The sequence below is a fragment of the Mycolicibacterium llatzerense genome (assembly GCF_025331195.1).
Lineage (GTDB): Bacteria > Actinomycetota > Actinomycetes > Mycobacteriales > Mycobacteriaceae > Mycobacterium > Mycobacterium llatzerense.
On the sequence record NZ_LXOV01000001.1, the window covers coordinates 875,369 to 933,039 of the forward strand.

Genomic DNA, 57,671 nt, shown 5'->3' on the forward strand with positions numbered 1-57,671 from the left:
CCCCGCGGGCCATCGTGTCCCTGCGCAAGGGCGCCAACGCACAGCGGCAGATCACCGAAGCGCTGGCCACCACGTATATCACCGGACACCGGCCTGATTTCGCGGCCAAGAACCGCGGTCAGCGGGTCGAACTGCCGACCTACCCGTTCCAGCGCCGCCGCTTCTGGCCCAAGACCGCCAATGTCGTGGGCATGAGCTCTGGCGGCTCCGCGGCCACGTCCGGAATCCTGGGCAGCGCAAAGGATCTGGCCACCGGTGACACGATCTATAGCAACGTGCTGTCGGTCAAGACGCAGCCCTGGCTGTCGCACCACGTCATCTACGGCACCGTCGTGGTGCCGGGCGCGACGTATGCGGCGATGGCCCTGGCCTCGGTCGGTGCGCCGGCGCGGGTGAAGGAAGTCTTCTTCTACGAGCCGATCATCCTGCCGGACAAGGCGGCTCGCGAGACGCAGCTGACCATCCGCTCCCTGGATGGCGGCGAAGGCTGGAAGTTCCAGGTGCACAGCCGGCCGAACGGGGTTCGCGAAGCCGAGTGGTCGTTGAACGCCGACGGCACCCTGCTGGCCGGTGCCAGTGAAGCGGACGCCTCGGACGATGTCGCCGGTTCGATGGAGGATGTCGTCGAGCGCATGGAGCGGCTGCGTCCGCAGCAGCTGTTCGAGACGTTCAACGACATGGAATTGGCCTGGGGCCCAACGTGGTCCACGTCGCTCAAGTCGTTGTGGGTGCGCGACGGCATGGCCATCGGAGACGTGTCGGTCGGCGACGAACTCGCCGAGCACCTCAGCACCGAGCCCATCCATCCCGTGCTGCTCGACTTGTGCACCGGTGTGGCCTTCCCGGCCTTCCCGGCGCTGCTGGCCGCCGAACACGGCATGCACGACCTGTTCCTGCCGCTGCGGTACGGCCAGGTCGAGCTGCGCGACAAGATGCCCCGGCGGTTCTATGCGCGGGCGCGCTGGCACACCAGCGAGCTGACCAACGAGACGCAGGTCTTCGACATCGACTTCCTCGATCGCGACGGCAAGCGGCTCGGCGGCATCACCGAGTTCACCGTGAAGCGGGCGCCGCGTGAGGCACTGCTGCGCGGGCTCGGTGGTGACACCACCCGCCTGCTGTACACGCTGGGCTGGCAGGAGGGCGCCGCACCGGGCGCTGCGGACGAGGCAGAGAGCAAGACCACCGGCACCTGGCTGGTCGCCGGCTTCGACGAGTTGGCTGCCGGGCTGCCCGGTGCGGTCACGCTCGATCAGACGGTGGACGCCGCCGCCTGGCAGCAGGCGATCGCAGCAGCCGCCGAAAGCGGCTCCCCGGTCACCGGAATCGTCTGGCGCGCTTCGGGACAACAGGACGCCGACATCGCGGCGCGGCTGGAGTCCGAGGTCGGCACCGTCCTCGCGGCCATGCAGACCGCCCTCGCCGAGGAAAAGTTGAACCTCACCGGCGGACTCTGGATCGTCACCGAACGCGCCGTGGCGACCGAGCCCGGCGAGCCCGTCGACCCGGTGCAGGCCGCGCTGTGGGGCCTGGGCCGCACCGTCATCAACGAGCAGCCGACCCTGCGCCTGCGGCTCGTCGACCTCGACGATGCCGACGACAACGCCACCAACTGGCTGACCGGCATCCTGGGCACTCCGGTGACGGAGTCGGAATTCGCACTGCGGCAAGGCAAGTTCCTCGTGCCGCGGCTGATGCACTGGGCGCGCAGCGGCCACCTGCCGATGCCGCGGTCCGACGACTACGTGCTGGCTCCCACCGAGCGTGGTGCGATCGACAACCTGCGGCTGACCGAGAAGGACGTGACGCCGCCCGCGCCGCACGAGGTGCAGGTCCGGATCGAGGCAGCCGGCCTCAACTTCCGTGACGTGCTCAACGTGCTGGGCCTCTACCCCGGCGATCCCGGGCCCATCGGCGGTGACCTGTGCGGTGTCATCACCGAATTGGGTTCGGAGGTGACGAGATTCGAGGTCGGCCAGCGCGTCTTCGGTTCCATGCAGGGCGCCTTCTCGAGCCGCCTGAACGTGCCGGAGCAGTTGCTCGCGGTGGTGCCGGAGGGCATCACCCCGGTCGATGCGGCGACGCTGCCCGCGGCCGCGCTGACGGTCCGGCTCGCGTTCGACTGGGCGCAACTCAAGCCGGGCGACCGCGTGCTGATCCACGCCGCCAGTGGTGGTGTCGGGTTGGCGGCGGTGCAGATGGCGCGCCAGAAGGGCGCGATCGTCTTCGCCACCGCCAGCACCTACAAGCGCGCGACGCTGCGCAAGATGGGTGTCGAGTACGTCTACGACTCGCGCACAACCGATTTCGCGGACCAGATTCTCGCCGACACCGACGGCGAGGGCGTGGACGTGGTGCTCAACAGCCTGACCAACGAGGGCTTCGTCGAGGCCACAGTGCGGGCGACCGCCCAGGGTGGCCGGTTCGCCGAGATCGCCAAGCGCGACATCTGGACCCCCGAGCGCATGGCGGAGGTTCGCCCGGACATCAACTACGAGATCGTCGCGCTCGACGTCACGATGATGACCGACCCCGCACACATCCAGCGCCTCATGGAAGAGGTGTCGGATGGCTTGACCAAGGGCGAATGGACGCCGGTGCAGGCCGAGGTCTACCCGCTGACGGAGGCCAAGACCGCGTTCCGCCGGATGCAACAGGCCCGGCACATCGGCAAGATCGTGGTGCAGATGCCGAAACCGCTGCAGCCGCACGGTGATCGGACCTACCTGGTGACCGGTGGTCTCGGCGCACTCGGTCTGCACACCGCCGCCTACCTGGCCCAGTTGGGTGCCGGCGACATCGTGCTGACCAGCCGACGGGAGCCGGACGCCGACGCGCAGCGCGCCATCGACGCGATGATGGAGCGCTTCCACTGCCGGGTGCACGTCTTCTCCGGTGACGTCGGTGACGAGTCCTCGGTTACGGCGTTGCTCGACCGGATCCGCACGGAATTGCCGCCGCTGGCCGGTGTGGCCCATCTGGCGGGTGTGCTCGACGATGCGCTGCTCCCCCAGCAGGATCTGGAGCGCTTCCGGAAGACCCTGGGCCCCAAGGCCTTCGGCGCCTTGCACCTGCACAAGTTGACGCAGGACGATGATCTGGACTTCTTCATCGTCTACTCGTCGGCGTCAGCGGTGCTGGGTTCACCGGCGCAGGCCAACTACGCCACCGCCAACGCGCTGCTCGACGGACTCGTCGCGCACCGCAGGGCGCTGGGTCTGCCGGCGACGGCCGTCAACTTCGGCCCGTGGGGCCGCGGCGGCATGGCCAGCTCGCAGGCAGCCACCGCCAACCTGAGTGCGCAGGGCATGATGCCGCTCGAGCCCTCGGCGGCCCTGGCGGCGCTCGGCGAAGTCATCCGGCATGGCGCCGCACAGGCGACGGTCCTCAAGGCCAACTGGCAGCGGGCCGCGAAGATGCTCGGCGGCATCCGTCCGCCGCTGCTCGATCAGGTGTTGCCGACCAGCGACGCGGCAGCCACCGGCGACAGCGAGCTGCTCCGTCAGCTGCAGGAGATTCCCGACGCCCAGCGCGCCGGGTTCATCACCGAGTTCCTGCAGAAGGAGGTGCAGGGCTTCCTGCGCCTGGCGCAGCCGCCCGCCGCGACGAGCCGGTTCCTGGATCTGGGCACCGACTCGCTGATGGCGGTCGAGCTCCGCAACCGGTTGTTCGGGCAGTTCGGCGGCAAGTTCGACATCAGCCCGACGGCGATCTTCGACTACCCGACCCTCGGCGAACTCGCCGGGCACCTGGCGTCGCAGCTGCCGCCGTCGGATGTACCGGAGGCGCCGGCTGAGGCTCCTGCCGCGGAGGCGGCTGCGGAGGCTGCCGGCGAGGCTGAACCCGAGGCGCCTGCCGCACAGGAGTGACGACTGTGACGGGTGTGCACGCTGTCTAACCCGACCGCGTGCACACCCGGACTTTCCGGCCCGCCAGCTGCTACACCAGCCCAGAAATAGCCCACATGCACGTCAATTAGTTATTGACGTGCACCGGTAATTCTGTCAGGCTCCTATGAGGATCGATCTCATCGGCGGAAGGCTCGGACTATGTCTGTTCTCGCGATGCATGTTTCGAACACCAAAGCCAAGCTGCAGGCCGGCGCCGCCGCCTGCGCGGTCGCCGGAGCGGCGATTCTGACTCCGGTGGCGGCCCAGGCCGATATCGCCGCGCCGGCTCCGCTCGCGCCGATCACGCACGTCCTCGACAACGTCGCGCAATCACCACTCGTTTTCGCACCCCTCACCACGTGGTGGGAGAACGATCCCTGGTGGTGGTTCGGGGGCGGGTCGAACCCCTCCAACCCCGCACCAATCCTGGTCGGGACATTCACGCCATTGTCGATCATCCCCGGCTTCCTCCAGGAGCCATGGAAGCGTCTGACGCAGAACATTAATTTCTCCGCCTGCTTCCTCGGCGCAGGCATAAAGGTCGGGCCGTACGGCACCGTCACCGTTTCACTGACTCGGGGCTGCTAGGCCGCGCGCCAAAATCGTTGGGCGGGAAGCTCACTGCGAGGGAAGTCGCAGGAGCTGTAATTCAAGATGGGCTCAGACATCTGGCCCAGTATGGCTGGTTGATGCCGAGACTGATGTTGCTTCTCGCGCTGCGGTTAGGCATTGCGGTCGGGGATGATTGCGGCCCCGCTCATTGCGTTCGACTTACACCGCAGTGGCGCCAGAGGTCACGTACGCCTTCCACGCGCACATCAACCGGCCGACCAGAGAATTCCTGCGACCGCGCCCAACACCAGGCGTGAGCTCCGATGAGGCAGGCGACTTACCGCAACCTGCAAATTTTCACTTATTGACAGGCTCGTCAGTGCTATCTTATTTTCGCGCGCGTAAGCCGCGTTAGATCGGGAGGTGCGCTTGCGCTGGATGGTGGCGGACTGCGCTGTCCGCCACCATCCGCTAAGGCGGAGTGTCACACGACGAGATGCGTTGCGTGCGAAAGTTTTTGCCGCGACTGCTGCCCCTACGGACAGCCACCGGCACCCCTAGCGGGAACCTGGAGGTATGGCACGATGGCAAGTCGTCTCGAATGCTTCAAGGCAGCGCTCGGAGGGTTGACGATAGCGTGCACCGGCACCTTCTTCAGTGGAGGAGTCGCATCGGCTCAAGACCTACTAGTCGGCAAAACGTATGGAGAAGCCGCACAAGCTATCCAATCGTGGGGCGGCAAGGTGATTCTCTCCACTGTCGTCGGAGATCAAGTGGACATGAAGAAGTGCTTGGTCAGCGCATGGCGGAAAGATAAGAAGACGGGGAAGTTCTACTTGTCGCTGTACTGCGATGAGAAGGTCGCCACAGCCAAGGACGCCGGCGCCTCTGCCGCAAGTCCATCCGGCCGCGAGGAGAAAGCCCACGATGAAAAGGTGGCCTGGCTTCACGAGAACCAGGACATGTGCGTGAAGATGAAAGATCAGCACCCAGAATGGTTCACGATCCACATGGAGGGATGCGAGGCATTCAGCCCACCCGCCAAATAGTGCGGGCAATCGACTTAGCTGGCCTTACCTCGCCATCGAATATCCACAGCTATCGCGCAGTTGGCGAAACGTACGAAGACCTGCACCTACTCGACAGCTGAGACGTACTATCGACTTCGGAACTTATTTGCACGCGCGTAAACGAAATCTGAGTCAATGACCGATGCAGTATCTCCCTACCCAGGAAAGTGCCGCTGAGTGGACGACGCCGACGACCCGGTAGAAGACACCGAGGACAGCCCTGCTGCTGGCCGCCGCGCATGGCGACGCCGTGTGCCAAAAATACTGGGCGGCCTACTGATTGGCCTCCTAGGCCTCGTCGGGTGGCTGGCAGTCGAAGCCCACACGGCAAAGGGACACCTGGAGGAAGCGCGTTCACAGGCGGTGCAGACAAAAGACTCACTCTCCAAGGGACACGTCGAAGAGGCCGCAAAGCGCGCCGACGCGACGCTCGTGGCCGCACAGAAAGCTGATGACGCGACGCATTCCATCCCCTGGGCGATAGCGGCTAAATTGCCGTGGTTGGGCAGCCCATTCGAGGCTGGCCAACAGATTTCAACCGTCGTCCTCGGATTCGCGAAGGACGTGCTGCAGCCGTCGACACGTGTCGGGCTGACACTGTCGCCGGACCACCTGTTCACCGGCAGTCGATTGGACGTACATCTTCTGCGCGCCGAGGAGCCCGCACTCAGCAGGCTTTCAGCCGACGCCAAACGCTTGGACACCGCGGCCGGTGCCATCATCGAGCCCACATATCTCAAGCAGATCGCCGACGCGAGGTCAAAGCTGCAAGCTCAAATCACCAGCATTTCAAAGGTTCTCGACACAACCGCGCTCGCCGCACGTTTGGCGCCAGTCATGATGGGCGCCGACGGCCCGACGAATTACTTCATGGGATTTCAAACCAATGCCGAAGCTCGCGGCACGGGTGGCATCATCGGCGGTTTCGGTATCTTGCATTTCGTCGACGGCACGCCGAGTGTCGAAACCCTGGCTTCGAACAACGCGCTCGAGGGCCCGTTTCGCCCATTTGATCTCGGACCAGAATTCGCTGCTCAATATGGATATACAAACCCCACGACTGACATTCGTAATAGCAACCTGAGTTCGAACTTTCCCTATGCTGCTCAAATTTGGAAATCGATGTGGGCGCAAGAGTCCGGCGCCAATGTTGACGGCGTGATCGCCCTCGACCCCATCGCGCTAAGCTACATCTTGGCCGCCATCGGACCGGTGCGGATTCCCGATGGCGAGGAAGTCACCACGGACAACGTCGTCGTGCTAACGGAGTCGACGGCATACAACCGATTTCCTACAGATCAGGCGGCGCGCAAGCTGTTCCTTCAGAACATTGCCGCAGAAGTCGTGAAGAAGATGACGCGTTCAGTGCAATCGCCGCGCGAGCTGTTGGCGGCTCTCGGGAAAGCGATCGGCGAGCGACGAATCGCACTGTGGAGTGCGTCAGAAGACAATCAGAAGGTCTTGGCACAGACACCACTCGCACATGAGATACCTGATGATGCGGCACCGTATGCCGAGATCGTCGTCAACAACCTCGCAGGCAACAAAATGGACTACTACCTGAAAAGAGAGATCACCTACACCGCAGACCGGTGCACGGAGGCCACGCGAAACTCCACGGTGACGATAAAGCTGACAAGCGTTGCACCGGATGCTCCACTACCGGAATATGTTGCCGGCGCATTGGGACTCAGCCGCAACGTACCAATCACAATGCCCAGCGGTTCGATGCTGACATCGGTCCGGCTGGTGGCGACAAAAGGCGCAAAATTGGTCAGCGCGTTCTCCAACGATCAACTGATACCGGTGTTCACAGGTACTGAACGCGGGCATCCAACATTCGAAATTCAGGTGGCGATACCGCCAAGACAATCAGGAACGCTGACTTTCCATCTCTCCGAACCGACGACGCCAGGCGCTGCGCGTGTTCCGGTGCAGCCACTGGCAGACCATGTCAGCCCTGACGTCCGTGTGCCGGAATGCCCCTAGCCGGTACCTGCTATGAAAATCCTTCTCGTGACGCCATATTCGCCGCTCGCGCGTCACGACCATGCCGCAAACGACCTGGCAATGCCGCTCGTCGAGGCCCTCGCACCGCACATCGACCTGCACGTTTACGCGCCCGGGCAACGAAATGGCCACCTGCGCGACTGGCAGATCGACGGCGTCACCTTCCACGCCGGATCACCGGTCCGGCTATCCCGGCGTAACCGGCTCGGTGTGTACCCATACGGGGCGCGAGCGTCCTGGTCAGCCCAATCGACGAAGGAAACGGTTGCGCTGGCCCGCAGGCTGCGTCCCGACATAGTCCACGCCGAGTACTGGGCAGCGGTTGAGCCACTGTTCAAACTGCACCGTGAGATGCCGACAAGCCTTGCACCGCACGACGTTCCCGATGATGGAATGACGATTCCTCCGGCGGGTCAGTCTCTCTACCAACGCTGTCTTGACCGCCACGAGCTCGCCAAGAGACGCCGGGTGGCGAGGGCGCTGACCACCAAGATCGACTCGCTGTTGCTCTTTTCCGAAGGCGACAGGAACAAGCTCGAAGGCTCTCAGTGCCTCATCAATGTCGCACCCCCCGGTCTCACTCCGCCGACTACGTCGTGGTCAGGAGGCGAAGCACATGTCGCAGCGTTCGGCGGAGCGATGTGGCGGCTCGAAAACGAATCCACCGCAATCCATCTGGCGCGTGACATCATGCCCCTGGTCCGTGATTCCGTTCCCGATGCGCAGCTACGGATCTTCGGTGCCCGTCCGACCAAAACAGTTCGCGCGCTGGGTAACCAGCCCGGGATCACCGTCTTGGGCGAGGTAACTGACTACGACGGCCAATTTTGCGACGCGCAAGTAGCGCTGGCACCATCGATGACCGAAGCCGGCATTCTCATAAAGTCGATGCGCGCGATGGCCATGGGCTGCCCCGTGGTGCTGAACGGAGCCAGCGCGCGCCCGATCGTCGGCCTGGAACCCGGAGTCCACGCTCTTGTCGGCCATACCCCGCGCGAATTCGCCGATCACGTGATCACGTTGATGTCGGACGCCTCTCGAGCGGCCAGAATCGGCCAATCTGCAAGGAGTTTCGTGTTGGAGAACTACGGTTGGGATCGCAGTGTGGCGGCATACCTCGCAGCCTTTCACCAGCTGGTGCGAGCGGCTCCGTCGAGTGGGTTCACTCGACCAGTGTCCGAGGCGCGGCACCCTGCCCCGAGTTAGTACTGAACACCTGTGCAGGGTGCCGGCGGTAAACCTAATGAAGCTGTTGTGGCGGTGTTGAATATCGGCGCGGAACGCCGCTACCGTTGAGTCTGCGGCTCCAAGTATGTAGATATTGCCGCACAACAGCATTAGATTTCAGCGCCCGGCGCAGGTCGCGTGGCCTACGCTGTACGTGGATCATTCACTTCGCGGAGCTAGGTCTGGCGTGTGACAACAACCAAGCTGCTATGTATTGCTGTGGTAATCGCGTTCGTGCTTGTCGCGGCACGATTTGCCGGTTGGGCAACAGCATTCGTCAGCGCCTACGTTCTCACGCTCAGCGGAATCACCACCGCGTTGTACATCGGCCCCACCACATCCGTGCATTACGGCATCGCATCCGGCGCACCTGGTATTTCTCTCGCCGACGTCGTCTTGATCGGCGCCCTCATATCAATATGGGCCAACAGCGGGCGTCTCCAAATAAGTTGGCTACTTCTGATATTCGGACTGCCGGCGCTGACCCTTCTGCTCACGTCATGGGGTAACACGAACGAACAGTGGTCTGGACTTCAGCTCTACCTGACCGCCCTCATCTCGTTCGGTGTCGGACGCTGGATCAGCGAGAACCTCGATGACAATGCGGGCGTCTTCCTGGCCGGCGCAAGTCTGGCAGCCGGCGCACTGCAACTCGTGGTGACGGTCGCGCAGTCACGCGGGACCATGTTGCTGGCTGCGCAAGGTCCAGACGTCAAGCAGTGGATACATTCCGAACGCATGGTCGGGCTGTATGCACACCCCTCCGTACTCGGCAAGACAGTATTTCTGCTGTTGTGCATACTCCTCCCCTTGACGGCCAGCCATGTGGCAGCAACCCGTCGAATGGCCTACCTGGCGATTGCCTTCGGATCGGTTGCCACGCTTCTGACTCTGTCCCGAGCGAACACTGTCGCGATAGTTCTCGCAATCGTCATATGGGCCTTCATCGGCGGTCGAGCCACATCGATCGCACAACGGCTGACGGTTGTCGCTGCCGCCGGCGTCGCGGTGGTCCTGACTACCCATTCGTTCTCCCGGTTGGAACTGCGGCAGCTTCAGGACCCCGAGGGCGGCGCTCGGAAATATCTTCTGTCCAACGGGCTCGAACAGATCACCCGCGAACCTTTTATCGGAACCGGTCCGAACTACTACAGCGAGTACGCGGGCCGTTACGATCACCTCGTTGCATCTGGCTTCCCGCTGCACAACTCGTTCCTGTTCCCAGCCGCTGAGTTGGGTATTCCGCTGGCAATTGTGCTGTTCCTGCCGATGATCATGGCATTGACAGAGTCCATCAAGCGTTTCTCCGCAGCCAAAGGCTTCGATGCGCGCAGCGCAGCATTCTGGGCAGTCCTTCCCGGCCTGTTCATCATCGCCTGGACAGGCTGGGGCATGGCGGCAAAAGAGACAATGCCGCTGTGGTTCTTCGCCTTTGGCTTTCTCGCGGCGCGCAGCGCCACAAATAGTGAGTCGCCCAGAGAAGGCCGCCGCACGACGGCGGCCAAGACTCCGCCGGTCCGCTTGGGCCTGAGCTAGCAGTCGACGTCGCGAGCGCCAGGAGACGGAAAATGGTGTCGGCACGACGCGCAGGCGCTGTCACGATTGCCGGTCAGCTTGCCAAGACTGTTCTGCAGTTCGCAGGGCTACTGATCTTCTCGAGGATCCTCAGCCCTCGCGATATCGGCCTGGTGGCGATGCTGGCGGTGTTCGTGATGCTCGGCGAACTGATTCGAGATTTCGGCATCTCGCAGGCGGCAATACAGGCGTCGAATCTCACCCATCGCCAGGCGAGCAACCTGTTTTGGACCAACGCAGCGATCGGCGCGCTGATGACCACGGCCCTCAGTCTCGCGGCGCCAATGGTCGCCGACATGTATCACGAACCCGCCTTGACTGCGATCACGCCGTGGTCAGCCCTGTTGTTCATAATCAGCGCCCTCCAGATGCAGTTTCAAGTTCACCTGGCGCGGGGACACCGCTTCACCGCACTGACCGTCACAGATGTGCTCTCGCAACTGCTTGGCCTCGTGATTGGATTGATCGCCGCACTATCCGGTGCTGGGTATTGGTCGCTGGTCATTCAGATGCTCAGCGCGGCCGTATCGCTTCTCGTCGTCCGGTGCATCATCGCAGGATGGTGGCCGACGCTACCGAATCGCGATCCAGGAATGGCCACCCTGTACAAGTTCGGTGCGCACCTGGGATGTGCGCAACTACTGAACTATGGCGCGTTGAACACTGATTCTTACGTCATTGGAATCCGATGGGGTGCCGCCCCACTCGGCGTTTACAACCGGGCATTTCAAGTACTCACCGTGCCCACGAATCAATTGCTGGCTCCACTGACCAACGTCGTACTGCCGATTCTCTCCAAGAAGCGTCATGAGGGAATTGATTTCTATCAGACGCTGTGGAAGGCACAGGTCGTCCTCTCATCGGCCCTGACACTCGCATTCGCCCTCGCCGGCTCTCTTGCCGAACCTCTGGTCAGAGTGATGTTTGGGCCAGCATGGCTCGGTTCAGCGCCACTCCTGACCATTCTTTCTGTCGGCGGCGCGTTTCAGATTTTCACGTTCGTTGCCTATTGGGCATTTCTCGCGTCAGGCAACGCGAAGTCGCTCTTCCATCAGAGCCTGCTGATCAAGCCTTCTCAGGTCGTGTGCGTCGTCCTGGGATCGCTTGGCGGGCTCAAAGGCGTTGCATGGGGATTCTCGATTGGCATCATCCTGTCATGGTTCATTTCTCTGAAATGGCTACGCACATGCGATGACATGCCGAGCCATGAGTTCTTGCGTTCTGGCTTGCACGTCCTGTTCTGCGGCGCGGTTACTGGTGGACTAGTCTTGAAAATGGTTGAGACACTGAGGAATTATTCGGACGTGATCGTCATCGCTGCCGGCGGCGGGCTTGCCCTGTTGGTGTACCTGCCATTATTGATCTCGAGTTCTCCGATCAGAGACGTTCTGGTCGAGGTGGTCAGGCCGCCGGTCGCGCACTTCGCAGGCATGGTCAAGAACCGAGTTGACCACTAGCGCCGCGCGTTACTCACTCAGGTGCGGGACTGGCCCACAGCGACTCGCCACAGGTCGGCCGGAAAGGCCTCCAGGAGTGGCTCCGGCGCCCAGTGACTGATCGGCTCACAGGCCGGCGTGTCGGCGGCTGACTGCCAATCCGGTGCGATGGGCGGGAGCGTTCGGCCCGTACCCCCGTAGTAGTCCTCGTACTTGAACAACTTTTCACTGCTGGACGCCACAAGCGTCGCGGGCACGCCATAGGCCTCTGCTACGACGATCCCGTGCAGAGAACTTGCGATGACCCGTTCGGCCGAAGCAATGGCGCGAACCCGCGTCAGCATGTCCCCTCGCGGGTTCAAAGAATTCTGCGGCGCATTCGCAAAATCGTAGTAATTCGGCACGATTACGGTGCCTCCCGTGCGCCTGCGTATTCCTAATTCAGCGTCTGCCCACAGGTGAGGTATGAGAAGCGCCGGATCGCCAAACACCGCCGGCACATTGATGCCGCATCCGCGCAGCACCGCCGCTGTCGACGGACCGCGCACCGCCCGGACGTCTAGCGGCGGTATCGGATCCGCCAGCGGTAGATGATTTCCATGGATTCCCGCCCCCCACACGACATCTCCCTCGCGAGCCACGAGGTTGATGATCGACCCGACGGCCAGCAGTCGGTCCCGCGAAGAGACCGCTCTTCCGAGTCTGAGCGTGCTGACTACGCGGGCAACGATCCACGGCCCGAGCAAGTCGCCGAAATTGTTCTCCCGATCGAAACGCCGTACCCGCCATAGCACTCCGCTGGGCCGCAAGCGCAGGTGCGGATTCCAGTGGACGATTTGCGGCACATGACCCCTTCGGCACGCGTGGTTTCACCTCGAAAATCGCGCTTCAGTCAATTTATCGCATGGCGAAGTCCACGGCAGCTAAACTGCGGATGCCCGCGGTGCCACGCGCAGAACGCAAGCGAGTTCAGTTGTCCACGTGCTAGTGGTTCGGCAGCCAGTGGTCAGACTCCGTGTAAACCGGCGTCGCGCGTGATGACGAGGAAGTCCTATGAGCCCTCCGACCGGCCATCGATCACCATCGGCGGACGTCGTCGCCCTCGATGTCTCGTTCCGGCGGCTCGACGGCGGCGGCAAGCGCGTTCAGGCCTTCCTTGCCGCACTCGACGCGCTCGGCCTGGAGCCCGAGCCAATTGGCGTGGGCCCCAGCGGAATAGCAGGTACGGAACAGGTGGTGACATCACGTCTGCACCGGATCAAACGTCACCTGTTGCCCGTCCAACTGCGACGACCGGTCGAGGCCCAACTGGGCAGGTTCGGCCACTCAAGACCAGTGGTCAGCCTCACCCCTGGCGCGAACCGCTGGGCGCTGAAAGCGCCGGCGGCCTGGCTCGATTTTCCCGATCTCTGGAGCAACTTCGCACGCAATCACGCGCAGGTGGTTGGAGCGGTCGCGGGAGCCTCCAGCGTGGCGCAGGCCCAATTATGGTCCCGGCGTGAAGCATACGAATACGCGCATGCCGATGTCGTGACCACCGCATCAGTGGCAGACAAACATCAACTGGGCCCGCGCGCCGTATGGCTACCGACGCCGGTTACGGAATCCGACGCCATTCTGAAACAGCGCCGGGCTGCCAATCAAAAGTCCACTCTGGTCTACGGGATGCTGGCGAATTTCGACTATCCGCCGAACCGCGACGCGTATGACCGCCTAATCCGGCATTGGTTGCCGACGCTACGACCAAGCGCAGATCGCATCGTAGTAGCGGGATTTGGCTCAGAAAAGCTTCCGAACGCCGACGGCGCCGCCGTCATCGGAGCGCTCGCCGACGTCGCGGAGTTCTACGAGCAGGTCGACGTTGTCCTGGCACCCATCTACCTCGGCGGCGGGATGAAAGTCAAAGTGGTCGAAGCAATGATGTACGGCAGACCCGTCATAGCGTCCGAGCACGCCCGCAGCGGCCTGCCGGAGGCTGTCGCCGGTGCGTGTGTGAAATGGGAGCAGATACAAGGAGGTTCGGTCCGCGAGTACCTCGACCCGCGCAGCGATTCCCGGGTAGCGGATGATCTGTCACGGTTTACGCTCGACAGCTTCACCTCGATTTTCAGCAGCCTATGGCGCGAACGGATGGTAGGCCGGTGACCGAGTCTGGAACACCTCGCACGGATGCAGCGGGCCCGAGCGCCTCGATAGTCGTCGTGATGTTCAACTCTGTTGCGACGCTGGCTGAATGCCTGGCATCGATCCCCGCAGACTGCGAGGTGATTCTTGTCGATCAGGAGTCGTCGGACTCTTCGGTGCCGACTGCGCTCGAGCTTCGACCCGACGCAAAGCTGATACGCGCCGGCGCGAACCGCGGCTTCGGCGCAGGATGCAACTTGGGCGCGGCGAACGCGACGTCGGAGGTCTTGATCTTCCTGAATCCGGACGCTGCGTTCCAGTCACCCCAAGCGGTACAACTGATGTCCGAGTGCGTCATTGCCAACGACGCCATGGTTGGACCCCGCATCCTCGATTCCCTCGGCAATGACCAGACCCGCGCACGGCAGTGGTCGCGGCCGTTAACCGATGTAGCAGAAGTGTTCTTCCCGACCGCCCTTACCGTCGGGCCGCTTCGGCGCGATGTGCCACAGACCGATGCGGTGTATGTGGACGGCGGTGAGGTCGCGTATGTCCAGGGGTCGTGCATGGCGCTGAGCGCCAAGAGCTTTCACCGTGTAGGTGGGTTCGATGAGCGCTTCTACCTCTACCAGGAGGAGGAAGTCCTCGCTCGCAAGCTGCGGGCAATCGGGGTGAGAGTGCTGCTCGAGCCGCGCGCAGCGATCACCCACGTCGGCGGCTGGTCGACCGCACAGTTTCCAGATTTCTCAGCCGGTCAGTATTACCGGTCTGTGGCACTGTCCTATGTCTTGTTCCGCAGGAAACTGGTTTCGGTACCAACGATCTCGGCGCTGTGGATAGTGCTGCAGCTGATGGCGCTGTTGACGCCGCTGCGCAAAGCCATCGGCTTACGGGCGGAGAAAGACCGCACGTGGTACCGCGCCGCGGCCGCCGGTTTGGTCAATGGAATGCTCCGGCGAATGGCGATGCCGCCGGCACGTGACCAGCCAGGGCCACCTCCCCCGGACCTCAGCATCCTGGCTGAATGATCGTTCGCAAGTAGCCCGCCGTTTGGTAGAAGTACTCGTATACCCAACGTGCGCGGGAGATTTCGGTGGGATTCGGCTCCATCAAGATCTCACCGTCGAAGCACTTGCTCACGATGTAGCGCGCCCGCGATATATGCGATCGCGCCGTTACCACAATGATCTTGTGCCAGCGGCGCTCCTGGGCAAGCCGGCGGACTTCCCGCGCTTCACCCAGCGTCGTCAGCGGATCAGCCGTGAAGCACACTATGGAGATGGACTTGTCGAGACGGCCGTCGCAAACATCAGTTATCGATGGGTCGTTGTCCGGGTTATAGACCGATAGCACCGCCACCGGAGCCCAGCCACGTTCGGCCAAGGTGATGCCGTAATCGAATCGGTCTGCACCGTAGCCTCCGAGCACGACTACAGCATCTGCCCGCTCCAACTGGTCTGTCCTCGGGTACACATACACAGGCAACCCGCCGATCACCACCATGATCATCAGAAGTCCGATTGCAGCGGTGTACCGACGCGTCAGCCGCCATCTCGGTCGCCGAACCAACCCTCGCCGTCGTCCGCGCATCGCCCTGCCACGCAGGCTAACGAGCGACGTACTTCCGAACTTTCGCACCCAACACTGCAAACTCACCATGAGCGAGATGGCGAAAACCACGACGGAGCCGACGCGTATTCTGCGGCAACCAGGACTTTGCGCGCACGTACGGTTGCATGGTCCACTCCCGCAACTCTGCCGGCGCAGTCAGCTCGAATATCGCTGTGCGGTCATCGAGGGTCTCCCGGTATCGCCAACCCGGTTCCGCTTTCAGGAAGTCCACCAGATTCGCACCGGTCCACAAATCGATGTCGTCGATGAGTAGAAGACCGCCGACGCGCAGCCGCGGTGCCGTGTAGGCCCAGTCGATTTCAGGAATGGGGAACCCATGACCGCCGTCGATGAGGATCAAATCCAGCGGACCGTCCAAGCTCGGCAGGACGTCCTGGCTGAATCCGATGTGAAACCGCAGCCCGGAGGTATCTATATCGCGCTCGGCGGCTTCTTCCAGAATCGCATCCCGCTCACTCTCACTCGGCGTGACTACTTCATGTGCCGCACCGCGCTCGGCGAAGATCAGTGTGGACAGGCCAGCACCGGTTTCCAGCGTTTGAAAACCTGGGTAAACGTTCGATCGCAGGAACTCGGCCACTGCAGGGAGAACATGCGCTGCATGGCCGCCGTGCAAGACAACCGGCTGCTCACCCGGTAGGCGCGGCTTGCTCATTCCCTTGAGAATGTCCATAGCGTCAATTTAGCTGAACACCGACCGCTGCGGGCTGGTCCGAAGGAACTTCAGGTCCTCATTTCGGTCGATCTTTTACCCGCCGGGCCGGCGAACCGGCCACTATCGCGAACGGGCCAACGGAACTGGTGACGACAGACCCCGCGGCAACGATCGCACCTTCACCAATCTCCACACCGGCAAGAATTGTCGATCCGGCGCCGATCCAAGCTCCGTCCCCGACCCGGACCCGGTCTGGTATCTCGCCCTGATCGATGATCGGGGCATCCCGACGCGCGAAATTGTGGTTCTCAGAAAAGATTCTGACTCCGGGGCCGAGTAGGACGTCCGCGCCTATCTCTACGCCGCCACCACCGTGGATGAAGTTGTCGGCGCCGATTGCCGCGCGCGCCCCGACGCTCACGCCTCGTCCCAATCGCCGGATGGTGCCCGAGCCGCGAATAACAGCATTCACATCGATAGTCACGGCATCGTGCAGAGTGACGCCCTCCTCGGCCATGGCGTCGATGAGTACGCCGCGGCCAATCGAAACTCCGCGTCCCACCGTCAGCCCCGAACGGTTGAGTATGACGACATTGCGATCGACGAAGGCGTGTGGGAAGCCACGGGCCACACCACGCATACGCGCTGTCAACTTCCTTGCGAAGAAGCGCATTACATCCCTGTCGCTGACGCGATCGTCGATGCCCGAGGCCAATCCGCGACTGCGGGTATATCGCGCATTGATACTGCGTCGAAGGCTGGTGAGCAACCACCTAGTCACCTCAGCGGGCTCCCTTCTCGATGGCGTCGCGGATGTTCTGCACCACTTCGTCCCACGTCAATCGGCTGGCGCTCGGCGTTGCTGCGCTACCGAGCCCGCCGCGGATCGCGGCGGCCATCTCGTCGACCGACATGGGATCGAAGTAGGCGGTGGCGATAGCCAGCTCCCTGAATACTGGGATGTCACTGGCGATTACCTGAGCGCCGAACATGTTTGCCTCGATCAGCGGTAGGCCATAGCCTTCGCCCAGCGAAGGGGAAACGAACAGGCCACAATTTTCGTAGAGCCAGCGGAGCTCGTCGTCAGTCACGTGTCCCAGGAAATGTATACGCGCCTGCATTTCATCTGGAACCTCAGCTGGCGCATAGACCCCGTCTTTCCGGCCGACGATGACCAGATGGCGTTCAGGGTCATCGTGGGCGATGCTGATGAAGGCCTCGATCAGGCGCGCCAGGTTCTTTCGCACATTGAGCCGTCCGACGGCAAGGACGAATCGCTGGGCGTCGGGCAAGCCTGCCGGGCGTTGCGGCTGCGCTTCGACCAAGTCGTCAGGAACACTCAAGCCCACCGTCGCGAGTCGACTCCTGAGTTCAGGCCACATCGCGCCAATACGCACCGTCTCTGCATCGGATGTCGTCAGTACGGTGGTAGCCCTTCGAAGCGAGGGACGAATCGCACCGAGATACAACAACTCTGGTCGGGTGAACCACTCCGGATTTGAAACGAAGAGAGCATCGTGCAGCAGGGTGACACGGGCCGTCGTTGAGAGCGGCGGACAGAAGTTCTGAGTGAGCACGGCGTCGTATCGATTGGAGCGAGCCATGATCGTGGCCACAGCGGCAGCGTGGTACTTGGCGCAAGCCGGGTAGGAATCGAGGTCGATATCGAGGTGCGTGCGCCGCAAATCGTCCGCGACGTCCGAGACCTGGCACTTCGGAACGCGCAATGTGAGGGCATCGCCAGGGAAGGCACGCGACCAGCCGGCGACCAACGCCCGCAGTACGTTGCGGCCTGATGGCGGGCCGTCCACCCACCAGTAGCCGTCGAACAGAATCCTCACGATCGGCTTGTTCGACGGAAGACGGTGCGACGCAGCGAGACACGGCGACAACGGCTCTGATGCTTGCTCAGAGCACGAGGACTCGATATCCGATCTCGTTGGGCCGCCCGGTGCGATAGCAGCTGGCCCTCCCGGCTCACAGTCTCCGCCACGCATCACCCCTAACCGCGATCTTCGCGTCCGGAAGACGAGCAAGTGATTCTCGAATGTTCCTGTCCCGCAGTAGTTGCTAGGGACTGCCCAGGATCTCCGCACCGGGTTCACGGCACTTTCCTGGTGCAGACTAGCGCAGCACGTCGCCGGACCGTCGCGAATGACCGGAACCGCTGGGCCGGACTCGAAGACCACACTTCAAATCCGTTGGCATTGGAGCAAAATTCGCGGAATCAGGTGACACCTTCGCTACGATGGCGACGTCGCTCCGCAGACCGTCAATATCGCGAACTGAGGAGCTCTTGCTTCGAATCGCGTACGAATGACGCCAGTAAGGTGACCCATCGATGAGCCCAGAAGTATCTCGCAGGTCGGCGATACAGGCCGGCATGGCAGCTGCAGGTTTTGGAGCGGGTATGGCACTGGCAGGCTGTTCGACGGACGATCAGGGCAGCGGGGCGAGCGAAGACGGGGCCACCAACGTGGCGCGCGCTCCTCAGCGGAATCCGCTGAAAGGCACGGTTCTCTTTCACGATACGTTCGACACCGGATTCAACGGGTGGCGCGACCACTACGACAGCTACTCGCCATGCACTGCACTTTCACTGACGTCGTATCCGGTGTTCTCCGGCAGCCACGCACTGATGATCGGGTGCTCAGCGCCACCTGACGCCGAGTACACCAACGGCTGGTCGGGCTCCAACAATCCTGCCGCGATCAAGAACCTCAGTCGCTACTACGATGGCAATCTGGTCACTTTCTCTTGCTATGTGGCGCACGGGACGGACGCCTCGACGGCTTCACTCGGCGGCTACATGCTGATGATCGACACGCAGTCCTGGGACGACAAGAAGCGTTCAATGTTCCAGCTCACCGTGCAGCGCAACTCCAGTTCCGGAAACCGGGCATTGTTCATCGCCGACGAGCACGGAAAGCCGGCGCAGATACCCGGTTCGGGCGCCGCGAATTTCGCCGGCGACAATCAGAACAAGTTCAACTTTGATTGGATGAGCCTCACCATCGACCTTGGCGCAAACGACGGTTCCGGTGGCTACCATTCCTGCCAAATCAACAACAAGGTGTTCGATCTGACCAAGTTGCATGGCGGAACAGCCTCGTTCGCCCCGCAGGCGGGGTCCCCAATGGAATCCTTCGCCGGCGGTCTGAATTTTTGTGTGGTTCTCTGGCCCGGCCCACCCGGCTCTGGAGAATCGTTCCTGGTGATCGACCAGGCCGTCGCCACCGTCAACGAGGTTCTTTCCTGATGCTGCGCTACTCGAAGACTCAGATTCTCGTCTCGTCTTCACCCGTCGACGGCGAACACAACAAGGGGCTTGGCCCACTTCGTGCCGCATCGGCGAAGGGACCGATCAGCCTCGCGCAGCCGGCGTATCCGATGGACTTCGGATGGGCAGAAACTGTCACGTGGGTCCTTGGGGTGGAGTCAGTGACCGGAGCGCCCGCCGAGTGGTCGCTGGGCGTCAAATTCCAATACTGCCTGGACAATATGGACGGCTACCAATACACGAAAAACCGGTGGTACGACGTTGCCGACGAGAACATCCCGGCCGATATCGCCGAGGGAGTCGGGTGGCACGGCCCGAATCTGCCGCCACCGACCGTTGCGAACAACACGTCCGTTCTGCCGGTCACGGTAAAGCGCACCATTCGTAACCATCCACGACGAGTGCGGGTGCTGTTCGACCCTCAGTTCACCGGCGGGACGGACCCCGGATTGCTCATCAACCTGCATGTCATCCCGCGTAGTTAGCGCCCCAAGAGCTAGGGCGCGGTCCCCGGAACGGGAAACACCGGCTGGCCGTCCTCCACCGCCCATACGGTTTTGAAGTCGAAGAAGTCGCCCAACGGAGCGCGAGTCGGGAAAAGCCTCCAATAACCGAAGACTCCTGGCGGGATCGCAGCAGACAGATTCTTCGTCACGTCGAGGCCGGGACCTTTGATCGTCGCCGTCGTACCATTCGTACTCAGCTCGAATTGGTAATCGCGATCCGGTTCCAACGGGAGATTGTACTTATCTGTTGCCACCGTCTGATCAACGCCGTTGGCGGCCCGTATCTTCAGTGCCCAGAAGCTTCGGCTGGATACGAAGCCGACCACGTTCGCAGACAGGTCGTCTGCAGCGGAAATCCCCATCGAAAACATGGTCAGCCCGCCAAGCCCGGTCACGCGGAACCTCCCCACGCCGCCAACAGTCTTCAGCGCTCCACGAAATTCCCTGATCGCGTGGACATCGTCCTTGCCGGCATAGCCGAAATAGTTGTCTTTGATGAAGCCATCCGCAGCCGGTGGCAACGGGTAGCCGTTGGAGGGGGCGCTTCTCATGTCCCAGCCCTCGCCCAATCCGAGTGGCGTGTCAGGGCGGTCAAAATTGTCGATGAAGGACGCGAACGTCGGCGATGAAGGCTCGTCCGGAGCCTGAGCCGCAGCGCTTTGCGTTGGCACTGCCGACGGCACATAGTGCGACTCCGCAGGGGGTGGTTGACGCGTGCATGCCGTTAGCCCAGCGACCAAAATTACTGCGCCCCAACGGCTTTTCATCGGCAAATCTCCACGATTCATCTGCAGCGGTCAGTCATCCCGATGCGACTCAGTCACTATCGCCGCCGTAGTAGCTGTACGAGTAGCTGTATGCACCGACGCGGGCGGGGAGCATGGTGAAGACCGCCCCGAGAAGATTCGCATCGACATCGGTGAGAGCGCCCACCGCGTCTTTGAGCTGCTGCCGCTTCGTCTGACCAAATCGCGCCATGATGATTGCACCGTCAGAATTCGCCGCCAAGATCGCTGCATCGGTCACGGCCAGCAACGGTGACGAATCCACAATCACGTAGTCGAACAGTGACGCCAACTCAGCGAGGACCTTTTGCGATACCTGCGATCCGAGCAACTCGCTGGGGTTCGGCGGCTTCACCCCGGCGGTCAATACGCTGAGCCCGGCGAACTTTGTCTCCTGAACAGCTTCGGTAAGCGGTACCGCACCGCTGAGTACCGTGCTAAGTCCAACTGTGCCAACTAGATCCAGATACTTGTGAATCATCGGCCGACGCATGTCGCCATCGACGAGGACTACGTTGTGATCGGCCTCTGCCAATGCGAGCGCGATGTTGATAGCAGTTGTGGACTTGCCCTCTTCAGGAACTGAACTGGTAACGACGATGACCCGGGGAGGGCTGTCGACAGCCAAGAAGTTCAAGTTGGTGCGGAGCTTCCGGAAGGCCTCAGCGATTCCAGAGTTGCTGTCCCGGAACGATATTGCTGCCGTCTTACGCCGTTCCTTGTCCAACGGGATATCGCCGACGACGCCAACACCGGTGATGTCTTCGAGGACCTTGTGGTCTTTGACGGTGTTGTCCAGTAGTTCACGCAAGAACGCCAGACCGATGCCGCCAAGGACGCCGATGATCAGACTGAGTGAGAGATTCCGAGTCGTATTGGGGATGACAGGAGCGGTCGGTGTCGACGCATGCTGCTCGACCACAATGCGCGCATCCGGCACCGTCCCGCCGACCGGCGTCTCCAATTCCCTGACCATATTGACGAATTCATCGGATAGCGCGTTCGCGATGGCGCTCGCCTGGCCGGGGGACTTGTCCAGCACAGCGACATCGATCAGAACGGTGTCGGGTTTAGCAGTCGCTGTGACGGCCGCTTGGAGCGCTTCTGGCGGAACGTTCATACCAAGTTTCTTGACGGTGCGCTCCGCCAGGGTCTTGCCCATGAGCAACTGTGTGTACGAAAGTACTCGCTCCTGCGACAATCTGTTGCCCTGGTAGATGTCCGTAAGCGAGTTGCCGGCAGCAGTCGACACGAACAGCCGCGTCGATGCGCGGTACAGCGGCGTGGTGGTCACCGTGACTATCAGTGCTCCGAGCACCACGACAACGATGGTGAGGCACACCGTAATCCAGCGTGCCCTGATGAGCTTGAGAAAGTCCTGAAGCTTCAACGTCAGCCCCTCCATGCTCGTGTGCCTCTGTTGCGATTCTCGATCACCGGAGTCTGAGGCAGCGTACCGTTTATTTATTCACGCCACCGAAAAAATGGGGCAAACTGACCAACCGAGACCAGCGCAGCAGCCAGCAACGTGACGGGCCCACGTTGACCTCTTCGGGCGAGGATCGAACTGCTTTGCCGACAGAACCTGGGGTGCCACATGGAGTGCCGTACCGAAGTCGACAGCAGCATGTGGCTCCTGGGCCATCGCCCCCAGTTGGACGGAGTCCGGGCCATGGCCGTCCTCCTGGTGCTCATTGCACACACGGACATTTACGCCCCGCTGGGCAAAGGTGGCACCGTCGGGGTCTCGGTGTTCTTCACCCTGTCAGGATTCCTCATCACGACTTTGTTACTGGAAGAACGACAAATATTCGGCCGACTAGATGTCCCCGGGTTCTACCGGCGGCGGTTCCTCCGACTGGTGCCGGCGATGATCACCTGTGTCGTATTGGCATGTTTGGTTCTCCTCGTCCACGGTTACGTCTTTCCCGACTTGAAGCTCGTGCTCGGAACCCTGACGTACACGTCGAACTGGCTGATGATGAGTGGGGTGCCTCGCCCCACCGCATTGGGACACACCTGGTCGCTTGCGGTTGAGGAGCAGTTCTACCTGATCTGGCCGCTGGTCATAATCCTCACCGCACGGGTTTCGAAACGGCGCATGATCACGGCGTTGAGCGTGGTGTGCGTGGCAGTCCTGGCGTGGCGAGTGTTCCTGTATGTCAGCGGGGCCGGCTACCTGCGCATCTACTTCGGCCTCGACACCCGGGCCGACAGCCTGATGTACGGCGCCATCGTCGCCTTCATGTTGCACAGGTCTCGCGTCAGGCCAGGGACTTCCCAGTGGCTGGTCTGGATCGGTTTGGCGTTGACCGGACTGGGCTGCCTGCTCTCCGCCCGGGAGCCGCACAACATGCAGCTGATCGCCATGCCCAGCGTCGTTGGCATCGGCGTCGCCATCGTCATCTATGCCATCTGCCAGAACCGTGGGTTCGCGCCATTCGACTGGCGTTGGGTCCAATGGATCGGCAAGCGGTCCTATGGCATTTACCTCTATCAAGCACCCGTCAACGTATTCCTGCTGCTGACGGTGACACGTGCCAAATGGATCGAATTGTTCGTCGTCGCAGGGACTTTCGTCATTGCCGCCTTGTCGTATCGCTACATCGAGCAGCCGTTCCTGCGGATCAAGAACCGCGACGGACGCTCGCAGCGTGGGCTGGACAAGTCATTGCGCTCTGCTGTTGCCGACTCCGCGCCTCGTCCCGCGCCCGACCGACTCTAGTGGCATTAACCGGTGACCAAGTTGGCCGAACCCAGTGACGCTGATCGGCTCGACTAGTACGGCACACAAGCGGTTCGACACAGCCGGGACCCCGCAGACGCTTTCCGTCACGTGACATTCACGCCACGCGGGCCGCGGCGTTGCGACACCCACTTCGGAGGACCCCAGTTCAGGTGGGATCTCAGATTCCGCAGATCGAATGGCTGCTACATCGCCAGGCGCTTGGAACGCATCTGGCCCGGAACCGGGATATTCAGCGTCCCTGCCCGGCCGGCAATCGGGTGCACCTCGGCATGCACCGATACTCCACGCGCCTCCATCACCGTGCGCATCGCGCCGTCGTAGCTGCGACTGACCTGCGACCAGGAGTAATGCTGCGCGGCGCGCATCATGCCCGCCTGCGACGCCGCCTCACGCTCGCTGCGATTGTCCATCGACCGCAGGATGGACTTCGCGATCAGCTCCGGGTCATCCGACACGAACTCGCCGGCCGAACCGAGAACCTCGCGGTTGTAGTCGGTATCCCTCGCCAGAATCGGTGCTCCCGCGGCCATCGCCTGCACCAGCGCCGGGTTGGTGCCACCGACGCTGTGGCCATGAAAGTAGAGACCCGCATGTTGCCACAACGCAAGAAGCAGCTGATCGTCGTGGACATGCCCCAACCAGGACACCGACGGATGAGCGGACAGACGGCGCGCGGTGTCGTCCAACTCGCCTCCGTACCCCGAGCTGCCGACGATGACCACCGGATAGTGCTCGGCAATTGCCGGCACCGCTTCAAAGAACTGGGCAACCGTGTTCTCGGGCACGAACCGGGTCACCACGAGGACGTAGTTGCGATGACTCAATCCGTCAGGCACCGGCAACTCCGCAGCGATGTCGCCGCCGTACGGAATGAATGTGCCCTCGGCGTCGAAGGTCTCTTTCCAGTACCTAGCAATCCTTCGGGCGTCGAAGACCAGACCATCCGCCCATTTCGCAGTGCATTCGGCCGCTTTTCTATAAACCGACTTGGCCAGCGGACTCCATTTATCGCGTTCCCATTCGAGGCCATCCACATTGACCAATGTCGGAATTCCCCGAGCGCGTAAAATCGGAAGAAAGTAGCCATTTGCACAATTCATGATCAGTGCCACGTCAGGCTTGTGCGCAGCCGCGTCGAGCGCCGCCGTCAACCCATGCGAGAGCGTGCTCAGTTTCTGGGTCTCCATGCCCCAGGTGACTTTGGTCTTGATACGCGTGTCCAGACTGGGGTCGTCAGGCTTGGTGGTACCACGCCGGCCATAAACCGTTACATCCCAACCCATATCAGCAAGATTGGGTGCGATTTTTCGTACGGCCGTCTCAAATCCCCCGTAATAACTGGGGTATCCGCGTGTCCCAATGATTGCGACTGACGACATCGGTCCTCCGATCCAGACCAACTCTTACGTAACGAATTACTGAGTTCTCACGCCGTTCTAGCGGGCCGCCCGAGCACCCGACATGTGACCGATGCTACGACCACCGATCACTCGCAGGAAGTACTTTTGGAAAGTTTTTTGCTAAAACGTCAATTGCGTTTGTGCTAGCCTCGTTAGCCGCTCTATTTAATACCCTGACTAGCAACCTATAGCGCTTTTGCACGGCGATTGTTCAACCCCGCCCCAAGCGCCGGCCACCAAGGGTGTGGATAAATAACTGACGCGTCAAATAACTGCAGGTCAGCGCCGTTTCCGCCGCTCGGCCCCCTGGCGAATCGCCGATCACGCAGCCCCGGTCACGCGCGACTCGGATATAGCCTTCCAGCCCGCCAGCAACATGCCTCCAGAACGCGTCCCCGCACTCCGCCGGGATCCCACAGCGCCGACCTGTCACAGCGGCCCGGCGGCACCCAACGTCCGGGCGACACCCCACCCAGAACCCCGCCCGATCCCAGAGGCCCGCCTGCCGAACAACCCAAAGAAGCAGGTCAGCGCGGGTGCGCAGGCCGCTAGCGCACCGCCGGAGCGGTCAGAAATCTTTCCGCCGACGATCACGTCAATAACGGGCAAAATTTGACACGCCCGGAGATACGATGCCACCAACCCAAGGAGACTGACCGTGGCGTCAATACTGAAGCGGTACCAGCGATACTCGCGGCGGCGCTACCACATCGCCGCGCGGTCGCATCAGCGTCTGGACCTCCAGGGTCTGCGCATGTTCGCGATGCTCACGATCTTCGCGACCCACTTGTTTCATTGGCCCGAAGGCGGATTCGTCACCCTCGACGTCTTCTTCGTGATCTCCGGCTTCCTGATCACCGGAAACCTGCTGCGGTCGGCAGACAAGCACGGCACCGTGCCGTTCCGGGAGTTCTACTGGAATCGGGTGCGGCGCATCATCCCTGCGGCCACGGTTGTACTGCTCCTGACGTATCTGGCCTCAAAGCTACTGTTCAAGGCGTTCAGAGCGCACGAAGTCGGTATCGATGCCTTTTGCGCGTTCATGTTCATGGCGAACTGGCGCTTCGAAACAATAGGCACTGACTACTTCAACGCCGACAGCTCAGTGTCACCGTTGCAGCACTACTGGTCCCTTTCTGTCGAAGAGCAGTTCTATTTCGTATGGCCCGCAGTGATATTCGTCGTCAGCCTGCTTGTGCTCCGCCGGTCATGGACCCACCAACGCAGGATGCAACTGGCCGGCGGCGCGATGGGATTGATCATCGCCGCGTCATTCGCCTGGGCCGTGTACGAATCTGCGGCGTGGCCGGCCCGCGCATACTTCGATACCTTCACTCGCGTCTGGGAACTCGGCGTCGGGGCGCTGCTGGCCACGTCCGTCGGGCTGCTGTCTCGGATACCGACGGTGATCAAGCCGGTGCTGTCCTGGGCGGGCCTGGCCCTCATTGTGGCCAGCATCGCCTTCATCACAGATCCGTCGATGGGGTTTCCGGCACCGTGGGCATTACTGCCGGTGGCCGGGTCAGCGATGGTTGTCGCAGCGGGAGTCGGCGGCGAGCCCAAATACCAACCTTTCCTACGTAACCCGGTCAGCACCTACCTGGGCGACATTTCCTACTCGTTGTACCTGATCCACTGGCCGGTCATCATTCTCCTCGGCACCATCATGGTGTACCCGACCAAGGCCTACTACGCCACCGCGATCGCACTCACTCTAGGGTTATCCATCGCGTCGTACCACTTCATCGAAAACCCCTTCCGGCGAATCGATCTGGCCAAGTTGCGGCAGGCCAAGCGGGCACTCGAACGCGGCCGTATCGTGGTGCGCAAACCGACACAGTTCGCTTCCATAGGCGCGGCGGTCTTGCTGGTCTTGGCTCTGCTTGCTTACATCCAGCGCCCCTACCAACCACCCAACGTCGTCGCAGACATCTCGGTCTCCGCCTCACACGACATTCCCATGGGTCCTGCGGCCTTGCCATTGGCGGCGGAACTCCGCACCGAACTCTTGTCTGCCCTGCGCGCCGCCGACTGGCCTCAGTTCGACCCATCCGTCGAATCAGCCGTGAAAGCGAACGTCGCACCTCCCGACGTTCACAGTTGTGCGGGTTCGAAACCGAGCGGTCCAGACATCTGCACGTGGGGATCGCCGACTGCCCGATTTCGCGCTGTGGTTATCGGTGATTCTGTCGCCTTGGGTTATCTAGGCCCGCTACGGACGATGGCGCTCAATTCCAATGGCTTCTTCCAGGTCCATAGTGAAGCTGCGTACGCGTGTTACTACATCGACCAACTGGTCGAGAACAAAGACCAGAATCTCGTCGACGAATGCGCCCAGAAAAAGTCGGAAGCAGTTGATTACATCAACAGAACGCAGCCGGACATGGTGATCATTTCTCATTCGCCCCTGCCCAAGAAAATAGAGGGCACCGGCATAACACTGACCCCCAAGGAATGGGCTGAAGCGCTGGGCGCTTTCATCGACAAGTTCAAGGCGAACACCAAGAAGATCATGATCATTTCTCCGCCGCCGATAGGAGTGAACATCTCAGAGTGCTACGGACAGGAATCACATCTGCCGGCGGATTGCATGTCCGCCGTTCCTGAAAGTTGGCGCCAGACAGCAGCCGCGGAGCAGCAGTTGGCCGACTCCCTCGGCGGAGTACGGATCGATTCACTGTCCTGGTTCTGTGTTGACGGCCGATACTGCCCCAGCTTCGTGGGCACGACGCTGACCAAGCGCGACGTCGTACACATGACGGTGCCCTATGGCGACAAAATCTGGCCCGTCATGCAGGAGTCGCTGCTCGCGTCCGGCGCGATTCCGACGTGACATGACCGCCGTCAATCGTGCTACTGGGTTCGCCACATGAAACCGGCGACTACGACACGAGCTGTCTGGCGCCTGATCGACGTCATTCTGGTTCCGGTCGCAACCTTGTCTGCGCTGATCATGAGGGCTATCCGGCGCAGAGGACTGCACCGCCTGCCCGCCACCCGCGCGACGTTCCGGCGCGTCGGGGTGTTCCCACTGCTCGATCACTACTACGAGCCGCTGTTCACCCCAACCGCCTTGCGAGTGCCGTTGTCAGCCGAGCGCGACCTTCCGGCGCTCGACATGAATATCGACGAACAGCTCCTCTTACTCGAGAAATTCGACTACGCCGACGAGTTGCTCGCATTCCCGCAGGAGGAACAAGCCGGCTTGGGCTTCTATTTTCAGAACTCAATGTTCAGCTCCGGCGACGCCGAATACTTGTACAACATCATTCGGCTGTTCAAGCCGCGACGAATCATCGAGATCGGCAGCGGCCAATCCACCCGGATCGCTGCCGCAGCGATAGCCGCAAATCTCCGCGAGAACGACGGCAATGCATGCCGGCACGTGTGCGTCGAGCCCTACGAAGCTGATTGGCTGGAGCAACTCGACGTGACGGTCCTCAGGACACCCGTCGAGCAGCTCGATAAATCCATGTTCGACGAACTTGAGTCGAACGATGTGCTCTTCATCGACTCGTCCCACATGATTCGCCCCCAAGGCGACGTCCTGCACGAGTATCTGGAACTGCTACCACGACTCAATTCCGGGGTGCTCGTGCATGTCCACGACATCTTCACCCCGCGGGATTACCCCGCCGAATGGATCATCGACCAGAATCGCTTTTGGAACGAGCAATATCTGCTTGAGGCGTTCCTCAGCTACAACTCCGCGTTCAAGGTGATCGGCGCCCTCAATTTCCTGAAACACCACTATCCTGAACAACTCTCGCGATGCTGCCCGGTCCTCGGCGCGGAGATCACGACTCGCGAACCGGGCTCATTCTGGATGCAGCGGGTGTAGTTCGCGGCTTGCAACTCTCAGACAATCACGCCCGGGTCAGTTCGACGGCCAAGAACGGCGCGAGCGGTGTGGCGCCCATCCAGCCGGGCAGGTGATTCAGATAAAACCGAGCCGCCGGCACCAACGACGCCGCCCGCGCTGAACCCAGACCCGCGAAATTGAAGTAGTCCGCCATGCCGAGCGGACGAGTCTTGCTCGCACCCGCTTCGCGCGCCAGACGCCGAACCTCTCCGAACGACATCAACGGGTGCGGCCCCCATGTGGGGTGCAGACCGAGGTGGGTACGCGCGAATAGCCGGTGAATCCATTCGCTTTTCGAAAAATCATGGGCGGGATCCAACGGAAACCACTTGTGCGGTGCCACGATGATCGCCCGGCCGCCCGGCCGCAGCACCCGCATCATCTCGCTGACGTAGCGCAGGCGATCGGCCGCGCGCCCTGTTGGCGGGTTCGGTTCACCGATGTGTTCGATGACACCGATGGACCACACCAGGTCGAACTTGCCGGACTCGAATGGGAGATCAAGCGCAGATCCAGCCACGACACGGTCGGGATTCGCACCAGCATTGCGCCAGCCCGGAAGATTGCCGGGGAGGTCGACTCCCCAAACGTCAACGGCTGGATACAACTCGGCGATGATCTTTCCGATGGATCCGGTGCCGCAGCCGACATCGAGGGCACTGCGGTCACCGTGCCGCAGTTGCCGGGATAACCAGCGCTCGGCGCGGTCGGCGCCGGAATCAATCTGCTCGGCCAAATATTCGTCGGAAGGTGTGAGCGCGATCGTCGAGGACGGTGGCATCAAATTGAGGTAGCCGCCCTCGAGAGCCGGGTACGTTGCCGAGCACGAAAGACAAATGGCCCCGGATTGACGGGTGTCAAGGCTGCCATGACAATTCGGGCACGCCATTGGATTCACCGGTGTCCGCACCTTGGCCGCCCCGTCGAAGCTCACGGATAAATCATGCCACGCACAAATCTTGCAGAGGCGATTTCGTAGGTAATTGCCGCCGTTCGGCACATGCGAAAAGGGATTTGAACGTCGTCAGGTCACACAAATACCGCGCATCTCCCGGATGACGCTAGGTGCAGTAATTCGGAGCAGGTTTGCCGCTGAATCGATCGCCGAGCCAGGCAAGCTGGGGTTCGACGTCAAGGCCCCCGTGGCCCTTGCCTTGCTGCTGCTGCCACACGATGCTGCCGCCCACCCGACAAGCCCGAACGAGCGCTTCGACGGTCCACACCGGGTCGATGTATTCGTCACGGTCGCCGTAAACCACCGAGAGCGGAGCCGATGATTTCCCCTTCGGGAGCGCCCATCTCAACAGATAACTACGGAGCAGGTCGGCGGCCAGGGGTGTCGCCGCGGCGAGATCCCGTGGGCCGAGCTCGCTGAGAGCTGCGGTGCGTTGTTGCTCCAAACCCGCAGAGCAAGTCGATAGGAGGTCCCAATATTTGACGGCCGCACCGTGCCGGTAGTCGTCGCGATTGAGGTCAGGATGCCGCCGCGCCAATGACTCGATGACCGCCGCGAACAGCCCGCTCTGTTCTCTGGTGAGCGTGCCGGCGAGCGCCTTGTCGACCAACCCGACAACATCGGCCGCGGGCGCCCACGCACCTGCACCGACGAGATTCAATTCAGGAGCATAGATCGCGGCCTCCTCATCGGCGGCCCATGCCGCCCCGCCGCCCTGAGACCCACCGAGAGCAGCCCAAACAGCTGAGACATGCGGGAACGTTTGCCGAAGTGCGCGGACAGAATCGATCACGTTGTAGCCGGCCGTCGGCGAGTCCAGGTAGGGATGCACACCGGGGTTACCCAGTCCCTCATAGTCCGTCAACGCAACGGCGAATCCCAGATCGACCAGCCTGGACACCCAGTAGACGTGGTTTCCGAGCGTGTCGGATCGTGACGGTGCGCACGGTTGGTCGATGCCTGTGGTGCCATGAGCGAATCCGATAACCGGCCAACCCGTGGCCGGCGCTTCGCCCAGCGGCACGAAAACCGAACCGGACACCTGAGTCGGTTGACCTGTATCGCCGTTCGTAGAGCGGTAGACCACCCGCGCTGCGCGCATCCGCTGGCCTGCCTCGGTATTCGAGAACACCGGGATGGTCGTCGCGCTGATCACCGAACCCGGCCCCGTGCCGCTGAGGTCCGCGCCCGCAATCGCTACCACTGCATCACCGGGATCAGCCTTGGCGCTACGAATCGTGGGCATCACCCCGGCCGCTACATCCAAAGCCGAGATGACGACGGCACCGACCGCCAGATATCGCCTAATTCGAATCATCAGACAATGACACTCGGGCGCGCCAGGCGAATCACGAACACGGTAGCCAATTTACCGGAGTCATGATTCCACCACACGAAGAATGAAATAGCCGACACTGGTGCAACAGCCGTCGTCACGCGTCTGTCCCGCGATATCCTCGCACCGAACACCAAATTCTCCACTACACTCGCCTGAGACTAGTCCGAAACGGTGGCGTCATAGTCGAAGGTCCATCGATCCTGCAACAGCCGGATTTCGCGGCGAGCTCTTATTCCGCAAATGCATTAAGGTGGTTCGGTGCGCGAGATGAATCGTCGCAATATGTTTCGGATCACCGGCGCAGGAGTACTGGCAGCCACGGTATCCATCCCGCGCGCGGACGCCAACCCATCGAGTCCGCTGGCGGCGAGCGCGCGAGTAGATCGCCTGCCGAACAACGTCCGGCTACGCGGCGCGAACATAGTTTGCAGTGCGAAGCCGCTTGGCCGGCCATGGACCGATTTCGGGACCAACGTGTGGGCAGCCATGTGGACAGTTTGGGACTGGGATAACTGGATCAGGCCACAGATCGACGACGCCGCGGCGCTTGGCAACTCCGTTCGTCTGTGGGGAAGCACGCAGACCTTCCTCGCCGGCAACATCACAGAGGATGTCTACTACGCGCGGTGGCGGCAATTATTGGACTACTGCGCCAAAAAGGAGCTCTACATGCTCCCCTCGGGCAGTGATCTGCAGAACGACGTCAAACGATCCCTGTCGAGCACCGAGGCCGCAGCACACTATGCGAAGTGGGTCAACATGCTCGCGCAGTATCCGGGCGTGATCGGTGTCGACCTCATGAATGAAGCCTGGGGAATGACGGTTCCTGGCACCAAATCGCAATCCGACTACAACTGGCTACTGACGACGCTCCGGGCCTGTGCCGACGCGGTACATCGACAGGGATTGCCGGTGACCGTCAGCTTCCCCGTCTTCGATTCCAGTGTCTGGTCATGGAATTCGCGTGGCCCGGCACCTGCCGGGCCTATATTCGGCGATCACCCCGTTGAACCGTTCTTCGAGCTGTGCGATTTCCTCGACTTCCACATCTACGCCGACACCACTCCCGCTGACATCGCTAACACGTACACAAACACTTGGGCGCAGGGCAAGCCGATGATGTTCGGAGAGTTCGGAATTGGCGCAGACCAACCCCCAGCCGCGCGAAGTGGTTTCTACGACATGGTCCAGCAGCTTGTCGCCGCACGCCCGGACAACTTGGGGGCGCTCGCCTGGTCGTGCTACGACGTGAACGACACCGACAATCAGTACGGATTGTATTCCGCACCAGCGAAATTGCGCACCGACGTCGCAGGGGCGTTCGCGAGCTTCCCGACCACCAGATAGCGGTCGGGTGGACCGTCAGGTCATACTTCCACCCAATCCATGTCCTTCAGCAGCGGCCACAGCCGCTCCTGCCCACGTTTCGCCCACTTGTTGTCATGAACCGTCTCGGCGGAGATCTCCGGAAATATGTCCGGGGCGATGTCATCGCGCAGGAAGAACGCGTTGAATCCGTTTTGGTGCGCACCGATCAGTCGGTAGCCCTTTTCCCGGCACAACTTCACCATCGCCGCGAGGGAGACGCCGCGGTACTCCTGGTCGTTACCCTTTTCCAGCCATGAATTGAATTGCGGATCGTATCGGATGGTCAGGCTTAGATTTGATGGAATCGCGGCATGCGTTTCAAACACGCACAGTCTCGGCTGGATGACATCGATCGCCTGCCACACCCAATAGTCGTTGCCGTCGATGTCCAGAGAGAAGAAATCCACCTCACCAGTTGCGCCGGCATTGATCAGCAGGTCGTTGACATTTTCCGAGGTGATCCAGGCCTGCGACAGCTCGGGCGGGTGGATATAGCAGTCTCTTTTGCTGGCGAAGAACTTCTCGGCAAGCGCGATATTGGTTTTGTCGCCATCGAAAAGATAGCCCTGGAAACCGTGGTTCAATATCAGATTGGTCGCCATACACTCACTGCCGTTTCCACAACAGATCTCAACGACTTTTCTCGTTTTGAAGCCGATCATCGATAAGACATACAGAGCGATACCGTCTTCTTCGAATTGGGAATAGCAGCGGAAGCCGGCGTCGGCGATGTCTTCATACGGCTTCACGCCGGACAGTGCCGCCAAGGCGTATTGCGTGACCATCTGCCGCTGCATCTGCTGGTACAGCGATTCCCTGTCCAGGAACCTGTCGACCTCCCTCCTGGCCGCGTAGTAGGGACGACGCAGTACGGATTTCATGAATGATTTCACGGCTCAGTCCTTTTCGATGGGTCGTCGTCCACGAAAGTCATTTCCCTTCTGAGACACGGGATTCGATCCTCGAGTTGGGCTTCGTGACTGCTCGGCGAGAGGGCATCAGCGGGAATCGATCCTTCACCGCCAAAAATGGGCCCTCAATGAAACGCCAAGACAAGAGTGCGGCAGCAAACGCGAGGGGAACGCCAATAATCCCTACCACTACGGGGTCCACGATCCCGTAGTGCTGAGTGATGATCCTGAAGATCGGATAGTGCCATAGATAGAGTCCATAACAGATTCCCCCGAGGAAAACCAACAGAGGCGACCTGAATATACGGTGGGGAATCGTCTGCTCTGGTAGCACCAGTGCCCCAATAAGGCATGCCGACGCCAATGTGAACAACAGCGAAACGCCCGCATACATTGCCCGGTCTTGAATATCAGTCGCAAATCCTCCAACAACCAGCACCGCGAGACATGGGAGCGCCAAGTGCTTGGCGATGCGTTGAAGGGCAGCGCTCTCACGTATCTCTGGGATGGCCAACGCAACACCTAGTGCGCACCCGATCAAGAGCGCGTCACCGCGCATATCGGTCCCCTTGTACAGGCGCTCGATGGATGCTCCGTGGAACGTCAGCCAACTCCGCCAGCTTGCGAAGCCCAGGGCGAGGACAACCAGTACTGCGATCAGTCGTACGCGAAGTCCGATGAATTTCAGAAGGAGTGTCAGCAATACGGGCCACAGCAGGTAAAACTGCTCTTCCACCGCAAGCGACCAGGTGTGGCCGAGGCATCCGGTAGGCGGAAGCAGGATTGCTCTGACCCAGTTGGATATGTACGTACCCGCTGCTGCTGCCTCTTTCAGATGCCAACGGAAGTTGGGGAGAATGAAAAACGCGACGACGAGATAGGTAAAAATCATTGCATAGTTGGCGGGAAACAGCCGGAGCACTCGGCGACGGTAGAAGGTGTGGAAACCGACCCTTCCCGTCTTGGTCCATCGTTTCAGCAACAACGAAGTGATCAGGTACGCGCTCATCACGAAGAACATGTCCATGTACAGGAATGCTCCTGGGCACCAGGCGAAACTCAAGTGCGTGGCGATCACGCACAGCGTCGCGGCACCGCGTAAACCGTCGAGTCCCGGGTTGTAGCCAAGCGGGTAACGACTTGGATCGTGACGAAACCATTCGCTTAGTCGTCGCCTTGGTCGGGCCGAGGACTCGTCGCCCCGACCATTCCGACTTTGGTGGCGTCCGCGGACAATTGGCCGCAAACCAACGCTAGGGAGCACCCACCACCGCCCGCGGCGGACACAGCTCCCGGTCCAGCAGATCAAGCAGATACCAGCCGTATCCGGACTTCACCTGACACTCGGCCCGCTCTCGGAGCTCGTCGTCGCTGAGGAAACCCTGTCGCCACGCAACCTCTTCTGGCACACCGATTTTCAGTCCGCTGCGGCGCTCCATGGTGCGGACGAAGTCTGCCGCGTCAGTCATGCTGTCGACGGTGCCGGTGTCGAGCCACACCGTGCCTCGCGGCAGCACCTGCACATGGAGTTCGCCTCGGTCGAGATACGCCCGGTTCACATCGGTGATCTCGTACTCGCCGCGCGCGCTCGGCTTCAACTGCCGCGCTATCTCGACCACATCGTTGTCGTAGAAATACAAGCCAGGGACGGCGTAGTCGCTCTTGGCAATCTTGGGCTTCTCTTCCAGAGATACCGCAATGCCCTGATCATCAAATTCGATGACCCCATACTGACTGGGCTCAGCAACCCGGTACGCGAATATCGCCCCGCCGTCGATATCAGTGAAGTTCTGGAGCTGAGTTCCCAATCCAGGCCCGTATAAAAGATTGTCGCCCAATATCAAGGCAACTTTGCCGGATCCGATGAAGTCAGCGCCAATGCCGAATGCCTGTGCGAGACCATCCGGCGATGGCTGCCGCGCGTACGTGATCGACACGCCAAATCGAGAGCCATCCCCGAGCAGACGCTCGAAACTCGGAGCGTCAAAGGGAGTCGTGATGACCAGGATGTCGCGCACGCGTGCCAACAGCAGCGTCGACAGCGGGTAATAGACCATCGGCTTGTCGTAAACCGGAATCAACTGCTTGGACACGCCCAGGGTGATCGGGTGGAGCCTGGTGCCCGACCCGCCCGCTAGGATGATGCCCTTCACGGGCATATCGTGGCACGCCAGGATCGCGCACACAGGATTATTGACGTTTGCGTTAAGGCTCTTTTGGGAGGTCGACCTGCGCATCCTCTTCGTCTGCACCGGCAACATCTGCAGATCGCCCACCGCAGAACGACTTTCAGCGGGAATCGCCGCACAGACCGGGATTCCCGACTTCACCGCGTCCAGCGCGGGAATCCACGCCGTGATCGGCCATCCAGTGCATCGATTGGCCGCCGATGTACTGATCCGCCTCGGTGGCGACCCCAACGACTTCGCCGCACGACAGCTGACTCCGCGCATCGCCTCAGACGCCGACCTCGTCCTCACCATGACGGCGCTGCAACGCAATGTCGTCCTGGAGATGGCGCCTCGCCAGCTCCGTAAGACGTTCACGCTCGGCGAAGCGGCCCTGCTGGCCTCTACCTACAGCCCGCGTGCGGTGGCCGACTTGGCCGCGCTGCGTCCGTACTTGGCCGACCACGAAGCAGTGGAAATCGCTGACCCCATCGGGCTGGACCCCAACGTCTTCGAGGCGGTGGGTCAACAGATCGCGGCGCTACTGCCGCCCGTCCTCACCCTGCGCCCCTAGGTCGGTCAGGCCCAGCGGGTCGCTTCGACCTCGGCCGGCAGCGGCGCGTGCAGCGGCACGTCCAGCCCGTCGTAGATGCCCGGCTTCTGGGTGGCGAGCCACTCGATCGCGCCGAGCAGCCGGTTGGCCGCCGTGGTGTTGCCGCCGTCGGCCCGGGTACCGCCAGGAACGTCGGCGCGCACCACGATGGTCAGCTGCGGATCGCCGTCGACGATCACCCGGTGGTCGCCCACGCCCTCGTCGGGCTGCGGCCAGTCCGGCGCGCACGACGGGTCGATGCGGGTGATGTGTTCGATGATCACGCGCTGCACACCCTGCGACCACCCGATGACCTCCAGCCGGAAGGCGCCCTGGGTGCCGGCTTCGAATCGGCCCATGACGTTCTCGACGGCGTCGGTCAGCGGCAGCCGCTCACAGGTCTCGGTGATGTCGTCGATCTCGATGCCGAGCCCGCGGCCGATGAGCCGGACGTTGCCGCCCCACACCATGGTCGGAATGGTCGGGATCAGCATCAGCGGCGTCTCATCCATCGAGCCACCGAAACCGCAGCGCACCCGCACCGCTTCGGGCTGGTTGTAGGTCGAGTAGTCGAAGATCTCCTGGCACCTGATGGTCTTGATCCGGGTGCACAAGCCGGCTGCCGTCACGGCGAGCGCGTCGTTGCCCCACCCGGGATCGACCCCCGACACCAGCAATGAGGCGTTGCCCGCCTCAGCGGCGTCAGAGAGTCGCTCAACCCACTCGGCCGGCGCCGAGGCCGGGTCATATAGGGAGTACAGCGACGGCGTCACGACATGCTTACCCGCCCGCAGACAGCGCACGATCTCGGCGATGGCCTCCTCCGGGCGGATATCTCCGGAAGACATATAGGCCACCGCGTCGCAGTCAGCCAGGGCCGCGTCGATGTCGGTGGTGGCGACCTTGCCGGTCAGGGTGTCCAGGTTGGCGAACGTCGCCGCGTCGCGACCGGCCTTGTCCGCACTCGAGGTGATGACCGACGCCAGCTCGAGCCCAGGGAACGCCGCCGCCGATCGGATCGCCGTGGCCCCCATGTTGCCTGTACCCCACACCGCTACCCGACGCATACCTCACATAACCACGGCATGGTGACCCGCCTCACAGCGACCCCCCAGGATTGCCGTCAGACCGCGCCGATCCGGGGCTGCGATCACAGTGGGCGCAAGCCTTCGCATGCACCGCGAAGACGCCACAACACGGCCCCCATTGACCCCAACTGACACGCCCTCCTCAGTTCTGGAAGTTTCCGGTGGCGGACATCACATTCGAACTAAACCGCAGGTCAGTGGCCATAAACCGGCCACCAAACCACCCCGTTCAACCACTGGGTTGGTTAGCTGCGAAAAATTTGCTCTTGACTGCTTTGCGATGAAGTTACCCGGCGGTATAGTTAGCCCCAGTTACTGGTGGGTAACTTAGCCCTGAGTACCCAACCCCTACAGTCCATCTCATCGAGGAGAAATCGTGGGCCACTACAAGAGCAACGTCCGTGACCAGGTGTTCAACCTGTTCGAGGTCTTCGGCGTAGACAAGGCGATGGGTGAAGGCAAGTTCGCCGACCTGGACGCCGACACCGCCGGGGAAATGCTCAACGAGATCGCGCGCCTGGCCGAGGGCCCGATCGCCGATTCGTTCGCCGACGGCGACCGCAACCCGCCGGTCTTCGACCCCGCGACCCACACCGTCACCCTGCCCGCGCCCTTCAAGAAGTCGATGCGCGCACTGCTCGACGGCGGCTGGGACAAGGTCGGTCTGAAGGAAGAGCTCGGCGGCATGCCGATGCCCCGCGCACTGCAGTGGGCGCTCATCGAGCACGTCCTCGGCGCCAACCCGGCCGCCTACATGTACGCCATGGGCTCGGGCATGTGCGAAATCTTCTACAACAACGGCACCGACGAGCAGAAGAAGTGGGCCGTCCTCGCTGCCGAGCGCGGCTGGGGCGCCACCATGGTGCTGACCGAGCCCGACGCCGGCTCTGACGTTGGCGCCGGCCGTACCAAGGCTGTCCAGCAGGCCGACGGCACCTGGCACATCGACGGTGTGAAGCGATTCATCACCTCGGCCGACTCGGACGACCTGTTCGAAAACATCATGCACCTGGTGCTGGCCCGCCCCGAGGGCGCCGGACCGGGCACCAAGGGTCTGTCGCTGTTCTTCGTGCCGAAGTTCCACTTCGACCCCGAGACCGGTGAGCCCGGCGAGCGTAACGGTGCCTTCGTCACCAACGTCGAGCACAAGATGGGCCTGAAGGTTTCGGCCACCTGTGAGCTGACGCTCGGCCAGCACGGCACCCCCGCCGTCGGTTGGCTCGTCGGCGAGGTGCACAACGGCATTGCGCAGATGTTCGACGTCATCGAGCAGGCCCGCATGATGGTCGGCACCAAGGCCATCGCGACCCTGTCGACCGGCTACCTGAACGCTCTCGAGTACGCCAAGACCCGCATCCAGGGCGCCGACCTGACCCAGATGATGGACAAGACGGCCCCGCGCGTCTCGATCATGCACCACCCGGACGTTCGCCGGGCGCTGCTGACCCAGAAGGCCTACGCCGAGGGCCTGCGCGCCGTGTACCTGTACACCGCGTCGTTCCAGGACCCCGAGGTCGCCAAGGCCGTCCACGGTGTGGACGCCGAGCTGGCCTTCAAGGTCAACGACCTGATGCTCCCGATCGTCAAGGGCGTTGGTTCGGAGCGGGCGTACGAGAAGCTGACCGAGTCGCTGCAGACCTTCGGTGGTTCCGGCTTCCTGCAGGACTACCCGGTCGAGCAGTACATCCGTGACGCCAAGATCGACTCGCTGTACGAAGGCACCACCGCCATCCAGGCGCAGGACTTCTTCTTCCGCAAGATCATCCGCGACAAGGGCCAGGCCCTGGCATTCGTCGCCGGCGAGATCGAGTCGCTGATCAAGAACCAGGACGGCAACGGCCGCCTGAAGGCCGAGCGCGAGCTGCTGGCCACCGCCTTGGGCGACGTCCAGGGCATGGCCGCCACCCTGACCGGCTACCTGATGGCCGCTCAGGAAGACCCGAAGGCCATCTACAAGGTTGGTCTGGGCTCGGTCCGCTTCCTGCTCTCGGTCGGCGACCTGGTCATCGGCTGGCTGCTGCTCAAGCAGGCTGCTGTCGCCATCAAGGCGCTGGACAACGGCGCCACCGGCGAGGACCGCGCGTTCTACGAGGGCAAGATCGCGTCCGCATCGTTCTTCGCCAAGAACATGCTGCCGCTGCTCACCAGCGTCCGCACCGTCGTCGAGTCCATCGACAACGAGACCATGGAGCTGGACGAAGCGTCCTTCTGATCCGTGTCAAAGTGAACGGCCCCCGCTTCGGCGGGGGCCGTTTTCTTTTGCGTTGACTCCGCGCTGAGGGCGCATTTGTGCGAGTGGCGGTGTGCGTGGGTGCAGGGTCAACGTCTAATCGGGGAGGCGCTGGCTGATCTCGAAGGCCAGGCACAGTTCGGCGACGTCGCGGGGACGGGACAGGGACCGTCCCGTCCGCTCCTCGATGCGGTGCAGCCGGTGCCGAATGGTGTTGGGGTGACAGAAGATTGCGGCCGCGGCCTCGTTGGCCGAACCGCCGGCGTCGAGCCAGGCCTGAAACGTCTGGGAGAGGACGGCCCGCTCCTCGGCCGGCAGCTCACGGAGCCCACCCAAGACCGACTCTTCGATACGGTTCATCACTTCTGGCGCGCTGACGGCGGCGAACGCCAGCGGGGCGTCGTCGAATGCACTCACCCAACCGTCGCGCCCCGGCTTGCCCGTCACCGCCAGCCGGGCCAGCCGCAGGCCCTCGCCGGTCGCCGCCAGACTCGTGAACGCCGGGCTCAAGCCGACCCGCGCCGTCGCGATCTTGCGCAGCACCTCGACCAGCACGCCGTACGTGGCGTCCTGCCGCAGGTGCACGACACCGACCTGCAGGTCGGGCAGCAGGCGCCAGGCGGACCGGATATCGCGGGCCGCGAGCTTGCTCGCGATCTCGGGCAACCCCAGCTTGCCGATCGCCGGAATCTCCGCTGCCGCAACCACATACGGGCCCGTCGTCGGGAGGCCCAGCAGATCGGCTGCCTCCCACAGGCTTTGGTTGTCGGTGATGCGGCCGAGCAGCACCGCCTCCACCAGAGCCGAACGCTCCTCTTCCCGGTCCACGATCTGGCTGGTGAGCTGTTCCCGGTAGGCGCCGGTCATCGCTTGAGTGAACTCGTCCTGGCTGAGGAAGATGCGCGCGCTGGCCTCCAGGATGGACTCGGTCGGGATGCCCGCCTCCCGCGCGGCGGCGACGCTGCTCTCCCACATGTACCGGAAACCAATGCGGTAGGCCGTCATCACCGCCGCCAGCGGAATGCCCTCGACGGCCCGCTGCCGGCCGGTCGCTTCCGCCGGCGACAGGTCCGCCTCGCCGTCATTACAGAGCGTGTGGAACACGAAAGTCATGTTGGCGACACAACTTTCGCGCACATTGTCGCGGGCTGACGGCGTCGCCCGGTAGCCGTCGATCCGGCTGTAGATACGGTCGGCCAGTTGCTCACCGAGAGCCTCCACCCGAGTGAGCATGATCCGGCTGAGTTCCAGCATGTCCTCGTCGACCCCGGCCCGCATCAGCCCACCTTAGTGCCGATTGTGGGCGATCACATTTGGCGATGGCCACTGTTGTTCCCACCACCATCGCCTCTGGGGCCGCCTGGAATCACGCTTGAATGCATGACCAACCTGAGCCAGAACCTCGTCGCCAGCCGGACCCGTCGTCCCGACCACGTCGCCCTCCGCTGCGACGACCAGACGTACACGTACGCCGAGTTCGACAACGCCGCCGCCCGCGTCGCCACGCTGCTGCAGCAGGCCGGCATCGAGCCCGGTGACCGCCTCGGCGTCATGCTGCCGAACGGGCCGGCGTTCGCCGCGGCGTTCTACGGGATCCTCTACGCCGGCGCCGTCGCGGTGCCGATGAACCCGCTGCTCAAGGCCCCGGAGATCGAGTTCTACCTGTCCAATACGACGGCCAAGGCGCTGTTCGCGCCGCCGGCATTCGCCGGTGAAGCGCAGGCGGGTGCCGAGGCGGCGGGCGCGGGCTGCTGGGTGGTCGACGACGCCGGGTTGGCCGCACTGATCGCGGACCTGCCCGCACAAGCCGCGCCGGTCGAGCGCGCCGACGACGACACCGCCGTCGTCCTGCACACCTCCGGAACGACGGGCAAGCCCAAGGGCGCCGAGCTCACCCACGGTGGCCTGGGCCGCAACGCCGACGTCTGCGTGCGGACCCTGATGAACATCGGGCCCGATGACGTGGTGATGGGCTGCCTGCCGCTGTTCCACGTGTTCGGCCTGACATGCGGCCTCAACTCGGCGGTGCTGGCCGGGGCGACCCTGAGCCTGCTGCCGCGCTTCGATGCGGTCAAGGCCCTGCAGCTGGTCGAGCGAGACGGCGTCACCATCTTCGAAGGCGTGCCGACGATGTACTCGGCGCTGTTGGCAGCGGCCGGTTCGGCGTCGACGGACACGCTGCGGGTGGCCGTCTCTGGCGGCGCGGCGATTCCGGTCCAGGTGCTGCAGGACTTCGAGAAGACCTTCGACTGCCCGGTGCTGGAGGGCTACGGCCTGTCCGAGACCTCGCCGGTGGCGGCGTTCAACCACCCGGACCGCCCGCGCAAGCCCGGCTCGATCGGCACGCCCGTCGAGGGCGTCGAGATGCGCGTGGTCGACAACGACGGCGCCGAGGTCCCGCAGGGCGAGCCCGGTGAAATCCAGATCCGCGGCCACAACGTGATGAAGGGCTACTGGAACCTGCCCGAGGCCACGGCAGAAGCGATCAACGCCGACGGCTGGTTCGCCACCGGTGACATCGCCCGGACCGACGAGGACGGCTACTACTACATCGTCGACCGCAAGAAGGCGCTCATCATCCGCGGCGGTTTCAACGTCTACCCCCGCGAGATCGAAGAGGTGCTCTACACCCACCCGGCGGTCGCCGAGGCGGCTGTCGTGGGCATCCCGCACGACTCGCTCGGCGAGGAGGTCGGCGCCGCCGTCAGCCTCAAGTCCGGCCTCGAGGTCGCCGCCGACGACCTCCGCGAGTTCGTCAAGAACCAGGTGGCCGCCTACAAGTACCCGCGACGCATCTGGTTCCTCGACGACCTGCCCAAGGGCCCGACCGGGAAGCTCCTCCGTCGCGAAATCACCATCCCGACAACGGAAAGCGACAACTGAGATGGCAACCCTGCACCCCGACGAACTGGCCGCACCACTGGACCTGCTGCTGACCAGCGCGACCAAACCGTTCGCACGCCGGATGCTGCCCGACCAGGCCTGGGCCCGGATGGCCGTCAGCCTGGCCAAGCAGCCCGGCACGGTGCTGGACCGCGGCAAGGAACTGGCACGTGAGCTCGGCAGCATCGCCAGCGGCGACTGCGACCGGGCCCCGCAGCGCGCCGACAAGCGATTCAGTGACCCTGCGTGGCAACAGAATCCGGTGCTGCATCGCATCATGCAGGGCTACCTGGCCGCATCGGACACCGCCGAGAAACTGTTCTCCGACGCCGATCTGGACTGGCGCGACGAAGCGCGGATGCGATTCGTCTTCGACAATGCCATCGAAGGCCTGGCCCCCACCAACAACCCGCTGATCAGCCCGCTGGGCTGGAAGGCGATGATCGACACCGGCGGACTCAGCGCAGTCCGCGGTCTGAAAGCCTTTGCCCGCGACATCATGTCGTCACCGCGGGTGCCGGCCATGGTCGAGCCGGACGCCTACACCGTCGGCGAGACAGTGGCCGTCACCAAAGGTGCGGTGGTACTGCAGACCCGCATGTTCGAGCTGATCCAGTACGCACCCCAGACCCCGACGGTGCACACCGTGCCGCTGCTGATGGTGCCGCCGGTGATCAACAAGTACTACATCATGGACATCGCGCCCGGACGCAGCATGATCGAGTACTTCGTGCAGCAAGGGCAGCAGGTATTCGCCATCTCGTGGCGCAATCCGCAAGCCCGGCACAAGGATTGGGACATCAATGCCTACGGCGCGGCGATCATCGAGGCCATCGACGCGGTGCGGACCATCACCGGCGCGGCCGGCACCCACCTGATGGCGAGCTGCTCCGGCGGCATCATCACCGCCATGACCGCGGCCCATCTGGCCGAGACCGGAGACGGCGACAAGGTCGCGAGCCTCACCCTCGCGGTGACGGTACTGGATCAAGATCGGGCCGGATTCGCTTCTGCCGCAATGAGTGACCGCGCCGCCCAGGCTGCGATCTCCACCTCTGCCCGCAAGGGTTATCTGGACGGCAAGGCCATGGCCGAGATGTTCGCCTGGCTGCGACCGACCGATCTGGTCTGGCGGTACTGGGTGAACAACTACGTGCAGGGCCGCAGCCCGGCAGCGTTCGACGTGCTGTTCTGGAACGCCGACACCACCCGCATGGCGGCCGCGCTGCACCGCGACATGGTGCTGATGGGCCTGAACAATTCGCTGGTCACCCCTGGCGCGATCAGCATGCTCGGCACGCCCGTCGACCTGTCGAAGATCACCTGCGACGCGTACGTCATCGGCGGCATCGCAGACCACATCTCACCGTGGCAGGCGACCTACCGCAGCGCGAAGTTGCTGGGCAGCAAGGACAACCGCTACGTGCTGTCCACCAGTGGCCACATCGCGGCGCTGGTCAACCCGCCGGGCAACCCGAAGGCGTCGTACCGGATTGCCCAGGTGCAGGAAGGGACGCCCGAGGAATGGCTGACCGAAGCCGAAAAGTACAGTGACTCTTGGTGGCCCGACTACGTCGCATGGCTGGCCGAGCGCAGCGGCGACGACGTCGACGCACCGACGACGCTGGGCGCCGAGGGCTTCGTCGCCACCGGCCCGGCGCCCGGCACGTACGTGCTGCAGAAATGACCACCACGGAGCGGTACGTGTCGGTCGGCGGCCAGCGGCTGCGGGTCCGGGTCGACCGGGGCACCGACCCCAACGCGGTTCCGCTGGTGCTGTGCAACGGCATCGGCGCCAGCCTCGAGGTGCTCGACCCCTTCGTCGATCACCTCCCGGACACCACGGTGATCCGGTTCGACGTGCCCGGGACCGGCGGGTCACCAACGTCGTTCGCGCCCTACGGCTTTCCCTACCTGGCCTGGGTACTGGGCCGCCTGCTCAACAAGCTGGGGTTCACGGTCGTCGACATCCTCGGCCTGTCCTGGGGCGGGGCGCTGGCCCAGCAGTTCGCGTTCCAGAACCCGAGGCGCTGCCGACGGCTGGTGTTGGTGGCGACCGGAACCGGCGCCGTGATGATCCCCGGACACCCGAGGGTCCTGGCGAAAATGGTCACGCCGAAACGGTTCTCGAATGCCGGGTATGCGGCCTCGATCGCCGGGGAACTCTACGGCGGCACCGTCCGCCAGCACGGCGACGACATCGCCAAGCTGTTCCTACAGCAGCTGCATGCCGGTTCGAAGATCGGTTACCTGCACCAGTTGTTGGCCGGCGCGGTGTGGACGAGCATCCACGCACTGCCCGCGGTCCGTCAGGAAACCTTGATCGTGGCCGGCACCGACGACCCGATCATCCCGGTGGCCAATGCGCGGATCATGAATTTCCTGATGCCGCACTCGCAGCTGCATCTGCATTCCGGCGGGCACGTCGATCTCATCACCAACGCCACCGAGTTGGCGCCGGTGATCGCGACGTTCCTCAGTGAGCCTGGAGCCCGGCCGTAGCTGTCGAGCGGCCACCTATGACACGCATTCCACGGAGATCCGTCCGATAGGTGGCCACTCGGCGTCAGACGAACGTACCGACCAGGTGGCCGACGGCGTAGGTGGCGCCCAGGGCAAGGGCGCCGCCTATCACGTTGCGTGCCACGGCCTTTCCGACCGGCGCACCACCGAGCCGAGCTGACACCACCCCGGTGATCCCCAACGCCAGGAGCACCGCGAACATGGTCACCGGGACGCGGAGCGTCGTCGGGGGCAGCAGGATCGCGATCAAGGGCAACAACGCTCCGACGGTGAACGACACCGCCGACGAGAACGCAGCCGCCCATGGGTTTGCCAAATCGCCTGGCGTGATGCCCAATTCGACGACCGCATGCGCCGCGAACGCATTGTGATCGGTGAGCTCCTCGGCCGCGGTGCGAGCCGTCGACACCGACAGTCCCCGGCCTTCCAACAGGCCGGCCAGTTCGTCCAATTCGGCGACCGGGTCTTCCTTGAGCTCGCGCCGCTCCTTGGCCAGCAGGGCCTGTTCGGTGTCACGCTGGGAGCTCACCGACACGTACTCGCCCAACGCCATCGACACCGCGCCGGCCACCAACCCGGCCATGCCGGCGGTGAATATCGGTCCGCGCTCCGCCGTTGCGGCCGCGACGCCGACGACGATGCCGGCGGTCGACACGATGCCGTCGTTGGCGCCGAGCACGCCGGCACGCAACCAGTTCAGTTTCGACGCAACCGAACCCGCATGGGGTTCGGCGTCGTGCGACGAGATCGCCATTCCTGCAACGCTATGCGGGCCGGCGACGATCCGCCAGCCAGAGAAGCCTTGCCAAACCTGGTCAGGATTCCAGTTTTTTGAGCACCGCGCGGGTGCGGGCCCGGCCCTCGGCGGACGGATCGAACGTCACGCCGACGTATTCGTCGACACCAGCGGCCTCGAGTTCGGCGAGCCGGTCGCGCACCGTCTGCTCGTCGCCGATGATCGCGATGTCCTCAGGACCGGCATAGCCCTCGCGGTCGAGCATCGCCCGGTACGACGGCAGGTGACCGTAGATCGCGAACTGCTCGGCGGCCTGCTTGCGGGCGCCGTCGACATCGTCGGTCACGGACACCGGGATGGCGGCGACCACCCGGACGGCATCAGCGCGACCGGCGTCCGCGGCCGCCTGGCGCAAGGTCGGACCGACATGTCCGGCAAGGGTTTTCGGCCCCGTCATCCAGGTGACAGTGCCCGCCGAACGTCGTCCGGCGATCTGCAGCAGCTTCGGCCCGAGCGCGGCGATGTACACCGGCGGCGTCGGCGCCCCGGGGATCATCAACGCACCGCGGGTGGTGACGGTCTCGCCGGTGGCGCCGGCCTTCTCGCCGTTCAGCAGCGGCAGCAGTCCGTCGAGGTATTCGTTGAGCCGGCGCACCGGCTTGTCCCACGGGATGCCCCACATGCCTTCGGTGACGGCCTGGTGCGTCATCCCGAGCCCGAGCAGCAGCCGTCCGCCCGACATCTGACTGATGGTCAGCGCGCGCTGCGCCAGCAGCATCGGGTGCTGATTCTGGATGGGCAGCACGCCGGTGCCGACCTCGATGCCGTCGACCTCGCGCAGGCCGACCGTCAGCACCGTGAGAAGGTCTGGCTCATAAGGCATCTGGGCGAACCAGGCCCGGCGAAAACCCTCGTCGCGCAGCTGATTCAGGTACGCGACGGTGTCATCGACGGGAGATTTGAGGCCACTCAACGAACCGAAAATGCTGATCTGCACGGGATGCTCCTTGAGTCCGGGTTACGTCACCTGTGAGTATCGAACCATGAGCACCGATGCACCAGAGACTGCCCGACTGCAATATTTCGGACCCAACTGGTTCGCGTCGGTGATGGGCACGGGCATCGTCGCCACCGCGGCGGCGTCCCTGCCGGTGCACCTGCCGGGGCTGCGGGGCTTCGCCGAAGGCGTGTGGGTGATCGCCACCGCCCTGCTGGTGCTGCTGATCGTCGCGGTGTCGGTGCAGTGGGTGCGCCACCCCAAGGTGGCGCGCGGTCAGGTCCGCAACCCGCAGATGACGCACTTCTACGGCGCGGCACCGATGGCGCTGATGACCGTCGGCCTCGGCGCGCTGCTGCTCGGGAAAGACCTGATCGGCACGCGCCTGGCCGTCGACCTCGACTGGATCCTGTGGACCGCCGGCACCATCGGCGGCCTGTTCACCGCGATGACCATCCCGTTCCTGATGTTCACGCAGCTGGAAGTCGGGCCGGACGCCGCGTTCGGCGGCTGGCTGATGCCCGTCGTGCCGCCGATGGTGTCGGCGGCGTCCGGCGCCCTGCTGCTGCAGCATCTGCCACCGGGCACGGCCCGCACCACGATGTTCTACGGCTGCTTCGCGATGTTCGGGCTGTCACTGGTCGCCGCCCTGATCATCATCACGATGATCTGGAGCCGGCTGGCGCACTACGGCACCTCGGGGTCCGCGCGGGTCCCCACGTTGTGGATCGTGCTGGGTCCGCTGGGGCAGGGCATCACCGCCGCGGGACTGCTCGGAACAGCGGCGACCTTGGCCGTCAGCCCGGAGCTGGCGTCGGGCATGAAAATCTTCGCGGTGCTGTTCGGCGTTCCGGTGTGGGGTTTCGCTGTGCTGTGGATCAGCCTGGCCAGCGCCCTGACGGTGCGGACCATGCGGCGCGGTATGCCCTTCGCACTGACCTGGTGGAGCCTGACGTTCCCCGTCGGCACGTTCGTCACCGGCACGTCGCAGCTCGCCGCGCATACCGGTCTGCCGGCGTTCCGGGTCGCCGCGGTCCTGGCGTACGCCTTCCTGCTGTGCACCTGGGGGCTGGTCGCGGTGCGGACACTGCGTGGCAGCGTCGGAGGCAGCCTGTTCACCCCGCCTCCTGCTCCGGCCGCCATTCACAAGGACCCGAAATGATCGACACTGCTCGGGTGTACGACCCGATTGATCCAGCCCAGCCGCCTCGGGTGACCGTGGACCGGTTGTGGCCCAGGGGAATTCACAAGGAGGATCCGCGGGTCGGCACCTGGATGCCGCACGTCGCGCCGTCGAATGCGCTGCGCAAGTGGTACCACGCGCATCTGGATCAGTACGACGACTTCGCGGCCCGCTATCGGGATGAGCTGGCCGACTCGGACGAGTTGGCCAAGCTCCGGGCAATGGGTCCAGTGACGCTGACCACCTCGGCCAAGGACGTCGCCATCAGCCACGTGCCGGTGTTGGCGGCCCTGCTCTAGGGATTTGTGCACGAAAATCCGCGGGTGGCGCGGAAAATCGTGCACAAATCACCCGGGAAATGAGAGTGCCCCGTGTTTCCGTCAGGTCGGGGGTCAGACGGAAACACGAGGCACTTGGGGTATCGCTGAGGCTTCGCGGGGCGTTACACGCGCGCGATTTGTGCACGAAAATCCGCGGCCGGCGCGGAAAATCGTGCACAAATCGCGGGTCTACGCCTCGAGGATCGCGGTGACGCCCTGCCCACCTGCGGCGCAGATGGACACCAGGCCACGAACCGGCTTGCCGGTCTCCTTCTTCTTCTCGGCGAGCTGCTTGGCCAGCTGGGCCACGATGCGGCCGCCGGTTGCGGCGAACGGGTGACCCGCCGCCAGCGACGAGCCGTTGACGTTGAGCTTGGACCGGTCGATGGCACCCAACGGAGCGTCCAGGCCCAGGCGGCCCTTGCAGTAATCCGGCGACTCCCAGGCCGCCAGCGTGGCCAGCACCACGGAGGCGAAGGCCTCGTGGATCTCGTAGAAGTCGAAGTCCTGCAGCGTCAGGCCATTGCGGGCCAGCAGGCGCGGCACGGCGTAGGTCGGGGCCATGAGCAGGCCGTCCTTGCCGTTGACGTAGTCGACGGCGGCGGTCTCGGAGTCGACGAAGTAGGCCAGCACCGGGATGTTGTGCTCCGCCGCCCACTCATCGGTGGACAGCAGCGCCACAGAGGCACCGTCGGTCAGCGGGGTCGAGTTGCCCGCGGTCATGGTGGCGTCGCCCAGCTTCACGCCGAAGACAGGCTTGAGCTTGGCCAGCTTCTCGGTCGACGAGTCGGCACGCAGGTTGTTGTCGCGGTACAGGCCCAGGAAGGGGCTGACCAGGTCATCGAAGAAGCCGCGGTCGTAGGCGGCGGCCATGTTCTGGTGGCTGGCGGCGGCCAGGGCGTCCTGGTCGGTGCGCTTGACGCCCATTTCCTTTGCGGTCATGGCGGCGTGCTCGCCCATCGACAGCCCGGTGCGGGACTCGCTGTTGACCGGAATCTCGACGCCGACGGCCGACGGCAGCTTGCCGACGAGCTTGAGGCGGTCGACGTTCGACTTGGCCCGGCGCAGGCTCAGCAGCACCCGGCGCAGGTCGTTGCCGAGGGCGATGGGCGCGTCCGAGGCGGTGTCCACGCCACCGGCCGCGGCCACCTCGTAGCGGCCGGCAGCGATGCCGTCAGCGGCCGCGATGGCCGACTGCAGACCGGTGCCGCAGGCCTGCTGCACATCGAACGCCGGGGTGTACGGCGACAGCGACGTGCCCAGCACACACTCGCGCATGAGATTGAAATCGCGGCTGTGCTTGAGGACGGCGCCGCCGATCACCATGTCGAGCTTCTCGCCGTTGAGGTTGAAGCGGTCGATCAGACCGTCCAGTGCAGCGGTGAACATGTCCTGGTTGGAGGCGTTCGCGTACGCACCGTCGGATCGTGCGAAGGGAATGCGGTTACCACCCAGGACTGCCACGCGGCGGCGGCTGTTGGTCTCGGCCACGGTATTTCTCCAGTTCGTTGACGTTGGATGACTGAGGCAAGATGTCTCTTGACGCCTATATTACCCACCGTTCTTACTCTGGAGTAAGTTCGTCTGTGACAAGACGCTTCCGTCTCTGGCAAATACGTCCGCAGAAAGGCTTGCAATGGCTGACGTCCTCTCCCAAGTCCTCACCTCCGGTCCGGGTTCCTTCCTGGCCAAGCAACTCGGCGTGCCGCAGCCCCAGCCGCTGCGCCGCTACCGGGCCGGCGAGCCCGCCCTGGCCGGTCCGCTGCTGATCGGCGGCGCAGGCCGCGTCGCGGAGCCGCTGCGCGCAGCGCTGGCCGACGACTACGACCTGGTCGGCAACAACGTGGGCGGCCGCTGGGCCGACTCGTTCGGTGGTCTGCTGTTCGACGCCACCGGCATCACCAAGCCCGAGCAGCTCAAGCAGCTCCACGAGTTCTTCACCCCGGTGCTGCGCAACCTGGCCGCCAACAGCCGCGTCGTCGTCGTCGGCACCACGCCCGATGAGACCGACAGCATCGACGAGCGCATCGCCCAGCGCGCCCTCGAGGGCTTCACCCGCTCACTCGGCAAGGAACTGCAGCGCGGCGCCACCATCGGCCTGGTCTACCTGTCGGCGGGCGCCTCTCCGGCCGCCTCGGGTATCGAGTCGACCGTCCGCTTCCTGCTGTCGGGCAAGTCGGCCTACGTCGACGGCCAGGTGTTCTACGTCGGCGCCGCCGACTCCGTCGCCCCGGCCGACTGGGACAAGCCGCTGGCCGGCAAGGTCGCGCTGGTGACCGGCGCCGCCCGCGGCATCGGTGCCGAGATCGCCCGGGTGTTCGCGCGGGACGGCGCTGCCGTCGTCGCCATCGACGTGCCGCAGGCGGCCGACGCGCTCGCCGAGACCGCTGCCGCAGTCGGTGGCACCGCGTTGGCCCTGGACGTGACGGCCGACGACGCCGTCGCCCAGATCGTCGCGCACCTGACCGAGCATCACGGCGGCAAGGCCGACGTGCTGGTCAACAACGCCGGCATCACCCGCGACAAGCTGCTCGCCAACATGGACGACGGCCGCTGGGACTCGGTCATCGCCGTGAACCTGCTTGCGCCGCAACGTCTTGCACAGGGCCTGGTGGAGAACGGCGCCATCGGTGATGGCGGCCGGATCGTGGGCCTGTCCTCGATGGCCGGTATCGCCGGCAACCGCGGCCAGACCAACTACGCCGCCACCAAGGCCGGCATGATCGGCATGACCGACGCGTATGCAGAGGTGTTCGGCGAGAAGGGCGTCACCATCAACGCCGTCGCGCCGGGCTTCATCGAGACCAAGATGACCGATGCCATCCCGCTGGCCACCCGCGAGGTCGGCCGTCGCCTCAACTCGCTGTTCCAGGGCGGCCTGCCGGTGGACGTCGCCGAGCTGATCGCGTACTTCGCCAGCCCCGCCTCGAATGCCGTCACCGGCAACACGATTCGGGTCTGCGGCCAGGCTCTGTTGGGTGCCTGACATGTCGCAGCCCAACGGTCTTCTGAACATGGCACGGGCGGCGGCGGGTGCGCTGCCGTTCGTGTCGCGGGGTTCCACCCTGCCGGTCCGCACGGTCAAGGTGTCGGGTCTGACCATCGACCCGACCAACGTGGCCGAGTACGCCGCGGTGACCGGCCTGCGGTTCGGCGACACCGTGCCGCTCACCTACCCGTTCGCGTTGACGTTCCCGACCATGATGTCGTTGGTCACCGGGTTCGATTTCCCGTTCGCCGCAATGGGTTCGGTGCACATCGAGAACCACATCACCCAGTACCGGCCCATCAAGGTGACCGACAAACTGGACGTGGCGGTGCGGGCGGAGAACCTGCGTGAGCACCGCAAGGGCCTGCTGGTCGACATCGTGACCGACATCAAGGTCGGCAATGACCTGGTGTGGAACCAGGTCACCACGTTCCTGCACCAGCAGCGGACCAGCCTGTCGGGTGGGCCGAAGCCGGAGCCGGTCAAGCAGCCGAAGCTGCCGCCGCCCAACGCGGTCATCAGCATCACGCCGGGTCAGATTCGGCACTACGCCGACGTCGGCGGCGACCACAATCCGATCCACACCAGCTCCATCGGCGCCAAGCTGTTCGGCTTCCCGACCGCGATCGCGCACGGAATGTTCAGCGCCGCAGCGGTACTGGCCAACGTCGAGGGCCAGCTGCCGGATGCGGTTCGGTATTCCGTCAAGTTTGGCAAGCCCGTGCTGTTGCCGGCGAAGGTCGGGCTGTACGTCGACGCCATCGACGGCGGCTGGGAGCTGACGCTGCGCAACCTGTCGAAGGGCTACCCGCACCTGACGGCGACGGTCACCGGGCTGTAGCTCTCGTCGCGCGTCGCGCGCCCGGGCGCGTCGGCTCTCCTGTGGCACTTGCGATTTGGAGCCGTCAACTTTCCTTGACAGTCAAGGAAAGTTGACGGCTTCTGTCGAAACATATTGAGAGACAGAAAGCCTCAACGCCCGACGGGTGTAGCGAGCAGACATGAAACTGTCATTTCCTTTGGGAAAGCGACAGTTTTGCGTCTGCTCGCGGTTTATGGCGGGAGGAGCTGAATCGTGGGACGGCCTGCGCCGGCTCCGTCGGGCATGACGCGGGCCGCGACGCCGTAGACCGACGAGATCAGTTCGGCGGTCAGGACTTCGGCGGGAGTTCCGGCCGCGACGACGCGGCCCTCATCGAGCACGACGAGCCGGTCGCAGAACAATGCCGCGAGGGTGAGGTCGTGCAGCGTCACCACCGCCGTCACCGGCAGCGCCCGGATGAGCGCCAACAGCTCGAACTGGTGCCGGATGTCGAGATGGTTGGTGGGTTCGTCGAGCAGCAGCTCGCGGGGCTCCTGAGCCAGCGCCCGGGCGATCTGCACCCGCTGCTGCTCGCCGCCCGACAGCGTCCGCCAATCCCGGTCGCGCATGGCCGTCGTCTCGGTCTGCTCAAGAGCCCGCTCGACGGCGCGATCGTCCGCCTCGGTGTCGCCAGACCAGATGCCGCGGTGCGGAATTCGACCCAGCCGGACGATCTGCTCGACGGTCAGGTCCAGGTCGGTGCTTACCTGCTGCTCGACCACGGCGATACGCTGCGCGACGGTCCGCCGCCGGATGTCGGCAAGCGGACGACCGTCGAGCAGCACCGCCCCACCGTCGGCGCGCCGTAGTCCGGCGAGCAGCCGCAGCATCGACGACTTGCCGGCGCCATTGGGCCCGAGCAGGCCCAGCGTCTCGCCGTCGGCCACCACCAGCGACACCCCGTCGATGAAGAGCCGGCCGCCGGCCGACCAGCTGACGGATTCCGCAGCGAGCGGCCCCGTCATCGAATCCTCCTGCGGCGGGCGAGAATCCCCATGAAGATCGGTACGCCGACGAGTGCGGTCACCACACCGACGGGCAGTTCCTGCGGCGCGAACACCGTGCGGGCCGCGGCGTCGACCCAGACCAGAAAGATGGCGCCGGCGATCGCGGTGACCGGCAACAGTCGGCGGTGCGACGGCCCGACGATCATCCGCGCGGCGTGCGGCAACACCAGCCCGACGAAACCGATTGCGCCCGCGGCACTCACCAAGACGGCCGTCAGCAGCGCTGTCGTCAGCAGCAGGATGATCCGGACCCGCCGCACCGAGACGCCCAACGCGGCGGCCGCGTCACGACCGAAGGCGAACGCGTCCAACGCATCTGACTGCAGCCAACAGACACCGAGGCAGGCCGCGCAGATGAGGCCGCACATCGCCACCTGATGCCAGCTCGCGCCGCCCAGCGACCCCAGCAACCAGAACAGCACCCCGCGGGTTTGTTGCGCGTCGGCCGACGAGAACACCACCATCGCCGTCGTCGCCGAAAAGAGCTGAGTACCAGCGACTCCGGCCAGGACCACCCGGTCCGGTCCACCCCCGGCGGCCGCCGCGAGGGCCAGCACGACCACGAAGGCGATCACCGCACCCACGAAGGCGCCGCCCGACAGCGTCAGCGCGCCACCGATACCCACCACAACGACCAGCACCGCTCCCGTGGACGCGCCGGAGCAGATGCCCAGCATGAACGGGTCGGCCAGCGGGTTGCGCATCAACGACTGCAGGATCGCCCCGCAGATGCCCAGGCCCGCACCGCAGATGGCAGCCAACAACGCCCGTGGCAGCCGCAGTTCCCAGACGATGCCGTCATCGATCGGTGCGATGTCCGCCGGGCGGCCCCAAAGATGTTGCGCGACGACCGCATACACGTCGCCGATCCCGAGGTCGGCAGGCCCGATGATCATGGCCGCCGCGATCGACAGCGCCAGCCCGGTCAGGCCGAGCATCACCATCCCGGCGGTGCGCACCGCCGTCAGGACTTCCCGCCCAGCCCGAACGAGCGCAGCCCGGCCGCGACGGTCTCGACTGCGCCGACGTTGCGCAGCGACGGGTCCATCGCACTGCCCGGCAACACGATCCACCGCCGCTCGCGCACGGCCTTCAACTTGCTTGCGGCCGGATCGGTTTCGAGGAACTTGATCTTGGCGGCGACGCTGTCGCCGTCGTCGCCTCGGGTGAGGTCGGCGAGGACCAGCACGTCTGGGTCGCGTTGCAGGATGGCCTCCCACGAAATCTCCGGCCACAGCTGCCGGCTGTCGGCGAACGCATTGCGCGCCCCAACCGCGGTGGTGATGATGCCCGGCGCCCCGCAGCAGCCCGCGATGTACGGGGTCCTGGTACCGGCGTACCACCACATCAGGGAGACGCCGCCTGCGTCGAGTCCGCTGGTCGCGGTCGCCATCCGCGTACGCAGCGACGAGACCAGATTGTCGCCGCGCTCGGGCACACCGAATATCTTTGCGATGTCCCCGATTTCGGCATACATGTCATCGAGCGTCAACGCGCGCTGCTGTGCGGCATCCTGACCACCGCACTCGCTCGACGACTGGTACGTCGGCACGCCGAGGCGCTCGAAGCGATCCCGTGGGGCCACGCCCTGGTCGGTGAACGACCAGTCGAACGTCGCGTAGACGAAGTCGGGCTTCTCCTTCAGCACCCGTTCGAACGACGGGAAATCCCGGCTCAGCACAGGCACTTTGGCGTTGTCGGCGGCGAGGTCGGGGCGCACGGCGTCGCTCCATGATGCGGTGCCGGCCATGCGATCGGCGAGGCCGAGCGACAGCAGCAGTTCGCTGGCCGGCTGGTTGATCGAAACCGCGCGCTGCGGCGCCGATTTCACCGTCACCTGGCGTCCGCAGTTCTCGAGCGTGACGGGATAGCCGCCGGTGCCGGCAGCAGCGGACTCCACGGCCGGCGGACCGCCACAGGAGCAGACGAGCGAAACAACCAGTGAGACAAGCACAATGGTGCGGACAAACACGGCGGGGCCTTCCGATCCGGGACTCTGGTCGCGGAGTCCATCCGTGGGGGTCCTCGCGCCGCCAGGCCACGAGAGCCCGAGCCAGCAGGTCTTCGGACTCGGGATCATCCAGCCGGAGCGCCTTCCCAGCCCGCGTGGGGCCAGTGGCCGTTGCTCCGCCTGTCCTCCTCACCGCTGCGCGTCAGTTCCGGGTTCACACCGGATTCCCTGACCCAACCGCGTTGGGTTCGACTGGCTCAAGCGGACCATACCAGCGCCGATGGGGTCACCGCCCTGGCGACTAAGGCTCCGCGCGCTTGCCCTTCAGGCCGCGCCAGAAGAGGTTGATCATCAGCTCGGTGGCGTCGTTGACATCGGTATCACCGGCACTGACGCGCGACGCGATGGCCTCACCCGCACCCACCAGGGCCACGGCCATCATCTCGAAGTCGCTGTCCGGCTCCGGGTTTCGCGTACCCGCACTGAGCAGCCGGGCCACCAGATCGATGATCTTCTCGCGGCCCTCGCGCACCGTGTGGGCGAAGGCCTGCGAGCTGGTGGCCTGCGTGTAGAGCACGATCCAGGACGCCCGGTTGCGGTCGATGTACGTCATAAACGACAGCACCGCGTTGCGCAGCAGGTCGCGTGGACTCTGCGCGAAGTTGATGTCGGCGCGGACGGTGTCGACGAAGCGCGTCAGCTCCCGATCCAGGCACGCGGCGAACAGCTCTTCCTTCGAGCCGTAATAGAGGTACAGCATCGGCTTGGAAATCTCGGCTTGCGCGGCGATCGCGTCCATCGAGGTCTCGTGATAGCCGTTCACCGAGAACATCTGCACGGCAGCGTCGAGCATCTGCTGTTCACGGACGGCCCGCGGCAGCCGCTTGGTTCCTCCTGCCATCAGAACAGGGTATTCAACGCGCAGCTCACTTCACGCATTTGGCGCCCGGCCCCTTCATGGCCGCCACCCGAAGGACCGACTTGTCGACCTGCGCCTGGTCCAGCTGCCCGGCCTGCGCGGCCGCTTCCAGCTTGTCCAGCACGTCGGGAATGCCGTCGGTGGTGATCCACAGGGCGACATCGGCGCCGGCCTGGAGCGCCTTGAGCGCCGCGTCGGCGACGCCGAAGTGCTGCGTGATGGCCGCCATGCCGGTCAGATCGTCGGTGAACACCACGCCGTCGAACGGCGGGCCGCCGTACTCGCCGCTGCGCAGCAGGTCGTAGGCGGGCTTGCTCAGGCTCGCGGGGTCGTCGCCGAGCGTCAGTCCGGGCACCTGCAGGTGGCCGACCATCACCGCGACGGGCTGCTGCGTCGTCAACGTCCGGTAGGGCACCAGGTCGTTGTCCTTCAGCGCCGCCAGCGGCGGGGTCTTCACGCCACCGGTGTGCGAGTCGCCCGAGCCGTGCCCGTGACCGGGGAAGTGCTTGAGCACCGGAACGAGCCCCGCCTCGCGCAGGCCCGCGGCATACGCGCCGGCGTACTCGGTCACCTTCTGCGGGTCCGAACCGAAGGAGCGGTCGCCGATCACCTCGTCGTCGGGCTCTTCGGTGACGTCGGCGTCGGGCGCGAAGTCGACGGTGATGCCGAACTTGTCCTTCATCTGCTGTCCGCGGTCCCGCGCGATGGCCTGGACTTCGGCAGGTGTCTTGGTCGTCGCCAGCACCCGCGCCGATTCCTGCGGGCCGATCAGCTTCTTCAGCCGGGACACCCGGCCGCCCTCTTCATCGATGCTGACCGCCAGCGGCAGCGCACCGGACGCGGCCTGCAGTGCCGGGATGCTGCCGTCCGACAGCATGGACAGGTCCGTCCAGCTACCGATGAAGATGCCGCCGACCTGCTGTTCCGTCACGGCGGCACGAGCATCGGCGGCGTCCTTGACGCCCACCATGAGCAACTGGGCCAGCTTCTGCCGCAGCGTCAGGGTGCTCAGCAGGGCGTGCGGATCGCACGGCGGGGCGGTCGGGGCGGGCGCGTCCATCGGCTTGCTCGACGCGGCTGTGCTCTTGGCCTGGCTGGACGTGCTGGAAGCTGCCGGATGGTCGGACGACGACGAGCAACCGGCTACCAATCCAGACACCAGTGCGAGCGCGCCAAGGGTTCGGGGCAAGGACATGGGCACCGAGCCTAGCCGCGCGACAGCGGCGCCCGGGTCCCGCGATGACCTGGTAGCGGGCTGGCGAACACGGAAGCGGGCAGGTCGTCATGCTAGTTTGGGCGCCATGGACCGCTTCCTCGTGCCCGCCGGAGCCAGCATCGTGGTCGGTCTGTTGCTCGGCGCCGCAGCGGTCTTCGGCACCACGCTGATGCTGGAGCAGGACACCAAGCCGACGCTGCAATCGGGCGATCCAGCGTCATCGGTGCTCAACCGGGTCGAATACGGCAACCGCAGCTGATCCCGCAGCGCCGCTCTCCCGGCGCTGCCTATGGGTCGTCAGCGCGGCCGCACTGGTCCTGACGTTCGCCCAGTCACCGGGCCGGGTCTCGCCCGACACCAAACTCGATCTCACCGCCAACCCTGCGCGCTTCCTGGCGCGGGCGGCCAACCTGTGGAGCAGCGACCTCCCTTTCGGCCAGTCGCAGAACCAGGCCTACGGCTACCTCTTCCCGCACGGCGCGTTCTTCCTCGCCGGTGACGTCATCGGCCTGCCCGGCTGGGTGATCCAGCGGCTGTGGTGGGCATTACTGCTGGTCGTCGGCTTCTGGGGTGTGGTGCGCGTCGCCGAGGCGCTGGGCATCGGCAGCCGATCCTCTCGGGTGCTTGCCGCCGTGGCGTTCGCCTTGTCGCCGCGCGCGCTGACGACGCTGGGCGCCATCT

Annotated in this window: 49 protein-coding genes and 1 riboswitch (2 of these 50 running past the window's edge); of the genes, 26 read left to right on the forward strand and 23 right to left on the reverse strand. The window is 63.8% G+C overall.

What is annotated here, in order from left to right; genetic code table 11:
• The 7 genes from A7G45_RS04605 to A7G45_RS04635 form a co-directional block, all read left to right on the forward strand.
• Positions 1-3,869 carry the final stretch of a type I polyketide synthase gene (locus A7G45_RS04605; RefSeq protein WP_260934233.1) on the forward strand. The gene continues 7,156 nt to the left of window position 1, outside the view, so only the last 3,869 of its 11,025 coding nucleotides appear in the window; its start codon lies beyond the left edge, outside the window; its stop codon occupies positions 3,867-3,869.
• Positions 3,870-4,049: 180 nt separating this feature from the next.
• Positions 4,050-4,478, forward strand: a complete 429-nt coding sequence (locus tag A7G45_RS04610; RefSeq protein ID WP_260934235.1) for a hypothetical protein — start codon at positions 4,050-4,052, stop codon at positions 4,476-4,478.
• 548 nt (positions 4,479-5,026) lie between these two features.
• Positions 5,027-5,491, forward strand: a complete 465-nt coding sequence (locus tag A7G45_RS04615; RefSeq protein ID WP_260934237.1) for a hypothetical protein — start codon at positions 5,027-5,029, stop codon at positions 5,489-5,491.
• Positions 5,492-5,689: 198 nt separating this feature from the next.
• Complete coding sequence (locus A7G45_RS04620; RefSeq protein ID WP_377041975.1) at positions 5,690-7,501, forward strand: DUF4012 domain-containing protein; 1,812 nt, start codon at positions 5,690-5,692, stop codon at positions 7,499-7,501.
• Between the two features lie 12 nt (positions 7,502-7,513).
• Positions 7,514-8,728: a glycosyltransferase family 4 protein gene (locus A7G45_RS04625; protein WP_260934239.1), complete on the forward strand. Its 1,215-nt coding sequence runs from the start codon at positions 7,514-7,516 to the stop codon at positions 8,726-8,728.
• Between the two features lie 210 nt (positions 8,729-8,938).
• Positions 8,939-10,285, forward strand: coding sequence for an O-antigen ligase family protein (locus A7G45_RS32480; protein ID WP_260934241.1), 1,347 nt, complete (start codon positions 8,939-8,941; stop codon positions 10,283-10,285).
• A 32-nt stretch (positions 10,286-10,317) separates the two neighbouring features.
• The gene (locus A7G45_RS04635; protein WP_260934244.1) at positions 10,318-11,781 is read left to right on the forward strand and encodes a lipopolysaccharide biosynthesis protein; all 1,464 of its coding nucleotides are present in this window, start codon (positions 10,318-10,320) and stop codon (positions 11,779-11,781) included.
• Between the two features lie 17 nt (positions 11,782-11,798).
• Here the strand turns inward: A7G45_RS04635 and A7G45_RS04640 are convergent, their stop codons facing one another.
• Complete coding sequence (locus A7G45_RS04640) at positions 11,799-12,605, reverse strand: polysaccharide pyruvyl transferase family protein (RefSeq protein ID WP_260934247.1); 807 nt, start codon at positions 12,603-12,605, stop codon at positions 11,799-11,801.
• Between the two features lie 208 nt (positions 12,606-12,813).
• On the opposite strand from A7G45_RS04640, the gene A7G45_RS04645 reads away from it, so the two are divergent.
• Entirely contained in the window at positions 12,814-13,905 is a 1,092-nt protein-coding gene (locus A7G45_RS04645) for a glycosyltransferase (protein WP_260934250.1), read from the forward strand.
• Entirely contained in the window at positions 13,902-14,912 is a 1,011-nt protein-coding gene (locus tag A7G45_RS04650) for a glycosyltransferase family 2 protein (protein WP_260934254.1), read from the forward strand. Before A7G45_RS04645 ends, A7G45_RS04650 begins: the two co-directional genes overlap by 4 nt.
• On the opposite strand, the gene A7G45_RS04655 is transcribed toward A7G45_RS04650, so the two are convergent.
• The 4 genes from A7G45_RS04655 to A7G45_RS04670 all read right to left on the reverse strand — a co-directional run bounded on the left by A7G45_RS04655 (position 14,893) and on the right by A7G45_RS04670 (position 18,012).
• A complete protein-coding gene (locus A7G45_RS04655) occupies positions 14,893-15,393 on the reverse strand; it encodes a YdcF family protein (RefSeq protein ID WP_260934257.1) in 501 nt (166 codons plus the stop codon). The two genes, A7G45_RS04650 and A7G45_RS04655, sit on opposite strands and share 20 nt — an antisense overlap.
• 97 nt (positions 15,394-15,490) lie before the next feature.
• Complete coding sequence (locus A7G45_RS04660; RefSeq protein ID WP_260934259.1) at positions 15,491-16,189, reverse strand: O-methyltransferase; 699 nt, start codon at positions 16,187-16,189, stop codon at positions 15,491-15,493.
• Between the two features lie 58 nt (positions 16,190-16,247).
• Entirely contained in the window at positions 16,248-16,940 is a 693-nt protein-coding gene (locus tag A7G45_RS32230; protein ID WP_276554726.1) for an acyltransferase, read from the reverse strand.
• 13 nt (positions 16,941-16,953) lie between these two features.
• The gene (locus A7G45_RS04670) at positions 16,954-18,012 is read right to left on the reverse strand and encodes a glycosyltransferase family 4 protein (protein ID WP_260934261.1); all 1,059 of its coding nucleotides are present in this window, start codon (positions 18,010-18,012) and stop codon (positions 16,954-16,956) included.
• Positions 18,013-18,581: 569 nt separating this feature from the next.
• On the opposite strand from A7G45_RS04670, the gene A7G45_RS04675 reads away from it, so the two are divergent.
• On the forward strand, positions 18,582-19,430 hold the full coding sequence (locus A7G45_RS04675) for a hypothetical protein (protein ID WP_260934264.1): 849 nt from the start codon (positions 18,582-18,584) through the stop codon (positions 19,428-19,430).
• Positions 19,430-19,936, forward strand: coding sequence for a hypothetical protein (locus A7G45_RS04680; protein ID WP_260934267.1), 507 nt, complete (start codon positions 19,430-19,432; stop codon positions 19,934-19,936). The genes A7G45_RS04675 and A7G45_RS04680 overlap by 1 nt, the downstream gene beginning before the upstream one ends.
• An 11-nt stretch (positions 19,937-19,947) precedes the next feature.
• Here A7G45_RS04680 and A7G45_RS04685 read toward each other — a convergent pair whose 3' ends face one another.
• Together A7G45_RS04685 and A7G45_RS04690 are read right to left on the reverse strand one after the other, a co-directional pair.
• Positions 19,948-20,628 (reverse strand): hypothetical protein, encoded by a 681-nt coding sequence (locus tag A7G45_RS04685; protein WP_260934270.1) that lies wholly within the window; start codon positions 20,626-20,628, stop codon positions 19,948-19,950.
• Between the two features lie 145 nt (positions 20,629-20,773).
• Positions 20,774-22,147, reverse strand: coding sequence for a tyrosine-protein kinase domain-containing protein (locus A7G45_RS04690; RefSeq protein WP_260934273.1), 1,374 nt, complete (start codon positions 22,145-22,147; stop codon positions 20,774-20,776).
• 192 nt (positions 22,148-22,339) lie between these two features.
• Between A7G45_RS04690 and A7G45_RS04695 the strand changes: the two genes are divergently transcribed.
• The gene (locus tag A7G45_RS04695; RefSeq protein ID WP_260934275.1) at positions 22,340-23,467 is read left to right on the forward strand and encodes an acyltransferase family protein; all 1,128 of its coding nucleotides are present in this window, start codon (positions 22,340-22,342) and stop codon (positions 23,465-23,467) included.
• 206 nt (positions 23,468-23,673) lie between these two features.
• Here A7G45_RS04695 and A7G45_RS04700 read toward each other — a convergent pair whose 3' ends face one another.
• Positions 23,674-24,870 carry a DUF1972 domain-containing protein gene (locus tag A7G45_RS04700; protein ID WP_260934277.1) on the reverse strand — a complete coding sequence of 399 codons (1,197 nt, stop codon included), beginning with the start codon at positions 24,868-24,870 and terminating at the stop codon, positions 23,674-23,676.
• 679 nt (positions 24,871-25,549) lie between these two features.
• Between A7G45_RS04700 and A7G45_RS04705 the strand changes: the two genes are divergently transcribed.
• Both A7G45_RS04705 and A7G45_RS04710 read left to right on the forward strand, forming a co-directional pair.
• Positions 25,550-27,724, forward strand: coding sequence for an acyltransferase family protein (locus A7G45_RS04705; RefSeq protein ID WP_260934280.1), 2,175 nt, complete (start codon positions 25,550-25,552; stop codon positions 27,722-27,724).
• A gap of 36 nt (positions 27,725-27,760) precedes the next feature.
• Positions 27,761-28,732 (forward strand): class I SAM-dependent methyltransferase, encoded by a 972-nt coding sequence (locus A7G45_RS04710; protein ID WP_260934285.1) that lies wholly within the window; start codon positions 27,761-27,763, stop codon positions 28,730-28,732.
• A gap of 25 nt (positions 28,733-28,757) precedes the next feature.
• Here A7G45_RS04710 and A7G45_RS04715 read toward each other — a convergent pair whose 3' ends face one another.
• Positions 28,758-29,534, reverse strand: coding sequence for a class I SAM-dependent methyltransferase (locus A7G45_RS04715; protein ID WP_260934287.1), 777 nt, complete (start codon positions 29,532-29,534; stop codon positions 28,758-28,760).
• Positions 29,535-29,814: 280 nt separating this feature from the next.
• Positions 29,815-31,026, reverse strand: coding sequence for a lipase family protein (locus A7G45_RS04720; RefSeq protein WP_260934290.1), 1,212 nt, complete (start codon positions 31,024-31,026; stop codon positions 29,815-29,817).
• Between the two features lie 279 nt (positions 31,027-31,305).
• Here A7G45_RS04720 and A7G45_RS04725 point away from each other — a divergent pair, with 279 nt between their 5' ends.
• On the forward strand, positions 31,306-32,394 hold the full coding sequence (locus A7G45_RS04725; RefSeq protein ID WP_260934291.1) for a glycoside hydrolase 5 family protein: 1,089 nt from the start codon (positions 31,306-31,308) through the stop codon (positions 32,392-32,394).
• A gap of 20 nt (positions 32,395-32,414) precedes the next feature.
• On the opposite strand, the gene A7G45_RS04730 is transcribed toward A7G45_RS04725, so the two are convergent.
• From A7G45_RS04730 to rfbA, 3 genes are read right to left on the reverse strand one after another with little or no spacing between them, the layout of a single operon-like run.
• Positions 32,415-33,308, reverse strand: a complete 894-nt coding sequence (locus tag A7G45_RS04730) for a hypothetical protein (RefSeq protein WP_260934293.1) — start codon at positions 33,306-33,308, stop codon at positions 32,415-32,417.
• Between the two features lie 37 nt (positions 33,309-33,345).
• Positions 33,346-34,590, reverse strand: a complete 1,245-nt coding sequence (locus A7G45_RS04735) for an acyltransferase family protein (protein WP_260934295.1) — start codon at positions 34,588-34,590, stop codon at positions 33,346-33,348.
• Complete coding sequence (gene rfbA / locus A7G45_RS04740; protein WP_260934296.1) at positions 34,580-35,479, reverse strand: glucose-1-phosphate thymidylyltransferase RfbA; 900 nt, start codon at positions 35,477-35,479, stop codon at positions 34,580-34,582. Before rfbA ends, A7G45_RS04735 begins: the two co-directional genes overlap by 11 nt.
• Positions 35,480-35,555: 76 nt before the next feature.
• Between rfbA and A7G45_RS04745 the strand changes: the two genes are divergently transcribed.
• Entirely contained in the window at positions 35,556-36,068 is a 513-nt protein-coding gene (locus A7G45_RS04745; RefSeq protein ID WP_260937965.1) for an arsenate reductase/protein-tyrosine-phosphatase family protein, read from the forward strand.
• 5 nt (positions 36,069-36,073) lie between these two features.
• Here the strand turns inward: A7G45_RS04745 and A7G45_RS04750 are convergent, their stop codons facing one another.
• A complete protein-coding gene (locus tag A7G45_RS04750) occupies positions 36,074-37,153 on the reverse strand; it encodes an NAD(P)H-dependent amine dehydrogenase family protein (protein ID WP_260934298.1) in 1,080 nt (359 codons plus the stop codon).
• Between the two features lie 397 nt (positions 37,154-37,550).
• Here A7G45_RS04750 and A7G45_RS04755 point away from each other — a divergent pair, with 397 nt between their 5' ends.
• Complete coding sequence (locus tag A7G45_RS04755) at positions 37,551-39,386, forward strand: acyl-CoA dehydrogenase (protein WP_260934301.1); 1,836 nt, start codon at positions 37,551-37,553, stop codon at positions 39,384-39,386.
• Between the two features lie 114 nt (positions 39,387-39,500).
• On the opposite strand, the gene A7G45_RS04760 is transcribed toward A7G45_RS04755, so the two are convergent.
• Positions 39,501-40,682 carry a PucR family transcriptional regulator gene (locus tag A7G45_RS04760; protein ID WP_260934303.1) on the reverse strand — a complete coding sequence of 394 codons (1,182 nt, stop codon included), beginning with the start codon at positions 40,680-40,682 and terminating at the stop codon, positions 39,501-39,503.
• A gap of 102 nt (positions 40,683-40,784) precedes the next feature.
• Between A7G45_RS04760 and A7G45_RS04765 the strand changes: the two genes are divergently transcribed.
• Genes A7G45_RS04765 through phaZ form a run of 3 tightly spaced genes read left to right on the forward strand, consistent with a single transcriptional unit; the run spans position 40,785 to position 44,789 of the window.
• Complete coding sequence (locus A7G45_RS04765) at positions 40,785-42,287, forward strand: long-chain-fatty-acid--CoA ligase (protein ID WP_260934305.1); 1,503 nt, start codon at positions 40,785-40,787, stop codon at positions 42,285-42,287.
• A gap of 1 nt (position 42,288) precedes the next feature.
• Positions 42,289-43,974, forward strand: a complete 1,686-nt coding sequence (locus A7G45_RS04770; RefSeq protein WP_260934308.1) for a PHA/PHB synthase family protein — start codon at positions 42,289-42,291, stop codon at positions 43,972-43,974.
• Positions 43,971-44,789, forward strand: coding sequence for a poly(3-hydroxyalkanoate) depolymerase (phaZ, locus tag A7G45_RS04775; protein WP_260934310.1), 819 nt, complete (start codon positions 43,971-43,973; stop codon positions 44,787-44,789). Before A7G45_RS04770 ends, phaZ begins: the two co-directional genes overlap by 4 nt.
• Before the next feature lie 64 nt (positions 44,790-44,853).
• Here the strand turns inward: phaZ and A7G45_RS04780 are convergent, their stop codons facing one another.
• Both A7G45_RS04780 and A7G45_RS04785 read right to left on the reverse strand, forming a co-directional pair.
• Positions 44,854-45,564 (reverse strand): VIT1/CCC1 transporter family protein, encoded by a 711-nt coding sequence (locus A7G45_RS04780; RefSeq protein ID WP_260934312.1) that lies wholly within the window; start codon positions 45,562-45,564, stop codon positions 44,854-44,856.
• A 61-nt stretch (positions 45,565-45,625) separates the two neighbouring features.
• Positions 45,626-46,543 (reverse strand): TIGR03564 family F420-dependent LLM class oxidoreductase, encoded by a 918-nt coding sequence (locus tag A7G45_RS04785; RefSeq protein ID WP_260934315.1) that lies wholly within the window; start codon positions 46,541-46,543, stop codon positions 45,626-45,628.
• A gap of 46 nt (positions 46,544-46,589) precedes the next feature.
• On the opposite strand from A7G45_RS04785, the gene A7G45_RS04790 reads away from it, so the two are divergent.
• Both A7G45_RS04790 and A7G45_RS04795 read left to right on the forward strand, forming a co-directional pair.
• Entirely contained in the window at positions 46,590-47,705 is a 1,116-nt protein-coding gene (locus tag A7G45_RS04790) for a TDT family transporter (protein ID WP_133763566.1), read from the forward strand.
• A complete protein-coding gene (locus A7G45_RS04795) occupies positions 47,702-48,025 on the forward strand; it encodes a DUF488 domain-containing protein (RefSeq protein WP_260934320.1) in 324 nt (107 codons plus the stop codon). Before A7G45_RS04790 ends, A7G45_RS04795 begins: the two co-directional genes overlap by 4 nt.
• Before the next feature lie 210 nt (positions 48,026-48,235).
• Here the strand turns inward: A7G45_RS04795 and A7G45_RS04800 are convergent, their stop codons facing one another.
• A complete protein-coding gene (locus A7G45_RS04800; RefSeq protein WP_260934322.1) occupies positions 48,236-49,537 on the reverse strand; it encodes an acetyl-CoA C-acetyltransferase in 1,302 nt (433 codons plus the stop codon).
• A gap of 145 nt (positions 49,538-49,682) precedes the next feature.
• On the opposite strand from A7G45_RS04800, the gene A7G45_RS04805 reads away from it, so the two are divergent.
• Positions 49,683-51,032: a 3-oxoacyl-ACP reductase gene (locus tag A7G45_RS04805; RefSeq protein ID WP_260934324.1), complete on the forward strand. Its 1,350-nt coding sequence runs from the start codon at positions 49,683-49,685 to the stop codon at positions 51,030-51,032.
• 1 nt (position 51,033) lies between these two features.
• Positions 51,034-51,876 carry a MaoC/PaaZ C-terminal domain-containing protein gene (locus A7G45_RS04810; protein WP_260934326.1) on the forward strand — a complete coding sequence of 281 codons (843 nt, stop codon included), beginning with the start codon at positions 51,034-51,036 and terminating at the stop codon, positions 51,874-51,876.
• A gap of 212 nt (positions 51,877-52,088) precedes the next feature.
• Here A7G45_RS04810 and A7G45_RS04815 read toward each other — a convergent pair whose 3' ends face one another.
• From A7G45_RS04815 to A7G45_RS04835, 5 genes are all read right to left on the reverse strand, one after another.
• On the reverse strand, positions 52,089-52,862 hold the full coding sequence (locus A7G45_RS04815) for an ABC transporter ATP-binding protein (RefSeq protein WP_260934328.1): 774 nt from the start codon (positions 52,860-52,862) through the stop codon (positions 52,089-52,091).
• Positions 52,859-53,848, reverse strand: a complete 990-nt coding sequence (locus A7G45_RS04820) for a FecCD family ABC transporter permease (protein ID WP_260937967.1) — start codon at positions 53,846-53,848, stop codon at positions 52,859-52,861. Before A7G45_RS04820 ends, A7G45_RS04815 begins: the two co-directional genes overlap by 4 nt.
• Before the next feature lie 20 nt (positions 53,849-53,868).
• Positions 53,869-54,876 (reverse strand): ABC transporter substrate-binding protein, encoded by a 1,008-nt coding sequence (locus tag A7G45_RS04825; RefSeq protein WP_377041976.1) that lies wholly within the window; start codon positions 54,874-54,876, stop codon positions 53,869-53,871.
• A 66-nt stretch (positions 54,877-54,942) separates the two neighbouring features.
• Positions 54,943-55,127: riboswitch (cobalamin riboswitch) on the reverse strand.
• A 29-nt stretch (positions 55,128-55,156) separates the two neighbouring features.
• The gene (locus A7G45_RS04830) at positions 55,157-55,756 is read right to left on the reverse strand and encodes a TetR/AcrR family transcriptional regulator (protein WP_043391090.1); all 600 of its coding nucleotides are present in this window, start codon (positions 55,754-55,756) and stop codon (positions 55,157-55,159) included.
• A gap of 25 nt (positions 55,757-55,781) precedes the next feature.
• A complete protein-coding gene (locus A7G45_RS04835) occupies positions 55,782-56,969 on the reverse strand; it encodes a glycoside hydrolase family 3 N-terminal domain-containing protein (RefSeq protein WP_260934332.1) in 1,188 nt (395 codons plus the stop codon).
• A 106-nt stretch (positions 56,970-57,075) separates the two neighbouring features.
• On the opposite strand from A7G45_RS04835, the gene A7G45_RS04840 reads away from it, so the two are divergent.
• Complete coding sequence (locus A7G45_RS04840) at positions 57,076-57,249, forward strand: DUF2613 domain-containing protein (RefSeq protein WP_020103457.1); 174 nt, start codon at positions 57,076-57,078, stop codon at positions 57,247-57,249.
• A 52-nt stretch (positions 57,250-57,301) separates the two neighbouring features.
• Positions 57,302-57,671 carry the 5' portion of an alpha-(1->3)-arabinofuranosyltransferase gene (locus tag A7G45_RS04845; protein WP_260937969.1) on the forward strand. 3,776 nt of this gene lie beyond the right edge of the window, so 370 of the gene's 4,146 nt are visible here — the first part of the coding sequence; its start codon is at positions 57,302-57,304; its stop codon lies off the right edge, out of view.

Bases quoted from the DNA above. Each gene is read 5' to 3' on its own strand.
- A7G45_RS04610 (WP_260934235.1), top strand. From the start codon at position 4,050: ATGTCTGTTCTCGCGATGCATGTTTCGAACACCAAAGCCAAGCTGCAG.
- A7G45_RS04615 (WP_260934237.1), top strand. From the start codon at position 5,027: ATGGCAAGTCGTCTCGAATGCTTCAAGGCAGCGCTCGGAGGGTTGACG.
- A7G45_RS04625 (WP_260934239.1), top strand. From the start codon at position 7,514: ATGAAAATCCTTCTCGTGACGCCATATTCGCCGCTCGCGCGTCACGAC.
- A7G45_RS04635 (WP_260934244.1), top strand. From the start codon at position 10,318: ATGGTGTCGGCACGACGCGCAGGCGCTGTCACGATTGCCGGTCAGCTT.
- A7G45_RS04645 (WP_260934250.1), top strand. From the start codon at position 12,814: ATGAGCCCTCCGACCGGCCATCGATCACCATCGGCGGACGTCGTCGCC.
- A7G45_RS04655 (WP_260934257.1), bottom strand. From the start codon at position 15,393: ATGATCATGGTGGTGATCGGCGGGTTGCCTGTGTATGTGTACCCGAGG.
- A7G45_RS04660 (WP_260934259.1), bottom strand. From the start codon at position 16,189: ATGGACATTCTCAAGGGAATGAGCAAGCCGCGCCTACCGGGTGAGCAG.
- A7G45_RS04675 (WP_260934264.1), top strand. From the start codon at position 18,582: ATGGCACTGGCAGGCTGTTCGACGGACGATCAGGGCAGCGGGGCGAGC.
- A7G45_RS04680 (WP_260934267.1), top strand. From the start codon at position 19,430: ATGCTGCGCTACTCGAAGACTCAGATTCTCGTCTCGTCTTCACCCGTC.
- A7G45_RS04690 (WP_260934273.1), bottom strand. From the start codon at position 22,147: ATGGAGGGGCTGACGTTGAAGCTTCAGGACTTTCTCAAGCTCATCAGG.
- A7G45_RS04695 (WP_260934275.1), top strand. From the start codon at position 22,340: ATGGAGTGCCGTACCGAAGTCGACAGCAGCATGTGGCTCCTGGGCCAT.
- A7G45_RS04700 (WP_260934277.1), bottom strand. From the start codon at position 24,870: ATGTCGTCAGTCGCAATCATTGGGACACGCGGATACCCCAGTTATTAC.
- A7G45_RS04710 (WP_260934285.1), top strand. From the start codon at position 27,761: ATGAAACCGGCGACTACGACACGAGCTGTCTGGCGCCTGATCGACGTC.
- A7G45_RS04715 (WP_260934287.1), bottom strand. From the start codon at position 29,534: ATGCCACCGTCCTCGACGATCGCGCTCACACCTTCCGACGAATATTTG.
- A7G45_RS04720 (WP_260934290.1), bottom strand. From the start codon at position 31,026: ATGATTCGAATTAGGCGATATCTGGCGGTCGGTGCCGTCGTCATCTCG.
- A7G45_RS04750 (WP_260934298.1), bottom strand. From the start codon at position 37,153: ATGCGTCGGGTAGCGGTGTGGGGTACAGGCAACATGGGGGCCACGGCG.
- A7G45_RS04760 (WP_260934303.1), bottom strand. From the start codon at position 40,682: ATGCGGGCCGGGGTCGACGAGGACATGCTGGAACTCAGCCGGATCATG.
- A7G45_RS04765 (WP_260934305.1), top strand. From the start codon at position 40,785: ATGACCAACCTGAGCCAGAACCTCGTCGCCAGCCGGACCCGTCGTCCC.
- A7G45_RS04770 (WP_260934308.1), top strand. From the start codon at position 42,289: ATGGCAACCCTGCACCCCGACGAACTGGCCGCACCACTGGACCTGCTG.
- phaZ (WP_260934310.1), top strand. From the start codon at position 43,971: ATGACCACCACGGAGCGGTACGTGTCGGTCGGCGGCCAGCGGCTGCGG.
- A7G45_RS04780 (WP_260934312.1), bottom strand. From the start codon at position 45,564: ATGGCGATCTCGTCGCACGACGCCGAACCCCATGCGGGTTCGGTTGCG.
- A7G45_RS04790 (WP_133763566.1), top strand. From the start codon at position 46,590: ATGAGCACCGATGCACCAGAGACTGCCCGACTGCAATATTTCGGACCC.
- A7G45_RS04795 (WP_260934320.1), top strand. From the start codon at position 47,702: ATGATCGACACTGCTCGGGTGTACGACCCGATTGATCCAGCCCAGCCG.
- A7G45_RS04805 (WP_260934324.1), top strand. From the start codon at position 49,683: ATGGCTGACGTCCTCTCCCAAGTCCTCACCTCCGGTCCGGGTTCCTTC.
- A7G45_RS04810 (WP_260934326.1), top strand. From the start codon at position 51,034: ATGTCGCAGCCCAACGGTCTTCTGAACATGGCACGGGCGGCGGCGGGT.
- A7G45_RS04815 (WP_260934328.1), bottom strand. From the start codon at position 52,862: ATGACGGGGCCGCTCGCTGCGGAATCCGTCAGCTGGTCGGCCGGCGGC.
- A7G45_RS04820 (WP_260937967.1), bottom strand. From the start codon at position 53,848: ATGGTGATGCTCGGCCTGACCGGGCTGGCGCTGTCGATCGCGGCGGCC.
- A7G45_RS04830 (WP_043391090.1), bottom strand. From the start codon at position 55,756: ATGGCAGGAGGAACCAAGCGGCTGCCGCGGGCCGTCCGTGAACAGCAG.
- A7G45_RS04835 (WP_260934332.1), bottom strand. From the start codon at position 56,969: ATGTCCTTGCCCCGAACCCTTGGCGCGCTCGCACTGGTGTCTGGATTG.
- A7G45_RS04840 (WP_020103457.1), top strand. From the start codon at position 57,076: ATGGACCGCTTCCTCGTGCCCGCCGGAGCCAGCATCGTGGTCGGTCTG.